Source organism: Anaerostipes sp., from assembly GCF_018381315.1.
Lineage (GTDB): Bacteria > Bacillota > Clostridia > Lachnospirales > Lachnospiraceae > Anaerostipes.
Window position 1 is genome coordinate 173,014 of the sequence record NZ_JAGZSD010000003.1, and the last position, 45,178, is coordinate 218,191.

Consider the following 45,178-nt stretch of genomic DNA (forward strand, 5'->3'; position numbering starts at 1 on the left):
AGCGGAATGAACCGGTCCGGAAAAATCAGTTCTCCGCTGCTGTCCACTCTTCTGATCAGGGCTTCTGCCCCTGAAAGCTCCCCTGTATGAAGATACACTTTTGGCTGCAGAAACACCTGGTATCTGTCCTGGCGGATATCCTTCAGGACCTGCTCTGCGACGGCAGAATCATGATTATAGCCGCCGTATACTGAGAACTCATAATACTTTTGTTTATTGGCATACATGAGTTCATCTGCATGATTAATTAATTCATTGATATTTGTGATCTCTTCTTCCCATGTAGTTCCAATAGACGCACTGATCTCCCTGTGCTCCTTTACTTTCTTTCTCAGCATAAGTTCCTTGTCCTGAAACTCCTTCCGGCTGATATTCCTGCACAGGACAACAAATTCATCTCCTCCAATGCGGTAAATCTGCTTCCCGAAAATGGATTCTAAAATCTCTGCTGTGCGGATAATCAGTTTATCGCCGTACTCATGCCCATACCGGTTGTTTGCAATCTTCAGCCCGTTTAAGTCAACATAGGCTACGCCGATATTGCGGCAGCCGTGGTGCTCAATGTCAAATACCTCTTCCATATACTTATTACGGTTCCAGAGCCCTGTCAGAATATCTACATAACTCAGATACTCAAGCCTGGCAACCATTCTCCGCTTCTCCAGATCATTGGCAATGAAATAAGTCACAGACTTTAAGAGATCCGGATTTTCCCGGTTTCTCTTTGGATCATCTACTCCGATAAATCCGCTGAGTTTTCCTCTCTCATACAGAGGAGCCGCCATCAGACTCTTTATCCCCTGTCTCCTGAGTATTCCATAAGCCTCACTTTCCTGATTCATTTCCTGATCAAGGGAAGAAATAGAAAAGCTTCCGCACTTTTTAAACTGACTGAGCCAGTTTTCCAGAGCTGACAATGGAACTCCCTGAAGCTGGTCAATTTCACTTGTGATGTTCTTGTCACACCACTCATATGTATTGTTTGCAGTCTTTTGGTCATGATCGATCTCAAAAATATAAGTTCTGTCCCCGCCGTAATAATCTGCAATTAATTCCAAAAGCCTGTTGATGGCACAGTCCAAATCCAGCGTGTCATTTAAAGTTTTGATGCACAGCAAAAGAGTCTCATCCTGTTTTATCTTACTGCCAAGACGCTTTTTCTGACGCTCCTTTTCCGTAATATCTGTCGCGATTTCCATCCGGACGTGGTAGCCCGGAGTAAGTTCTATCAGATAATCTGCAATCGCAAAATATCTGTCTAAATATTTGTTATGGCGGATCCACCGGCAGCTTCCCTCCCAGAGGATTTTTTCATTGGTGCAGAATTCACAGGGTTTTTTCTTTCCCTGAAGAAGCTCATAACACTTCTGCCTTTTATAATCATCTCCGTTGATCTGATACCGTTTTTTCCCTGCCCCGTTGATGTACAGCACTTCATAAGTATCAATGTCACTGACATATATAATGTTGTCCGTACTGTCCAAAATCACTTTTCTGAGGATGTTATCATTCATGTATGTTACCTCTTTTGTTTATCTGCATGGTTATATAAAAGCTATTATAGCACATTTTTCCTGAACAAAATATTCCGAATTCAGATTGCTGCATAAAGTTTAATATCTTCTTAAAGCCCTGCCGTTGCTGTCTTTTTCAGATTCATGTATAATAGGGTTCCAAACAATAACAGCCAATATCCAGGAGGAAACATCATGTCAAAATTACAGGAACTGCTCCGACGTGCAGATGCATATAAAGAAATCATACAGAAATCCGGTGTACCGGCAGAAACATATATTAACTCTGAATTTAAAACAGCTGATATAACAGAAGATTTTATCAGAAATCTGCACAGGTCTGTATATAACGGAACAGACTCATCACAGGCAGGCCGGTACCGCACTTCTGCGGCAGCAGATCCGTCTGAATCTCCCATCCTGCCCTCCCCCAAAGATCTGCCGCGGCTCATGAGCCATTTAGAAAACCAGATCTATTCCTCAAAGTCCGCCCTTCATCCTGTCGAACTTGCGGCAATGGCACACAAACGCCTGCTTGATATCCATCCTTTTGCAGACGGAAATGAAAAAACAGCAGAAATTTTAAGGGATGTAATTCTGTCCCGGTCAGGGTACTGTCCTGTCTCAGTACCTTCCGGCAGAAAAAAAGAATTTGCAGATACTCTTGCCTCATCAAGAAAATCCAGCGATATGGAACCACTGTCAATTCTGACTGCCCAGCTTGTTATAAAGGCTCAGGAAGATTACATCCGAAAACATCAAATATCTCTTACAGAATAAATGTTTCATGAAAATTGTTTGAAATGATTAAATATTTTCATTTTTTATGTCACAAAGGATGATTCCTGATGTCTAATCAGACAAGGAGGTAACATACATGATAAAAAATACAAACGAAGAACTGTCAAAATTAATTGAAGATGCAGCAAACGGCGATAAGGAAGCTCTGGAAGCTGTCATTCTAAGTGTCCGGGATCTGATTTTTAACCTATCCTTAAGAATGCTGGGAACCTTTGCGGACGCAGAGGATGCCACACAGGACATCATTTTGAAGATCATGACCCATCTGTCCACGTTCAGAAAGGAAAGTTCTTTTTCCACATGGGTATTCAGCATTTCCAAAAATCATCTGATCAATTATAAAAAACACATGTTTGTCCATGCTCCATTAAGCTTTGAATTTTACGGAAATGATATCGAAAATGCTCCGATTCAGGATATTCCTGACCTGACACAAAATGTTGAGGAAGAACTTTTGGCAGAGGAACTGAAAATGTCCTGCACCAATGTTATGCTTCAATGTCTGGATCCGGAGAGCCGGTGCATCTTCATCCTCGGAACCATGTTTCAGCTGGACAGCCGGACTGCAGGTGAGGTCCTCCATCTGTCTCCGGAGGCCTACCGCCAGCGTCTGTCAAGAATCCGCCGCAAAATGGCTGATTTTCTTGAGGCTTACTGCGGCGAGTACGGCAGCGGCAAATGCCGGTGTAAAAACAGAATCAACTATGCAGTCCAGAGCCGGAGGCTGGACCCTTCACATCTGGAGTACACATGCTCCAATGCCGCTTCTGATCAAATCTGCCGTGACTTTAAAAATGCAATGGAAGATATCGACGGCCTCTCACAGAAATTCTCCTTCTGCAGACTGTATGAATCTCCGGAAAAGGTCAGAGCATTTGTTTCAGATTTTCTGGATTCCGTGTCACTTTCTGTCGTAAAAAATTCATAAAGGAGATATTTCATGAACACAGATATGATATTGACTTATTTATCAGAATTAAGCAAAAATAACAGCCGTGATTGGTACCATGACCACAAAAAAGAATATAAAGAAGCAAATACCCAGTTTGAATCCTTAGTACAGGAATTGATTTTTAAAATAGGAGAATTCGACAGCAGCATACTGGACTGCCAGCCAAAAGATCTGACGTTTAAAATTGTCAGGGATACCAGATTCAGCCGCGACAAGACTCCGTATCTTCCGGCCTTCCGCGCACACATAGGCCCAAAGGGCAAACTCCCTGTGCCTGTGGGCTACTATCTTATGGTTATGCCGGGAAACCGGTCCTTCCTCGGCGGCGGGCTGTTTGCAGGCATGTTTAAGGATGCGACTGCCATGGTCCGGGACTATATTTCAGAACATCCTGAAGAATGGGAAAAGATTCTCCATTCGGAAGAATTCCAGCCATACTTTTCGGTACAGGGGATTTCCTTAAAAAATGTTCCCAGCGGATATGACAAAGAACATCCTCAGGCTGAGTATCTGAAATTTAAGAGCTGGTATGTGGAATACCCGGTCAAAGACACTGATGTTATGGATGCAGATTGTTTTATTTCACACGCTGCAGATATATACAAAAGGATGAAGCCTTTTAATGACTTTCTTAACAAGGCACTGTCCGAATTTGAGATGCCGAAAAGACCTTAAATTTCCCCCTTGCCCGCTCAGCTGCAAAAAGCCGCCTGCCGGAATAACTCCCGGCAGGCGGCTTTTCTTAAGCGGTCCTGTCATCTCAGCTGTTTCACACAGCCGGATTGTATCGCTTTGATATTTCTTTTAATCTTTTCCTTCGGCCAGTCCCACCACTTGACATCAAGCAGAAAAGAGACAGTCTCGTCCGAAAATCTTTTTTTAATGGGCTTTGCTGGAACGCCGCCCACAACCGTATAGGCAGGGACATCTTTTGTCACCACTGCACGGCTTCCGATCACCGCACCGTCGCCGATATGAACGCCGGCCATGATAACAGCTTCATAACCAATCCATACGTCATTTCCAATGATGATGTCTCCTTTGTTATCCCACGAATCAGTCACATCTTCCATCCTGAGATCCCACTCTTCAAAGAAAAGAGGAAAAGGATAGGTGGATAATGATGACATGGCATGATTGGCACTGTTAAACAGAAACTTTGCACCGCATGCGATGGAACAAAACTTCCCGATCACAAGCCTGTCGCGGTTGACAGGATAGTGGTATAAAACATTGTTTCTCTCAAATAAAACCGGATCATTGACAAAGTCGTTATACATTGTGTAATCTCCGACAATGATATTTGGATCCGTGATCACATTCTTTAAATATATTGTTTCTTTATCTCCCGTGCGGGGATATATTTGTTTCTCTGGAACAGCCATTTGAAATCCTCCTGTATTCTCATGTTTTCTGCAGCTATTCCAGGAAATGCAATACAGCGTTTCAACAGCCTCACTCCTTTTGATTTATTCATACCTTCTTATCATAGCATGAATCTTTTACTCTTCAAAGTTTAATTTTAATGCGCGCATAGAATTCAGAATTGCGATAACTGACACACCCACATCTGCAAAGACTGCCTCCCACATATTTGCCATGCCGAGTGCTCCAAGGGCCAGCACAAGTGCCTTGACAACCAAGGCAAACACAATATTCTGCTTTACGATACGCAGTGTCTTTCTGGAAATGTGCACAACGGATGCAATCTTTCTTACATCATCATCCATAAGTACAACGTCTGCAGCTTCAATAGCTGCATCAGATCCCATGCTTCCCATGGCGATGCCGATATCGGCCCTTGTGAGAACCGGTGCATCATTGATGCCATCTCCGGCAAATGCAAGCTTTTCTTTCTCCCTCTGGCTTTCTAATAAGCGTTCCACCTGGGTCACTTTATCACCCGGGAGAAGTTCAGAATATACCTCATCAATCCCAAGCTCTGCAGCCACTGACTCCGCCGCTTCTTTTCTGTCTCCGGTGAGCATGACACATTTCTTCACTCCCACACGCTTCATGCTGCTGATTGCCTCTTTTGCCCCATCCTTTACCGAATCGGATATGACGATGGCTCCTGCAAATTTACCTTGAACTGCCACGTAGACAACCGTACCCGCCTCAGTGCTGGAAACATACTCTATGTTCTGCTGTTTCATCAGTTTGCTGTTTCCCACTAAGACCTCTTTGCCGTCAATCAAAACACGGATTCCGTGGCCGGCAATTTCTTCTGCATCAGACACACGGTTCATATCCAGAGCCTCTGCGTATGCTTCTTTAATAGAACCGGCAATCGGATGGTTGGAATAACCCTCGCCAAGCGCGGCAAGTTCCAGAAGTTCCTCCTCCCTGCATCCCTGCGGCAGGATATGTGTCACCTTAAATTCACCTTTTGTCAGTGTTCCGGTCTTGTCAAACACGATCGTTGTCATCTCAGACACTGCTTCCAGATAATTGCTTCCCTTTACCAGCACACCGATCTTGGATGCGGCTCCGATGCCGCCGAAAAATCCCATAGGCACTGAGATAACAAGAGCGCAGGGGCAGGAAATAACAAGAAAGATACAGGCTCTCTGGATCCATTCACCCCATCCGCCGCCAAACATCAGCGGAGGAAGGACTGCCAGGAGCACTGCTCCCACGGTCACAACCGGAGTATAATATTTTGCGAATTTGGTAATAAAGTTCTCAACATTTGCCTTCTTGCTGCTGGCATTTTCCACAAGCTCCAGAATCTTGGCCACCGTGGAATCTTCAAACTCTTTTGTCACCCTGACTTTTAATGTTCCGCTTCCGTTGACACAGCCGCTGATGATTTCATCACCTTTTGCTGCCTTTCTGGGGACAGACTCCCCTGTCAGGGCTGCTGTATCAATGAGAGACTCACCCTCTGCCACGACTCCGTCCAGAGGAATCCGCTCACCTGGCTTAACCACAATGAAGCTTCCTACTTCCACATCATCCGGATCTACCTGAATAAGCTTTCCGTCTGCCTCTATATTAGCATACTCCGGGCAGATATCCATCATAGCAGAAATAGACTGGCGGGATTTCCCCACAGCATAGCTCTGAAAAAGTTCTCCAACCTGATAAAAAAGCATAACAGCCACAGCTTCAGAATATTCCTTTACCCCAAAAGCTCCGAAAGTGGCAATCATCATAAGGAAATTCTCGTCAAAAATCTGTCCGTTGCTGATATTTCTGGCTGCTTTGTAAATAATGTCATAACCGATTACTAAATACGGAACCAGATAGATCACGAACAAAATCCATGAACTATTAAGACTGTCAAGCCTTCCTGTGTGCTCCGAAATCATAAGTCCCGCCAGCAAAAGAAACGCTGTGACAATGCGGATCAGCATTTTTTTGTGTTTTTTTGTCATACTTACAGTCTCCTCTGTATCCGGGTTTCTCTGCTACATTAAAATCCTGCAGTCCGGCTCTACCTTGGCACAGGCACTCACAACCTTCTGCATAATATCATCAAACTGATCGTCATCTGCATTGATTGTCATTTTCTGTGTCATAAAGCTCACCGTTGCATCATTCACACCCGGAATTTTTTTAATAGCCTCTTCCATCTTTGCAGCACAGTTTGCACAGTCTAAATCCTCTAATTTAAATTTTTTCTTCATACTTATCTTCCTTCCTTTTATGTTTATTCCTCAATATGATCTCTTCCCTGGGCAATGATTGTCCTTACATGACCATCTGCCAGTGAATAAAATACTGATTTCCCTTCTCTCCTGGACTTTACAAGCTTTGCCTGCTTCAGGATCTTTAACTGATGTGAGATCGCAGACTGAGTCATATTAAGAGTCTCAGCCAAATCGCACACACAGACCTCAACTTCAAACAGGACAAACAAAATCCTGATTCTTGTAAAATCACCGAATACTTTAAACAGTTCGGCTAAGTCGTGCAGTTCTTCTTCCTCAGGCATCTTCTCGCTTACGATTTTCAGCAAATCGTCATGTACCTGAAATGTATCACAGCATTCTACGTCATTTACAGCCAATTTCCCACCTGCTTTCTTTTATCTTCATTCATATGAACAATTATTCATATGTTTATAATATAACTCTTTTTCCAAAATGTCAATAAATAAGTACATTGATTTATTGATAAATTTTTTCAGGAAGAATACAGGAATTTTCTACAGAATAAAACAGGAGGATGGACAAGCTGTTATCAACTGCCTGTTCATCCTCCTGTAATAAAAGTATCCTGGTACTTATGCTCCTCCCTGTTTCAGCATTTCTTCCATTGTATGCCAGCCCAGCACTGCACATTTTACTCTCGCAGGCATGTGTCCGATATCTTTAAGCGAAACAGCTTCTTCAAGATCCTCCATCTCTTCCTCTGAAGCTTTTCCCTGTATCATGCGCAGAAACAGATCTGAAAGTTTGAGCGCCTCTTCTTCTGTCTTCCCTATTACCAAATCGAGCATCATATCTGCAGACGCCTGTGACACAGCGCAGCCGCAGCCTTCAAAGGCTCCGTCTATGATACGCCCGTCCTCTGTCCTAAGCTGCAGGATAATATCATCCCCGCAGCTTGGATTGACACCCTCCAGCACCAGATTGGCATCTTCCAGTTTCTTTTTATTTATAGGGTGCAGATTGTGTTCCGTTAAAATCTCATTATAAAAGGTCCTGTTGTCCATAACCCATTTTCCTCCTGATATCTTTTAAACTCGTAATAAAACGCTGAATATCTTCTTCTGTATTGTAAAAAGATATGCTGGCTCTTGCCGCCGAAGGCACACCCAGATACTGAAGCAGCGGCTGTGCACAGTGATGTCCTGCTCTGACGGCTATATGCTCTGCATCCAGAACAGAGGCAATGTCATGGGGATGCACTCCTTCCAGAGTGAAGCTTAAAATACCGCTGTGATCCTCTGCATTCCTGCTGCCCAGAACCCGGATGCCCGGAATTTTCTGCATTTCTTCCAATGCTGCAGCCGTGAGCATTTCTTCCCTTTGGCGTATCTTTTCCATTCCGACCGTATCTATATATTCAATGGCTGCCCGAAGCCCTGCAGCCCCGGCTCCGTTTACCGTGCCGGCTTCAAATTTATGGGGAAGGGGTGCATAGACCGCTCCATTTCTTGTAACTGAGTCGATCATCTCGCCTCCTGTAAGAAACGGCGGCATCTTGTCAAGAATCTCCTTCTTCCCATAGAGAACCCCAATTCCCATAGGCCCCATAAGCTTATGTCCGGAAAACGCCAGAAAATCAGCGTCCATGGAAACCACATCCACAGGCATATGCGGTGCACTCTGAGCCGCATCAATGAACACCATACCTCCATTTTTATGGACCAGATCAATGATCTCCTTTACCGGGCTGACACGCCCGGACACATTGGAGATGTGAGTGACCGCTGCAAATTTTGTTTTGGAGCTCACGGCCCTTCTGACAGCTTCCCGGCTGAATGTGCCGTCTTCCCCACATTCCAGAAAAACAAGAGATGCCCCGGTCTGTTTCGAAACCATCTGCCACGGAAGCAGATTGCTGTGATGTTCTGCGATGGTGACAAGAATCTCGTCTCCCTCTTTCAAATGATGCAGTCCATAGCTGTAAGCCACAAGATTGATACTCTCCGTTGTGTTTCTTGTAAAAATGATTTCTTCAGCCCTGGACGCATGGATAAAATTTCTCACACTTTCCCGGGCCTGTTCATATTGGTCTGTAGCTTTTATGCCCAGGCTGTAAAGTCCTCTCATCGGATTCGCGTTATACCGTTCATAAAACTCCTGCTCTGCCTTTAAAACAGGCCACGGGCGCTGGGAAGTTGCCGCATTGTCCAGATAAACAAGTTCTGTCCGGCAAAGCAGAGGAAAGTCTTTTTTAAAGTTCTCCATCTCTTTTCCCTCCTTCCAGATATAAATCCACTTGTTTTCTAATCTCTCTGACCGGAATCTGTTCACATAAAGCGTCAATTTTAGCCCGTGCCAGCATCCGTTTAGCCTCTTCCCCGGAAAATCCCCTGGAGCATAGGTAAAACATCATCTGCTCGTCCAGCCTTCCGATCGTTGCCCCGTGGTTTCCTTCCACATCATCCTCTCCGCAAAGAATCAGCGGAACGGTCTGGTTGACCATATGACCGCCCAGCAGAAGTACATCTTCTTTTTCTTCTCCTTTTGAGCCGGAAGACCCGGAAATAAAATCAATGGTGCCCCGGAACAGTTTAAATGCACCTTCTGCCAGGACACCAGAAACATCCATCAGGCTTTCTGTTCTTCTGCCTCTGTGCCGGGCTGTATAGTTCATGTCCAGATGCTGCTTTTGGCTTCCGGAATACCCGATTTGAGCTTTAAAACTGCTACCGTCACCCAGAAGTTCCACAAGTCCTCCCGCATAAGCTTTCCTGGCTCCCAGTTCAAGCCTCACCACTTCCACCTGGGCACCCTCTCTGCAGATTCCTCCGATATCGTTGAGGCTGACAGAAGACTCATTGAGGATCTGTACCATAAATAAACGAACCCTGGCACCTTCCCCGGCATAGATTTTGGTCTGGAGAGCGGAAATCCCCTCCCCTTTATCCGAAGAGCGGCAGATGACCGCTGCTGTCATAGAACTGCCTTTCCCGGCATATAAATGCAGTGTATTAAAACATTTCTCACCTGCCCGGAGATTAAAATCAATCACTGCCGGTTCTTCATTCAAGTACCCCGGTTTGGACACCAGCAGATCCGGTTCTGTACTCCTGCCCAAGAAGTCCATATCCGTTCCCATGCCGGTTTGGATCTCTGTCCAGACGCCGTCTGCCATCTCCGGGTCTTTTGGATTCCATTGAAGCCCCGGCCCGGAAAACTTTGGGGCAGCGGGATATTTCTTCTCTGTTTCAATGCCGGAAATCCGGCTTTCATTCATGCCAAGCTGATTCCATGTGCGGGAAGGCAGCCTGTTTACTGTTATATCCATTCTTTCTTCCTCCTTTTTAACCGATACTGCCCTTCATTTCCAGCTGAATCAGATTGTTCATTTCCAGAGCATATTCCAGCGGCAGTTCTTTCGATATGTTATCTGCAAATCCGCTCACGATCATTGCCCTGGCATCTTCTTCGCTGATGCCTCTGGACATAAGATAGAATATGGCGTCATCACTGATTCTTCCGATCTTTGCCTCATGTCCCACGTCAGCGTCGTCTGTACGTATATCCATGGCAGGAATCGTATCTGACCGGGAAATATTATCCAGCATCAGGGACTGGCAGGAAACGGCTGCTTTACTGTTCCTGGCATGTTTTCCGATCACCACAGAACTTCTGAAAGTGCTGGCACCCCCATCCTTGGAAATAGACTTTGTATTGATAAAGGATGATGTTTCTGCCCCGCTGTGCACTACTTTTGCTCCCGTGTCCAGATTCTGGCCGTTCCCTGCAAATGTAATTCCGGTAAAATCCATTCTCGATTTCTTCCCCTTTAATATAGTCATAGGATACAGATACGAAACACGGGAGCCGAATGACCCGGATACCCACTCCATCGTTCCGCCTTCTTCGACCAGAGCTCTTTTTGTGTTCAGGTTATACATATTTTTTGACCAGTTCTCAATGGTGGAATACCTGAGTTTGGCGTTTTTACCGACAAACAGTTCCACGCAGCCTGCGTGAAGATTTGCGGTATTGTATTTGGGCGCAGAACAGCCTTCAATAAAATGCAGTCTTGCTCCCTCGTCCACAATGATCAATGTATGTTCGAACTGCCCGGCTCCCGGCGCATTCAGCCGGAAATAAGACTGCAGCGGTATGTCCACTGACACTCCTGGAGGTACATAGACAAAGGAGCCTCCGGACCATACAGCGCCGTGCAGAGCTGCAAATTTATGATCTCCCGGTTTTACAAGCTTCATAAAATGTCTTCGTATCATATCTGCATATTCACCCCTGAGAGCACTTTCAAGATCCGTATAGACAACTCCCTGCGCAGCCACTTCCTCCCTGACACTGTGGTACACCAGTTCAGAATCATACTGTGCACCTACCCCTGCCAGAGATTTTTTCTCGGCCTTAGGAATACCCAGAAGTTCAAATGTATTTTTAATATCCTCGGGTACTTCCGACCACTTGGCACTCATATGGGTATTAGGGCGAACATAGGTAACAATACGGTCCATATTTAATCCCTCAATGGACGGCCCCCAGTCCGGAACCTTCATAGAATCATAAATTTGAAGAGCCTGGAGCCGGAACGTCTCCATCCACACCGGGTCTTTCTTTTCCCGTGAAATCTGCTCTACAATACCGGCGGTCAGCCCTTCCTTTACTTTGTAGGCATCTTTCCCCTCATTTTTTATGTCATAGATGCTCCTGTCAACATCGTCCACATACGTTCTTTCCTTCATCATGCTTCCTCCCTTCCGGCAGGTGTATCAAACTGTTCATATCCTTCATCATTGATCTTCTCCACCAGAGAGCCGTCCCCTGTTTTAACGATCTTCCCGTCTGCCATGATGTGTGTATAATCTACGTCCAGCGCATCCAGAATCCTTGTACTGTGGGTTATGATCAGAAGCGAGCCTTTTCTGTTCTTCTGATATTCTTCAATCCCCTTGGATACCAGCTTCACGGCATCCACATCCAGACCGGAATCTGTCTCATCCAACACTGCAAGATCAGGTTTGAGCATCATGAGCTGAAGAATTTCAGACTTTTTCTTCTCCCCTCCGGAAAAGCCCACGTTCAGGCTTCTCTCCCCATATGACGGATCCATCTGAAGGATTTCCATCGCCTTATTTAATTCTTTTTTAAAATTCCACAGTTTAATCCGGCGTCCGCTCTGCTGTTCCATGGCATTTTTTAAAAACCGGTTCAAAGGAAGCCCAGGCACCTCCAAGGGTTCCTGAAAGGACATAAACATTCCCATTCTGGCCCGCTTATCTGCCGGCTCTCTTGTAATATCTTCTCCTTTCAGCAGAATCTCTCCTTCTTTTATCCTATATTTGGAATTCCCCATCAGCACAGCCCCCAGGGTTGATTTTCCAGCGCCGTTGGGCCCCATCAGCACATGGGTTTCTCCCTTTTTGATGTTAAGACTGACCTTGTGAAGAATTTCCTTATCTTCTATATCCACTGTAAGGTTTTCTACCTTTAGTATTTGTTCTGACATAATTTCCTCCATTCTGCCGCTTAACGGCAACTTCTATATAAAAGTATGTTAAATCCTACTATTTTTATAGGAATTATTGCAGTTTCATTGTAGTCCTGTTTTCTGTTTTATTCAAGAAATACGGCGGTTAATAAGAACTTTTCTCAAAACGACAAGATTTGTTGTATAAAATCCATAAATACGGAAAGGAGCCGGAATTCTATCCGGCTCCTTTGAATAATATGGAATCAAGGTGTATAATATAAAAGACTTTTTAACAACAACTAAGGAGGTTCCCCATGAAAATCAAAACAGAAGTGCAGTTTCAGGGCCACAACGTATCTGTTGCGGATGTGGAAAAAATGGTAAAGGAAGATATTAAATCCAAAGGAATCAAACTGAATTCCTTAAGTTCACTGGAGATCTACTACCAGCCGGAAAACCGTTCCGTTTTCTATGTGGCAGCGGCCAAAGACGGCAGTGTAATTGACAATGAAGATGCACTGACCGTTGAGTAATTTCTTATGAACTACATATCCCCCTGCTGCTTTTTACTGTCATGGCTATAAAAAGCGGCAGGGGGATTTCTATTCTCTTACAATTCTCCCCTTGACTCCCGTTCTGTCAGTTCTTCCATAATATGAGGATAAATTTTATCCAGCTTGTATAAAAACAGAGTTATGATCACGGCAGTCCACACGATCATCGGCCCGAATTTATAAATGTTAATAATCATATGTATGGCACTGTCCGGCTGCACCATGCTTCCGGCAGTAGAACTCAAATAGCCTGCAGCAGACAAAAGACTTGTGATAATGGCGGATGTCAGCCCTGCCCCAAGTTTCATTCCAACAGAACTTCCTGCAAAGATCAAACTTTCCTGCCGGATGTGGGTCTTCCACTGTCCGAATTCCACCACATCTCCCAAAAATCCAAACACAATCGAATTAAGCGGTGCCAGTCCGATTCCACGGATCACACAGCTGAACACCATAAAACCAAAATTCTGAGGATTGATAAAGAAAATTATATGTCCGGCAAATGCAAGACAGGCACCGGCTAATGACATATTTCTTTTTCCGAAACGTCTAAGCAGGATAGGACTCATAAAGGTGACGCCCACGATAATGAGTGTCTCTGTCAAATACAAGGCACTGTACATCCATGTATCATTGTGAAAAATATATTTACAGTAATAAGGCAGGATCGTTCCTGTTACACAGTAAATTCCGTTCTGCATGGTCCAAAGTATAACCACTGCCCAAAAATACTGATTTGTCACTAAGGCTTTCAGCGCCTTCTTGGCAGGTACTTTAGACTGCCTTTTTTTGGCCTCAATGACCACGGTCTCCCTGCACTTGAAAAAGCAGATCAGCAGCAACAGCAGTGCAATAGAAGCCCAAAGAGCCATGGTTTTAATCCATGCCGCCTGGTCATTTCCAAACAACTTTACTACCGGCATAGTACAGGTAACTGCCAGGATCCTTCCGAACGGAGACAGTCCCATTCTCACTACACTCAGCATATCCCGCTCTGAAGATATCCTGGTCATCATAGCAGATAAGCTGCTGTACGGCAGGTTGATCGCTGTATAACAGACAGTGTTGCAGAAATTATAAGTCACGAACATATAGGCAAACTGCACTGTGGCTGTGCTGTCGGGAACCGCAAATAAAAGAACTGCTGAGAGAGCAAAGGGCACACACATCCAGAGAAGCCACGGTCTTGATTTACCCCATCTGGTTTCTGTCTTCTCTACAATCACACCCATTACAGCATCTGATACTCCGTCAAACATTCTGGATAAAAGCATAACAAGGCCCACGGTCGCCGCACTTACCCCTACATAATCTGTATAAAATAATGTAAGCAGCGTACTGATCATACCGAATACCACATTACATGCAGTATCTCCGCAGCCATAAGCAAATCTGGTGCCCCATCCCAGCCTCCCGGCGGCTAAATTTTCCCTGGACTTTTTATTTTCATTCATTCTTATCTCCCTTCCGCATTCATAAGATAAGCTCTTTCTCAATCCGTTCTCTGGCTTCCGGCGCCTGCTTCTCCATCTTCTCCGGAAATCCAAACATGGATACGCATGCAATATTGTCTCCTCCCGCCTTCGGTGCATCTTCCCTTAACTGGCGGTTTGCGAAATCCATTTCTCTCAGCGTCTCAAAAATTCCGTCAAAATCCACATCCCCTTCACCCATAGCCAAATGCTGATGTATCGTCACATCCGATTTTCCTCTTTGGTTTAACCACGGCGGGTTGGCAATATAACGGCAGTCTAAGGTCTGGTTAAATGTGTCGGCAAACAGCACATGTGTCAATTCCTCACCTGCATACTGCAGCATAGAACGCACATCTCCTTTTCCTTCATCGTAGAAAAACCCATGCGGAGAAGAATATACATATCCTAAATTGGGCGAACGGAAAGATTTTACTAAGTCACAGGTCTCATTATTCAGTTCACAAAAATCATAGGGATGAGACTGAATCTCTACACGAAGTCCCTCTCTCTCAATGATAGGCAGCAGTTCTTCCATAGATTTAAACCACATGCCATTGCATAATTCCTGCTGATTCGGATCCCCGGAAAGCTCCGTGTTGATCACCGGCACACCCATGTCCACAGCGATCTCAATCATCCTCTTCCAGTTGGCTACTGCCATCTGTCTCTGTTCCTCTGTCGGCCCGGACCAACGGTAAACCACGATAAAGGAGGAAATCTCCAGCCCGGTCTCCTTCAGTGCTTTCCGGTACTCTGACTCACATTCTTTGGAAAACAGTGGATGTTTATAAAACGGATTGATTCTCGGATGGGGAGATTGTTCAATGTACTTATAGCCCCAGTCTGCCGCCTGATGTACCATCCGGTTAATATCCATCTGTTTTGCAAGGACATCTACGTCAAATGCTATCTTCATATATAATACCTCCTTCTTAAGAAAGCGGATATTCATTCCGAAATAGGGTTATGAATATCCGCTTATGTCTTGCATACTTTGGTCTGTTTTATTTGCTGATGGTCTGGTTCAGTGCGTCAATAGAAGTAAGAACCCCCGCTTCCACAGACATAGTCAGATCTTCCATTTCAAGGGATACGTCTCCGTCATATCCCATCATGCTGAGTACGGAGAAGAATTCCTTCCACCATTGCAAATCTTTCCCGCATCCTACTGCTACATAGTTCCATACGCGGTCTGCAGACTCTGTAACCGGTCTTGGTTCCAGAATACCGTTGGTATCAGCAAGCCCCCGCTCGATGCGGGCATCCTTTCCATGCACGTGGAAAATACAGCCTTTTAGTGCTCTTGCCGCCGCAATGGGATCAGCTCCCAGAATCATCATATGTGACGGATCGAGATTGATTCCGATCATAGGATCTGTGGCTTCTCTAAGTTTTAACATAGTCTCTGCACTCCACACCATAGTTCCCGGAAATTCCTCGATGGCAATCTGCTCTACTCCGCACGTTTTACAGTGTGCGGCAAACTCCTTCCAGAAATCAATAGTCACTCTCCACTGGTACTCATAAGCGGGTGCCATAAAGTCAGGCCATGATATGGTGGAGGTAATCCAGTTGGGAGTTGTATCCGTCTCGTTTCCTGCAGGAAGCCCTGCCATGGCAACAATCTTCTTAACACCCAGCTTTCCGGCTAACCTGGCACATGCATACATAGAATCCTTATATTCTTCCCCGGTTTTTGTTGGCCAGAGCGGATTGCAGGAGGTATTCAGGGCTGAAATCCGCATTCCTCTCTTAGTAAGTTCCGCCTGAAAGGCTTCCAGTTTAGACGGATCTTCCAGTAATTCTACGGTATTGCAGTGTTTTCGTGCGCCCCAGCCTCCTGCGGTCATCTCCACCGCATCAATTCCAAGAGATTTTACCTTGTCAAGCATATCTGTAAAAGAAAGCTCTGCAAATACATCGGTACATATTGCTAACTGCATATCATTTCCTCCTAATTATTTAAAGTCAACCCAGACTCCGCCTTTATCAGCAGATTCTACACATTTGGTTACCCAGCGGATTCCTTCGATACCTGCATTAATATCAGGATATACCAGATTTTTTAACGTCTCTTCGTCACCGCGGTCTTTCGCATCCATTGCGACAGCAAATTTCAGATAAATATTTGCCCAGCTCTCCGGAAGTCCTTCCGCATGGAGTGCACCGAGACGCTCATCTTCATTACACTCATCATATAGATAAGGCATAGAACGGATCATCTTTCTGATCGGTTCTCCCTGTACCTGATACAGCAGTTCATTAGGCTGATTGTCTGAAAATTCAACGGAGGCTTTGGAACCGACAATGCGGATTCTGTGCCCATCCATGCATCCGGCATTCACCGCGGAGGCCCACATCCGTCCTACGGCTCCGTTTTCATAACGCATCATCACATAGGCATTGTCCTCCAATGGTGCACGGGATTTCACAAAGCTCTGGCGGTCACATAGGATTTCTTTCAGCTTCAATTCCGGGCATACCAGTTCGGACATATAAAATGTATGCGTGGATAAATCGCCAAGTACAAAGGACGGACCTGATTTTTCCGGATCCACACGCCATTTCTGTCCTTCTGACTCTTTATCTCCAATCTCATCGCAGGCAAATCCATGAGTATACTGGAGTTCTACCATATGGATATCTCCCAGATCACCATTCTTTACCATCTGACGCATCTGCAAGAGGAGCTGGCTTCCTGAAAATCCGTAGGTAACCCCCACAATCTTGTTCATTTTTTCTGCCAAAGCTTTGATTTCTTCTCCCTGCTCTGTTTTAAAGAATAACGGCTTCTCACAGATTACATGAAGACCTGCCTCTAAAGCAGCCTTTGCAATCTCAAAGTGCGTAAAATTTGGTGTTGCAATGGATACAACTTCAATTCCATCCGGACGTTTTGCCTCTTCTTCAAACATAGTCTTATAATCAGGGTAAAGCCGTTCTTCACTGACACCTAAATTTTTTCCAAAATCCCTGCAGCGCTCAAAGTCAATATCAAATGCTCCTGCTACAAGTTCAAATGCTGTATTGTCTCTTAGTGCTCCCAGGCGGTGCTTGTAGCCTACATTCCCTGTACGTCCGCCCCCAACCATAGCCCAGCGGTAAGGTCTCTTGATCTTCTTTTCACCGTTTAACATTTTTCATTTCTCCTTCACATAAATTTCATTATTATTGTTTTCCTAAATAAGCAGGGAATCCCTTATGATACAGAGCGCGCATTTCGGATATATTGAACAAATACTATGTATTTATCTCACTTTCTTTGTTCATTTCCTTTACTGTAATTGCATTATAATCTATAATAGACCCATGGTAAATACTGCATCTTGTCTAAAACTTCATCATTCTTGCTTTATTAAAAAAGAACAAAAAGGAGAGATTATTATGAGAAGTGTTGATCCCGGAATTCTGCCTCAGTCTGTGTGTTTTTCTTTTACCCCTTCGGAGACAGCAAAACAGCTTTACTTTTATCCTACATGGTGCGGACATTATTTCTGCAATAAAAATTACTATATGAAGCGCCAGTCTTTCCCTCCCCTTCTGATCGTGTTTGTGAGGGAAGGCGTCTTTCATTTTGAATACAGGAATATGATATTTGATGCCCAGAAAGGCGATGTGGTTTTGCTTGACTGCAGTGAGCCTCACTATTATTATGCGGATGATGGGCTGGAGTTTTTATATATGCATTTCGACGGTTCCAATGCCCATGAGATCTGCCAAAACATTTTAGACCAGACCGGTCCTCTGATTCAGCAGGAAAACAACGTGCTGATCGGACAGCAGTTATATAGTATGGTGGACTTTCACATGCATGACGGGATCGAGACAATGTTTCAAAGCTCCATGAGAGTGTATAAGATATTTGAATGCCTGCTGGCCCCCGACAGACAGCAGCTTAAAGAAGATAATCCGATTGATAATGTAATCCGCTATATCCGCTCAAATATAGGAAAAGATATTACTTTGGAAGAAATGTCTGAAGTGGCAAATTTGAGCACCTTCTATCTTGCACACTGCTTCAAGCAGCAGACTGGCTTCTCACCAAAGGAATATGTAATCAATACAAGACTGGACCAGACTAAAATCCTTCTTGCGCGCACAACCAAATCCATTTCCGAAATCGCCTATGAGGTCGGCTACTCGTCAGGCAGCAGCCTTACCAATATGTTTGTAAAACGAATGGACATGTCTCCCCGTCAGTACCGGATGATCTATCAGAGTACATCGTAAGCTGCATATGATGTACTCCACTTTCCGGTTGCCGGTTTTACATGAATTGGTTATAATCAATAGTAGAAAAGAAACGTTGTATGAAGTAAAAAGATTTACCGGAAAACGCCGTTTAATCCATAGATAAACATCGGTCTGAAAGGCCGCCGTGCTTTGCTGCAGCCAATAATAAATAAAAGAAATGAGAGGGTGTTATTTTGGGAAAATTTACGCTACAGGAAATAGAGACATTTGCCGATAAAATATTGCGGACTTACTTCTGTGACTCTGACCAGGAGTTTATGATTTCATCATTTGCTGATGATATTATATGGCTGGGCGGCGGTGAATATCAGAAAGCGGAAGGAAAGGAAGCTGTCACAGCCTGTTTTCAGATGGGAAAGGATGAGATGATTGCCTGTGACATGACAGATGAAGTCTACCATTCTATGGAACTTGGGGGAGGAAGTTATCTGTGTGAAGGCGTCAGCCGCCTCCGCAGTAAACCGGAGTCTGAAACCTATATGGATGTTCAGCAGCGTGTTACCTTTATTTTTCGGGAAAAAGGAGACACACTGGAAACTGTACATATCCATAATTCAATTCCCTACTCAGCCATCAAGGAAACGGAACTGTTTCCCGTAGAAGCCGGCAGAGAAGAATTTATACGTCTTCAGCTGGCCCTGGATGAAAAGACCCAGGAATATGCACAGCAGGCTCAGTTTCTTGAACATCTGTACAACAGTGTACCCTGCGGCATTGTACAGCTGACCGTGGAGCCTCCTCATTCAGTTGTCACCGCCAATCCCATGGCCTGGAAGCTTTATGGATCCTCCCCTGAAAGTCCTGACACCATACAGAATCCTCTGTTTACGGTCAACAATGAAGATTATGACTGGGTAATATCTCTGTTGGAAAACCTTGATCCCGATGGAGAGACCGTCACCTACCGCCGTAAGTGCATACAGGAGAACGGATCAGAATCATGGATTAATGTAGTCATGGGAAGGATTATTAATGACAACGGACAGGATGTTATTCAGGCAGTTCTCACAGATATTACTGAACAGACACTGCTGGAAATGGCACAGGCACAGGAACAGGCTTTGGAAAACCGTTTTCTGCGCACTGCAATCTATACAGCCTATCCCCTGATCATGAGTATCAATCTGACTCAGGATACTTATAAATGCCTGGCCTACGGACAGGAACATTTTATATTTCCGCTGGAAGGCAGCTACAGTGACATGCTGAACATTACAAAAGAAAATACCTACCCTTCCTATCAAAAAGATTACTATGAGACTTTAAACCGCGATGAAATTCTGCGCCATTTTGAGAATGGAGAACATGAAGTCTATATGGAACTGCAGGAAAAGGACGTGCGCGGGGACTACCACTGGATTTCCAACCATATCATATATGTAGAAAATCCATATAACAGTGACGTATTGGCTATTAACCTGGTCAAGGTCCTGGATGCGCAAAGGCAGGAACAGGCACGGCAGGAACAGCTTTTGAGAGATGCCCTTGCTTCTGCAAAAGCTGCCAACTCTGCCAAGTCTGACTTTTTATCCCGTATGAGCCATGATATCAGGACTCCTATGAATGCTATTGTCGGCATGAGCACCATAGGCAAGCTGAAAGCAGACGACATCAGAATAGTTCAGGACTGCTTTCAGAAGATTGATGCTTCCTCCCAGTATCTGCTCTCTCTGATCAATGACATTCTGGATATGTCAAAAATAGAGACCGACAAGATGGAGATTGCCCGGGAACTCTTTGATTTCAGCTCTTTTCTAAAGGATATCAATCAAATCATATACTCACAGACGGTGGAAAAAGGTGTATCCTATGAGATGCGCCATAAAGAACCTCTGGAAAGTTACTATATCGGAGATCCGCTGCGCATGAAACAGATTCTCATGAATCTTCTGTCCAATGCCTTAAAGTTCACTCCAAAAGGAGGCAGCATCGGCATTGACATACAGGAAGAACGGCGGACAAATGGTTTTGCCTATCTGAAATTTAAGGTCTGGGATACAGGCATCGGAATGTCCGAAGAATTCATGTCCCGGATGTTCCAGCCTTTTGAACAGGAATCCCCCGGGAATGCGCGCAACAATATAGGAAGCGGGCTCGGGCTGTCTATTGTATATAATCTGGTGAATCTGATGGGCGGAGATATTCAGGTAAAGAGCAAAAAACAATCCGGCAGTACCTTCACTGCAGTTGTTCCATTCCAGCTGGTCACAGATAACGAAGAAAAAGAATGGGAAAGAAAACGCCGGAATCTCCTGAAAGATTTTCATGTACTGGTGGTGGATGATGATCCTGCCGTGGGAAAACAGACTGCGGATATCTTAGATGATATCGGAGCCAAAACTGTGTGGACAGACTCAGGGATCAAGGCTGTACAGGAGGTTGAAACATGTATCCGGGAAGAGAGAATGTTTGACATTGCCATGATTGACTGGAAAATGCCCGGAATCGACGGCATAGAAACAGCCCGCCGGATCCGTCAGATTGTAGGCCCTGATACGATGATTATCATGATCACCGCCTACAACTGGAGTGAGATCGAAGACGAAGCACGTGAAGCAGGCATCAATTATTTTATTGCTAAACCTCTGCTGCGTTCAGCTATTTATGAAACCTTCTCCAAACTGGATGAAAACGAAAGCCTGCCGCCTTCTCCTTCTGAAATTTCGCTGGCGGGGAAACGAATCCTTCTTGCAGAGGACAATGAATTAAACCGGGAGATTGCTGTAACTCTTCTGGAAATGCATGGAGCCGCAGTCGATACCGCACAAAACGGAGAGGAAGCAGCAGCCTGCTACCGCACTCATGATGCAGGTACTTATCAGGCCATTCTTATGGATATCCGGATGCCGGTCATGGACGGACTGGACGCCACAAGAAACATACGGGCTTCCGGCAGGGCAGATGCCCTTTCTGTCCCGATTCTCGCTATGACAGCGAATGCATTTGAGGAAGACAAAAAAGAAGCCTTTCAGGCCGGCATGACCAGCTACCTTATCAAACCTCTGGATATCAAAGTTCTTTTGAAGGAACTTCAGAAAGTTATCAATACATAAAATTATAAAAAGCTCTCCAGCGCCGTGATACCATTCCGTATACCGGCAGCCAGAGAGCTTTTTTATTTTAGAAAGGCCCTAAAACCTTATTTCTCATTGTGGAGCAGCTTATGTTCCTTTCCTTTCAAAAGGCCGTCATAGACTGTTGCAACGATAGGATTCTGGCTGGAAAGCTTAATCTGAGCCATTTTATCAATCTTATAGAGACCTTCCACCCTTGCTTTCTTTGTTCTCGGTCCGATCGGCACCGGCTGGCCTCCTCCTGTAATACAGCCCCTTTTGCACGCCATGACTTCTACAAAATCATAGTGTACTTCTCCTGCTTCGATCTGATCCAGCACGTCAGAAGCACAGCGCAGGCCATTGACTACCGCAATGTTTACATCCCGGTCTCCAAGCTTTACCGAAGCTTCTTTGATCCCGTCCACACCGCGCACACCGGTAAAGCTGATCGCTTCCAGGTCTTCTGCCCTGTCGCTGTTCATCAGCCGGCGAAGAACGGCCTCAGTCACACCTCCGGTCACACCGAAGATCGCCCCTGCCCCGGATGCAATGCCAAACGGCATATCCAAAGCTTCCGGTTCCATCTGGGCAAGATCAATTCCTGCTTCCTGAATCATTCGGGCTGCCTCCGTAGTTGTAAGCACATAGTCTACATTTTGTTCTCCGTCATTAAAGTGCTCCGGCCTTGTGATCTCCGCCTTTTTTGCAGTACAGGGCATGATGGACACCACCATGATTTTTCTGGAATCACCGGCATCGTCCATACGTGCTTCCTCTTTTATCAGCGCCCCGAACATTTCCTGAGGAGAGCGGCAGGTAGAAATGTGATCCCTGAACTGAGGATACCTGTTTTCACAGAATTTCACCCATGCCGGACAGCAGGATGTAAACAGAGGGAGCTTATCCCCTGCTTCCAGCCTCTCCACCAGTTCCTTGGACTCTTCCATAACGGTTAAGTCCGCACCAAAGTTGGTGTCATATACTTCATCAAATCCAATCCTCCGGAGGGCAGCCACAAGACGGCCAAGCACATTCTCCCCTTTTGGAATGCCGAACTTATCGCCCACAGCCACACGAACTGCCGGTGCTATCTGCACTACCACCCGGATTTCAGGATCAGAGAGGGCATCCCATACCTGCTCTATATTCTGCTTAATGGTAATAGCACCTGTAGGACAGACCGCCCGGCACTGTCCGCAGCCCACACAGTCCGTCTGTGCCAGATCCTTATTGAAGGCCGTTGTCACCTGCATCTTAGATCCCCGGAATGCAAAATCCAAAATTCCCATCCCCTGGATTTCGTCACAGGTCCTGACACAGTCACCGCACAAAATACATTTATTAGGATCTCTTATGATACATTCGGAAGACAGATCTTTCGGAAGCTGCTTTTTATTATTCGGAAAACGCACTTCCTTGATGCCCAGCTGCCTGGATAACTTCTGAAGAACACAGACACCATTCTTTGTACAGGTGGTACAGTCTCTGCAGTGAGAAGCAAGCAGCAGTTCAATAATCATTTTTCTGTGATGTTTCAGCCTCGGAGTGTTGGTATAAATCACCATCTTATCCCTCGGTGTCTCAGAACAGGATGCAAAAATTCTTCCCCTGTCATCTTCAACAACACACATGCGGCATGCACCGTATGTGGAAAGTTCTGAATGATAGCAGAAGGTAGGAAGATCTATTCCGGACTTGCGGATTACAGACAGAACATTTTTTTCGTCGGTAAATTCCACCCTTCTGTTATTGATCGTCATATAACTCATGTTCGTCTCCTCCTACCCTTCAATATGGATCGCACCAAATGCACAGGCACTCTCACAAGCCCCGCATTTAATACATTTGTCATTATCAATTACATATGGTTCCTTGATCTGCCCGCTGATAGCACCTGCCGGACAGTTCCTTGCGCATTTAGAACATCCTTTACAGCGCTCCGGACTGATGACAAATCTCCGGAGAGCACTGCAGTTGTGTGATGCACACTTTTTGTCAACCACATGTTCCACATACTCATCCCGGAACAGTTTTAAGGTACTCATAACCGGGAGGGCAGCACTTTTCCCCAACCCGCACAGTGCAGTTTCTGTGATCGTTGTGGCAAGCTCCTCCAGAAGCATCAGATCCTCCGGCTCACCCTTGCCTCCTACAATTCTCTCCAGGATCTCCAGCATCCGCTTTGTGCCTTCCCGGCATGGGACACATTTCCCGCAGCTCTCATTCTGGGTAAAGTTCATGAAAAACCTTGCCACTTCTACCATACAGGTGCTGTCATCCATGACAACTAATCCGCCGGAGCCGATCATTGCACCCATTTTTTTCAGGGAATCAAAATCCAGATTCACATCCAGATGAGGTGTAATCAGACAGCCTCCTGACGGCCCGCCGATCTGTACGGCCTTAAATTTGCCGTCTCCTTTGATTCCTCCTCCGATGTCGTAAATAACCTCCCGCAGAGTTGTACCCATAGGGACTTCGATCAGACCCGTATGCTTGACGCTTCCGGTAAGGGCAAACGCTTTTGTTCCCGGACTGTTTTCCGGACCAATTCCTTTAAACCACTGTGCCCCTTCTGCAATGATCATAGGAACATTGGCAAAGGTCTCCACATTATTCAGCACCGTCGGTTTTCCAAACAGCCCCTGCTCCACTGTTCTCGGCGGTTTTACGCGGGGCATTCCCCGGTTTCCTTCAATAGATGCGGTCAGTGCACTTCCCTCTCCGCATACAAATGCCCCCGCTCCCTTATTGATATGTAAATGAAACGAAAACTCTGTCCCTAAAATATGGTCTCCCAGCAGGCCGCACTCTTCTGCCTGTCCAATAGCTCTTTTAAGCCGGCTGATGGCCAAAGGATATTCTGCCCGGACATAGATATATCCCTCTTCTGCACCTACAGCATAGGCGGCAAGCATAATCCCCTCTATCATCTTGTGGGGATCACCTTCCATAATACTCCGGTCCATAAAAGCACCCGGATCACCTTCATCTCCGTTGCAGACCACATAGCGCACCTTTTCCGGCTGTCCTGCCACCTGGGACCACTTATATCCTGTAGGGAATCCTCCGCCTCCCCGTCCTCTCAGATTTGACTCGGTGATCTCCCGGATCACATCCTCCGGCTTCATTTCAAACAAAGCTTTTTCCAAGGCTTCATACCCGCCAACGGACAGGTACTCTTCTATATGCTCTGCATCAATATGCCCGCAGTTTTTCAGTACATTTCTTGTCTGTTTTTTATAAAAAGGGATGTCTTCCTGTTTCTGATACTCAATCCCGTCTCCCTTAAACAGCAGATGACGGATCGGCTCACCTTTTTCTATGGTCCTGTGAAAAATCTCATCACAGTCCTCCGGCTGGACTTTCGTATATAAGATGCCATGAGGTTCGATCCGCATCAGCGGTCCCATCTCACAAAATCCGTGGCAGCCGCTTTTCTTAATACCGATCTCCCCGTCTCCGTGTGCAATTTCAGGGCCGAATTGTACTTCTACGTCAGGATACTCAGCGGCCAGCTCACACATCCTGTCATAAATCTCCCCTGACCCGCCGGAAAGGCAGCCTGTACCCGCACAGATCAGAACTCTGCATTTACTTTTTTTCACCTGTTCTCTGGAAGCTTCGCGGACCCGGCCGAGAGCTTCTCTGTTTTCTATCTTTTTCATGATTTAAGCTCCTCTCAGTTCGCGGATCAGTTCAGCTGCTGCATCCGGTGTCATTGCCGGGTATACCTTATCGTTCACCGTAAGTACCGGTGCAAGGCCGCAGGCACCCAGACAGGATACCGTCTCCAGTGTAAACAGCATATCATCAGTGGTGGCCTTTTCCCCCGAAAGCCCCAGTTCACTGTACAGCCGTTCCAGAATAGCCGCCGACTTGCGTACATGGCAGGCTGTTCCATTACATACTTTAATGATATATTTTCCTTTTGGTTCAAAAGAAAAATTTTCATAAAATGTCGCAACACTGTACGCCTTTGCTTCATCAATAGACAGCCTGTCAGCAACATAGCTCAAAAGCTCCGGCGGCAGATAGCGGTATTCAGCCTGAATATCCTGAATAACCGGAATCAAAGCCGCCTGGTTCAGCCCGTGAGATGCTATGATTTCATCTGTTCTGTCATAATAGGCCTGATCTAACATGTGATACCTCCTCCAATTTGTGCATTTTGGTTAAAATTTTATCAATCAATGATAATTATATGTCAAAATTGTCTGATTATCAATAAAAACGTTCGGATTCTAAGTCAAAACAGCACAAAAAAACCAGATGCTCTTTTTAAGAGAACCTGGTATTGGTGAATTTGTCAGGCTTTGTTATAATCAAACCATCTTGTTCCAATGTGCGCTGAAAAAAGAATCTGATTACACAGCCTGATAGAAAAAGCCGTGCTTTGTACAGTGCCAAACAAGCATTCCATGTCCCACCGCAGGAATCCTTGTCTGGAAATCCCATTCAGGGTACAGTTTCTTTAATATGATACCGTCTCCCGTCACCAGCGCAGCAAATGAAATATAATGATCTCTTGTCATCTCATGGCTCGATGATATGAAATAGTCGTTTTCAATCATTTCCACTGTAAGCTTTTCATCTTCTTCTGCTTTTACTGGCTGAGCCGCTATCAGCTTTCTGCCGCAGCAGGTTATCCCGCTGTCTGTCATTGCTGTAATCAGATTCCCGCAGTCCGGACAGACATAAAACTTCATTTTTTTCATATTTCCTCCTAAAATTTCATTGGCAGACAAATCTCCGGAAAGCAGCTTTTCTAATTCGATCCCGAATAGTTCTGACAATTCCGGAAGGAGAGACACATCCGGGCATCCAAGGCCCCGCTCCCATTTTGAAACTGTTTTATCACTGATATGCATGCGTTCTGCCAGCTGGAGCTGCGTCAGCCCTTTTTCTTTTCTCAAATCGCAGATCAATCTGCCCGTTTTCTTGTTATCCATTTTTCTCACCTCACTTGTCATTATAAAAAATATAGCATCATAATACAATCAACGCTCCGTAGAGTTTTTTCGAGTCTTACTTAATAGGATATATTTCCAACTCACATTTTTACAAAATTCACATAAAATATAGAAAAAACAACTGGCGGTAATATATATATGAGCAATGAAATTCCCGGATCCATGATCCAGCAGGGAAATACAATGAGGATCAATAATGGTTTCATAGAAGAAGTTTCCTGCAATAATAATTTTAGCGGATTTATATTAGTTTCTTACTCTGTACGTGAAAGAAATAATCTGACTTCCATCCAAACGATACGGTTAAACCTTAATAGAAATACGGTTATATTAAATACAAACGGACGAAATATGTGTCTGTGCTGCTTACGGGCGGGGATGTGGATAAATGCTGTATTCTCAGCACGTATGACCAGGAGTATCCCGCCTCAGTCCAACGCTTTTTTGATTGCGGTCCGAAGAAATCCCCAGCCGTCGCCTTCTGTTTCAACTGGACGGATTACAATGATTGATTTTGACAATAACTTTCTTTATACGGAAAATCCAAACAACAGAAATGACCAGACCAGATTTATTATCACGGACGAAACCACTTTTACAAATCGTTTTGGTTTGCCGATCAGGTTTGCTGATCTCTGGCCCGGCCAGATGGTGAGAATAACCCACGCCAACTTTCAAACTGCCAGCATCCCGCCACAAACAACAGCATTCCATGTACAGCAAATGTAGCATAATACCGGTTTCGGATAAAAAGGCAGAGTGTGAAGTTCTGTTGAACTGGCACACTCTGCCTTTTCTTATATTTAATACATACAGGATCCTCCTGTGAGATTAAACGACTGTCCGGTCATATAACCTGATTTTTGATCTGCCAGAAATAATACCAGTTGAGTTACATCTTCAAAAGAGCACAGCCGTCCAAGGGGAATATTCTCACAAAACCTCGGCATAACTTCTTCCTCTTTAATCCCTTTCTTTTTGGCATAATCCTTTGCCTGCCTGTCCCACATAGGCGTTTGGACAACTCCCGGACATACTGCATTACAGCGGATGTTTGATGATGCAAATTCCATAGCGACAGACTGTGTCAGCCCGATGACTCCAAATTTACTTGCACAGTATGCTGCATAACAATTCGTTCCCTTTTTCCCTGACTGAGATGAGAAATTAATAATGCTTCCTCCCTGATTATTTTTCATCATGTAGGTAACGGCTGCCTGACAGCAGAAAAACTGTCCTTTTAAATTAATATCCAATGTACGGTCCCAGATTTCTTCTGTATGTTCCAAAAAAGGGATAATTACAGAAACACCTGCGCAGTTTATCCAGATATCAATTTTACCAAACTGAGCGAAAATTTCTTCGGCATCTCTCATAACTTCTTCCTTATTTGCTACATCGGCTTTCCATGCAGTTACTGCATACCCTTTTGCCTTCAGTTTCTTTTCAAGATCCCTTCCGGCTTCAATATTAAAATCCAGTACTGCTACCTTGGCTCCCTGCTCTGCCAGTGCTTCTGCACAGGCCCTGCCGATTCCGCTGGCTCCCCCTGCTACCACGGCTACTTTGTCTTTTAATGTCATTCCAATTCCTCCTGAAATTTCACAACAATTCTGAATTTTTTGCCTTGTGCTGAAGCTTTCAACGCTTCTTCAAGCTGGCTGAAAGGATATTCATCACTGATAAAAGGCTTTAAATCAATGATCCCCTGGCTTGCCAGCCTGCAGGCTCTCTCATAATCCCTCTCATTGGAATTTGCAGTGCCCAGGATCCGTATTCCTTTTGCATGGATCCAGTTGGGATCAAAAGACACAGGAGCAGCCGGGGCAATAGAACTGTACAGCACAATTTTTCCCGCTGCCGCCACACAGGAAAAGCAATCCTTAAGCACCGCTGCAGACGGTGTTGTGTCAATGACAATGCCTGCTTTATTTCCTCCGGTCACAGAGTCCACATAGTCTTCCAAATTCTGTTCGTATGGATTCACCGTGTAAGATGCCCCCAGCTGCTTCGCCAGGTTAAGCCGTTCTTCATGATGATCTGAGACAATCACCACAGCCCCTTTTTTAACTGCAACAGCTGCATGAAGCAGTCCCATGATTCCTCCGCCGATTACAAGAACCGTATCTCCAAGCTGAATATCTGCCGTCTCTATACTGTGGATTACACAGGACAACGGTTCAATCAGAGCAGCTTCCGATTCACTGATATTCTCATATTTAAAACAGCAGTAATCAGGAACCACCAAATATTCACTGAATCCCCCAAATCCGTTATACGGAAGTCCTTTCCCTTTTTTCTCAAAATCGTAATGCAGACAGTTCTGCTGATTCCCGTTTTTACAATTACGGCAATTTCTGCACGGAATCATAACACCCGCTACAACTCTGTCTCCTTCTTCAAGTTCCTGTACATTGGCTTCCGGCCCGAGCTTAACAATTGTTCCGGCTATCTCATGCCCTCCGATAAATGGATAGGATATCTCTTTCTTTCCTGCGTACACCCGCTGTTCCCAGGTACATACTGCACATGCATCAATTTTAAGCAGCACCTGATTCCCGGTTAATTCAGGGATGATACATTCCGTATATTCAATCTGAGAGATTCCTGTGAAAGCAGCTGTCTGAAATTTTTCCATATACTATCTCCCCTTCTGTTCTTTTTCATATTTAAGCTTTCTGTACATTCCGAAAACGACCGCTCCAATCAGTGAACCGGTGAAAATAGCTACCAGCCATAAAACAGGATTGCTTACAAGCGGCAGGACCAAAAAACCTCCATGCGGTGCCGGATCTGTTATTTTAAATAAATAAGTCAAAGATGCTGATATAGAACAGCTTCCCATAATAATCGGCAGGACTACAAGAGGATTTTTCAAAGCAAACGGAATTGCACCCTCTGTTATATGGGTTGCTCCAAGCAGAAAATTAACCAATCCCTGATTCCGCTCTTCCTCATCAAAATATTTCCGGAAAAGAACGGTTGCCAGACCTGTCATGATCGGAGGTGTAATACATGCTGCACTGACGCCTGCCATCACATAGAATTTTCCTTCCGCCAATAATGCGGTTCCTACCAGCCATGCTGCTTTATTAAATGGCCCTCCCATATCAAATCCGCTCATGCATCCAATAATCAGTCCTAAGATCAATGGATTAGAATCCGTAAACTGGCTGACGAAATTCACTAATCCTGTTGTCAGATTTGCCAGCGGTGTACAGCATAGGGTCATAACGACTCCGGTAATACAGACACCGCACAGCGGCAGCAGAAAAACTGCTTTGAGACCTTCCAGGCTTTTAGGCACAAAATTGAATACTTTCTTTAATCCCAGCATCAAATATCCTGCAAAAAAACCGCCAACCAGACCTCCTAAAAAACCTGCGCCGGTAGTATATGCTATCATACCGCCGACAAAACCCGAAACCATACCGGGCCGGTCTGAGATAGACTGTGCAATAAAAGCCGCCAGGATAGGCGTCATCAGGTTCATAGATATTCCGCCTATATTTTTCAAGTTGGCTGCAATTACATTGTACTGAACGCTTGATGGATCCGCAGAGTAAATCCCCCAGAAGAAAGAGATTGCCGTCAGTACTCCGCCGGCCACTACAAACGGTATCATATTTGAAACACCATTCATCAAATGTTTATAAATCTGATGTGCAAATGATTCTGACTCCACTCCTGTACTGCTCTCAGCTTTTACTGTTTTTACCGCATTTCCCTCTTTTATCGGAAGCTTTCCTTCGAGAGCCATCGTGACTAACTGATCTGCATCCTTAATTGCTTTTGAGACAGATACCTCAATACAAGGCTTGCCTGCAAACCGTCCTGCATTTACATCTTTGTCTGCACCGATGATCACCGCATCTGCTTCTCTGATTTCATCCTCTGTCAGTTCATTTTCTACTCCAATCTGACCGTGGGTTTCCACTTTTATTTGTATTCCATGCTGTCTGCCGGCCTCTTCCAGGGCCTCCTGAGCCATAAATGTATGGGCAATTCCCGTAGGACATCCCGTAATTGCTATAATTTTCATCTAAACCCTCCTTTGTTGCTTTGTCTCTCTTCTCTCAAAAACAGCGCCGTTTCTTCGTGTCATTAATATAGCACAGACCTCTTAGGTTGAGAACAGTTGGCGATTATAATGGAATTTGAGCAGAAACAATCAAATATCCTGGTTATTTCTCTATTATTTGAGCAAAACTTTTCACTTTTGATTGAATTGTTTGCTATAGAAATTTATAATGAATGCAGGAGGTAAGCTATGATTTCATATAAACGCCAGGAAGAAATACTAAAATACTTAAGTGAACACAAAAGTGCATCAATTGAAGAAATAAGTAAAAAGATATACTGTTCCCCTTCCACGGTCCGCAGAGATCTGAATGTCCTGCAGGATGAGGGCAAAGTCCGGAGAACCAGAGGCGGAGTTATTTTAATAGAGCAGGATTTGTCAGAACTTCCTTACCACTCAAGACTGATGAATCATTATCACGAAAAACAGCGAATCGCAGACTACGCAGAACCTTTAGTGGAAGATGATATGACTTTATTTCTTGATTCCAGTTCTACCTGCATGTGCCTCGCTAAAAAGCTTAAAAATTTTAAAAATCTCAAATTGCTGACCAATAACCCCTTTCTTGCCTATGATCTGTCACAGAATACTAATATAGAAGTTTACTGCGCCGGAGGCAGAGTCTTCCCCAAATCTAATACCATACAAGGCGCAGATACATGTAAATTTGTCATGCAGTACCACTCTGATATTTTTTTTGTCAGCTGCAGGGGTCTGGATGCCCAGGCAGGGCCAACCGATTTCATCAGTGAATCTGCCCAAACAAAATATTTCTTTGCCATTAACTCAAAAAAAACTGCCCTGTTAGTGGACAGCAGTAAATTTCAGCGTATCTATAATTATGGAAGTCTGGATTTTTCTATGATTGATTATATTATATGCGACTGTGAACCAACGCGGGATATAATAGAAGCCTGTGAGCAGCATGATATTGAACTGATTTATTGAATCTGCTCTCCCGTCTCAAATAACAACATTTCTTATTTAGTAAATATAGCATGGTGTCCATATTATGTGTGGACACCATGCTATATTGAATAGTCCGTTTGATCATATTCTAATTTTAAATGTTGCGAATAAAATAGAGCTGTGCCACAATTGTTTGATCCGTATAATTTGTATTTACAGCCATATTTCTAATGTAAGCATTCACATAATTTCCGTCAATCCAAGCATTATACACACGCAGATTACTTGTTTCAGATTTAAATTCTCCAATTCCTAATATCCTATACCCACTCGGAGTTGTAAAAGGTATTTTTACATTTGGTGTACCTCCGGCATTAATTGATACTTTTGTGCTGAATGCTCTGTTTATCACTATATCTCTAAGAAGATTTTTTAAATTTGTTTCTTTCAAATTCACCTCTGCTTTAGAATATACATCTGCAGCATTTGCTTTTTGACTGCTAACCGTACCTAAATCCATATTTAAGATATCAATTTTACCTTCCAGAACCTCAACAGATCTGTTAAGGCTATTGATCTCATTGCTATGAATCTGGTGCTGTTCTATACTAACCAGCCCGTTGGAATCTAGATGTACCTCAAATGAAGGTGTACTGGAAGTCTTAAAATAGAAATCCCACGTGATAGAAAACCCTGGACTGTCTGTTGCTGAAGGAATGTATTTTGCCTCTGATGCCTGAGCCAGACAGTAAAGAATCTCCCCTTCCTCAGGATCCTGAGCATAAATGCCAATCTGCCAAAGATCATAACCCTCTCCCAATTTTGTATTTTCCAGCAATACTGGAACAATGATTTTATTTTCTTCTGTCCTTATTGGCTGTAAATCGATTCTATTTCCTCCTTCTGTCACACTTGTCTGCTGTCTCAGGTTCACCAAAGGTACTTTAGCTGCTCCGGTCATTACTTTTGTAATATTTAATGTCTGCCCGTTAACCAATTTCGACTGCAAGGCTGCCCCCTTGTCTGTTAAAACTGTATTTTCCCAAATAGTCATATTTTTCTCCTTTTTAATTTATCATTAACACTGTAAAGAAAAATATAGCATGGTACAACGGGCAGTGTGGGCAAATTTTCTTTGGCACGGTTTTATTTGATTTTCACTGAATGCAATACAACATATTTGGCTTCTTTTTTCATATCTGATGAAAATTGTATATAAATTTATGATATAATTCATATAACACATTTACACTGCATTAAGGGAGGTTTTACATGAAGAAAAATCAAAGTCTTTATCTCAAAAGAGCAATTATACTTTTGTTATGCTTCACATTGGGAGCAGGTTGCTTTTTGAACACAAGCCAAAAAATCCATGCTTCCAGCGGAGGATGGAAAAGCCAATATTATGAGATTTCGTCTGCAGATGGCACCAAGATAAGATTTGAGACTTTAACTAATAAGGGTGATGCAACACTGATAACAATCACCAAGGGTACATCAAAAAAATATGCCCTGATTGATACAGGAATTCAAGCAGCCAATGTAGCAACTACTCTTGCAAAAAAAGGAATTAAACGAATTAATTATTTGATTTTAACACATAACGACGGGGACCATATCAATGGATTAAAAAATTTCAAAAAAGAAGGAATAAAAGTTTCTAATCTATATTATAACTATATCGGTTCAAAAGGGGATGAACAGCGTAAAATTTACGATCTGCTGGACTACGTTAAAACGATAAAAACCAGTGTTATCACAGGTTCAGCAATCAGGATCAGAGATGCAGAAAATCATAGCAGCACAGCATATAATATTAACATGGATAATAATTCATATCTGAAAGTATGCAGAGGAAGACTCTATAAACTCTCTAAAACATCTGATACAAAGGGTTATGATTTTATTATAATTCCACCCATTACAGACAATATCATAAACAATGGTGCCTGGAGCATAAACAATGCTTCAATGATGGTTGTCATTCAAACTGCTTCTGACCGTGTCATCCTGGGCGGTGATATACAAGCAACAGCTATGGACGCAATCAATAAATATAAAGATAATTCCATTATTAAATCATTGCCGAATGACGCATATTCTTATTATTATGGTATAGAAAATTATATTTTTAATTCTAATACGAATAAAAGGTATACAGCTTATAAAGTATCACACCATGGCACCGGAAACAATCGCAATATGGAAGCATCTCCTTCCATTATTGCTGTAGAACAAAAATTTATATCAAGTATTCTCCCTAATGCACTGGTTTTGACCGGATATAATACTGATAAAGCTAATGCCGAATATTTTCAATCTATTTTCAGTTCAGCAAAAAGATATAGTATTTTTGGAAATAAGGGACTTTAAGATAAACGCCTTTCACTATCCCTTTGGTCTTCTTCTGGTTTAAAAAATAACACGTGTAAAACTTTCTATTAAAATAAGTTTTACACGTGTTACTTCGTTATGGCCTTATCTGAAATAAGACATTATTTTTTGTTTCTGCTTATGATAGAACAGCTGAATGCCGCAAATAATCCCATTAAAATCCACGGAAATGCTGCTTCCATAAAGTCGCTGATCATTTTCCCTCCCCCTTTATAAATCCAAGGCATACTGTAAAACAAACTTAATTTTGTTATTGTTTACAAAACAACACATTGTTTACTTGCTCAGTTATATATATTTCATTACCCAAAATTTCAAGCTTATAGCTCTCAATAATGTTCTTGTCATGTTTCTTCAACAATTCATCAAATCTATAAGCAGAATCTTTTTTCTTTGGGAACCGAATGGAACTGTCAAAAGATTTTACGAACTTTAACCCTGCCTCCGTGCATATTTGCTTCCATTCATCCTTTGTATAAAACTTAATATGTCCATCTTTTTTTAGCTGCATATATTCGTCCACAAACCGGCTGGCGTCATCAGCATTAGGCGCAGGATCTGAAATAAACAAAAAACCTCCTGATTTTAAAACACGGCTGACTTCTGAGATACTTTTTTGTATTGCAGGAAAATGATGCAGAGCGTATCTCGAAATAACCATATCAAATTCATTATCCTCAAACGGAAAGCTGACACCGTCATAGGCGGTAAATTCGATATTTCTAATCCCTTCTTTTTCTGCTTTCATTCTATTAGCTTCTAATGTTTTATCTACAATATCTAAACCAGTTATAAATATATCAGAAAAATTCTCCGCAATAGGAAAAGACAAATAGCCACTTCCAGTGCCTAAGTCTAAAATTTTCATTCCAGATTTGATTGGTAAAAAATCAAGAATTGCTTTTAAATGCTGCTTATCCTGTGTCTGTTTATTATAAAAATCTCCAGAAGAGAAACTCTTCTCAAATGCCTGCTTTGTAGCGATGATACTTTTTTCAATCTCCATCGAAATCATCTCACTTTCCGTTGTATAATTGAATTTGCTGTTATGTTATAGTTAAGTACTATTATCTCATAAAGAACAATAAAAGAAAATCACCATGCTTTTCTTTTTATCGTGATAAAATATTAGTGAACAAATAATATTATATATGGAGGAAAAATTATGATTAGAAAGAAAATTACAAGGAAAGCGGTGATCTTGATACTGCTTGTTGTATCATTTGCTTATTTTATTTACCTGAGTTATGGACAACATCAGATTTTGGCACAAGAAAAAATCTTAGATACAAACAATCTTCAAGATATTTTTAATAATGCCGAAGCGAATTCTGTCATTACATTGGATGAAGGCACATATCATTTATCTGGATATATTCAATTACCAAAAAACGATAATGTGACAATTGATGCATCAAAATCAATCTTTTCCGGAAGCGCCACTTTTCTCTCAGCAGAAAATTCTGGACTGAAGTGGAAAGGCGGCACCTTTATAGGCAACGGCGTAAATAGGTTTGGATTTACCTTATTACATCAAAAAAATGCAGAATTCAGCGGAATTCAGTTTAATCGGGCTACAGCTTTTGGACAACATGTATTTGATTTATTAGGTTGTAGCAATATTACATTTACTGATAATATATTTGCTGGCTACGGAAATACTGTATCTGTGTCTGGTCTGACTTCAACTCAAAAATATGCGGAAGCCATTCAAACAGATTACGCATTAGAAGGAGCCTCAGGCAGTTCCAATGCCGATGATAAATTAAAGAGTTTTGGAGGTCGCTTTGATGGCTCTGCAACTGCAAATATCTTAGTAAAATCTAATCAATTTATCCCTTATAAGGAAAATGGAAATATATTATCCTGGGGGCAATCTCCTATTGGTCAGCATCTGTATGGAAAGAATGTTCAAAATCATGACATTACATTTACTAAAAATACCGTTACTGATCCAATACCTTTAAATACTATAGATCAAAATAAATATACCGGAGCCATTCATTTTGTTTCGATTAAAAATTTATTGATAACTGATAATATCTTTAAATCATCCAACGCTAAGCGTGAAAATTGGATTCAAATTTGCAACAATGCAAACACCACAAATCCAGGAACCGGAAATGGACAATTACCAACATCTGGTGTCAATATTACCAGAAATAATTTCTATGGCTCTGAACCCACCAAGTCATATATTAATTTAGTTTCTGATAAAAACAATGCAAAGTTTAAAATTACCAATACTAAAATAAGTAATAATGCTTATTTAAACAGTAAATCTGCTGAACCCAAGAATTTAATTTTACTTACTGATGTAAAGTCTCAAATAGAAAAACCGAATGCTTATGGCAATCACGGTTTAGTAGAACGAACCATTATTAATTATACTGGAAAAATAAACGTTAGCAGCAGAGTTGATGGAGTTTATAAAAGCTCACCATATGGCACTCCAGGTTATAAAAAACTTGGTACAACTGCAGATAAGACATATAAAAATAAAACAATTAAAATTACAGAAGAACAAAAAAATCTAAAATCTACTTACGTAAAAGGAACCATTGATGGAACAAATTATATTTTTATAGATAAAAGAGCAATTGGAAGATAGCCTTGTATTAAGGTTTCATAGAATTCACCTTCTTTAGCACTTTCTTTGATGGAAACTTACTAGCCGCATAAGCAGGATGTTTGTGCTGTTTTTACAACCTATATATTCCCTCTAAAAAATTTTTCACTAACACATCCCGAGCGCACTGATACTTAACGTTATATCAATAATACAATGCTTCACGAACTAGTTCGTCAGGCCCAGAAGGAAAGTTCTATTTCAAAAAAAGTTCCTAATATTCTTTTCCATACTTCCGGTACTGCAATTACTGGTATTTGCCTTGACTAGAGCAGTTCAAAAGGAAGGTATCATCAAAAATACCTTCTCAAAAAAATGTTTGATACTATTTTGGGTTAATAACTGTTCTAAAATTATCGCATCCATGCCAATGCCATTCGGATAAAAGTCTGAACCAGCTCAACTCAGTGATTCACTAAGACAGAATGGTCATTCGCATAAAAAGCTTGAAGATTACGATTAATATACATATAATTACAAACAACAGACAACCTGATCTCTTATTCAAACAAAACAAAGGAGGATACGATATGCCATTTCGAACTTATACCCAAGATTTCACTCCAGCAATCTCTTATGACGGTTATTATTCGACAGAAGATTTTGCACAAAGCATCCTTACGCTCTTTGCTACGCAGGCATCGGTAAATTATACAGATGATCACAGCCGCCACTGCTTACTAAGAACACTAAGAGCGATTGAAAGAAATCTCGAATCCCTAAAAACAACCGGTCAAGCCCTGCCCAGCAGAACAACATCGCTGCTTATCAATGGTCTGCCTGTTTATCATGAAACCGACACCAATCATGGCCGCAACAATTGTTCCTTATTTTATACATTTGATCGATTCCATAATGACCTTATCGAAATTCATGCGATAGGCGCTCATGAAACCTATTATAATTTAGACTGTGCTTCTGATGCATTCGATACTGCTGTACAGGCATTGCCTCCCCAATCTCTATGGAGTTATCATGTAAGAGGACAGCTTTATGCTCCACAAAGCTAAAAACTACTCTTGATCAAACAACAGCCAAAAAGAACGTATATTTCAGAGCGTTCTTTTTGGCTGTACCTCAACATTTCTATTGAAAGACTTTCACTTGGATCGGACCGCCGACTGGATTATAAACTCCAAACTGCTTGTTTCGTAAATTGACGGCATCAACTTTTGTTCCTTTTCATAATAAAATGCAATTCTAACGCATCGGCACACAGCATGGCATGTTACTGAGCGATTGGAGATGAGTGCTGGCTATACAAAATAACCGTATTGGCCTTTGGCTCCAATAAGAAAGTGATAGTTTTTGCAATTATTCTGACTGTTTAGGGATAGAACTTCCTGTAAACGAAAGATCAAATGACGAAAGTCTATTGTTTTTTTCATTTCTGTTATTAGCCAATCCTCTAAATTTATCTTTCTTTGATATTCATCAATAAACTGGTTATCTCCAAATGTAGTAAAAATATAATCAGACTCCATTAATACTTTTTTTACATCACCTCTTTCTTTATCATACCTTAAGGTTCCAAGCTTCCCATCTTTAGACGATTTTGAATCACCAAACGCTACAATACCATCCTCACATAAAATCATCCCCACAAAACTCATTCCATCCATATCCTCCATAATCCTTTTTGATTTATTATAACATGATGAATGGATATGTTCATTTAATGAGTCAGAAATAGGAGTTGTAAAGCGGGATAAATTAGGTCCAAAATCTTCATACGAATTTACTTGTCTGTATTGAAAAAAAATAATTCTTCATGTAACTACTCCTTTTTTATCGCTGCTTTTCTATAGAAAGTATAAAGAATTTTTATTCATTCGAAACCCAGCTGATTTAGCAAGAGATTTATTATTCAGTTAAATTCTGATTTATCTGTTATAAATCTCAAGTAAATTTAAATAGGATTCATAATGTTAAAATAAAACTTCTTATATAGCTTATCCGGCAGAATAAAAACCCCAGCAGTTTATAGGTTGAGTTACTTACTCCGTTCTATGCCACATAGCCACTTTAATATGCAGTGGCGTTACAGCAACATCTTTTGTATCTCCATGAGTATGAGAAGCGTCACCCCCCCCTACGTTATCATGAGTATGTGTTGCTCTTACAGCAAGAGTTCCAAACCCCCAATTTGTACCACTTGTTGACCCTAAATTTAATGTAGCTGAATATGCATCTAATATACCCGTATCACCGTCTTCATAAGTTTTCCACATTCCTACACGCGCTGAGCCCTCCAAAAACCTACTTCCATGCGTATGTTTTGGAATTTCTGATTGGGTTAAGATGTGTCCGCTTGTTTCATGTCTATGAGTATTAGTACCACCAGTTTCTCCATAATTAGAATTAGAACTCATTAAACAATATCCATCAGATATTTTTGCCCAAGTCCCTCCGAACTTACTATTGGGGTTAATATTATTGACAGCAAGATATACCGAACCAACCGGATATATTTTATCAAATAAAGCCAAATTTATCTCATCGATTCTCCCATTTGCCTCATGAATTGCTTTTGTATGCGCTTGATAAACTTCAATATTCACCAAGCCGTTAGAATTTAGGACAACTTCAAACGGCACTGTATTGGACGTGCTGAAACAAAAATCCCATGTAACAGAATACCCTGGACTTTCAGCTTCCGAAGGAATATGTTTTGCCTGTGATGCCTGTGAAATACAAAACAAAATTTCTCCTTCGTCCGAATCTTCCGCAAAAAATCCACTCTGCCATAAGTCATAGCTTTCTTTTAAACCTATATTCTCAAGCAGAACCGGAAGAACCGTTTTCTCACCGTCTGTTCTAGACGGCTGTAGTGTAATATCATATTTGCCTTCCGTGACATCTGTCTGCTGCCGAAGATCTACAATCGGAACCTTTTTCGCCCCTGTCGTAACCCGTGTAATTTTTAAGGTCTGCCCCTGAATCAGCTTTGCCTGCAAAGCTTTTCCCTTATCTGTTAATACTGTGTTTTCCCAAATATCCATACCTTTACCTTCTGGTTATCTATACCAAATAAAAGCCAATGATAATATGTGACAAATAACAGTTACTTTAAAAATTATCAGATCATGATCTCTATAAAGAATATAACATGATGAGTATGGGCAATGTGGACAGGTTCTGTTTGGGGCGTTTGGTTAAATTCCGATTTACCTATAAAATACAACCATTTCACACGAATTTGTGAGAGTTTGTCCATCAATAAAGAACGAGTTAGGCCAAAATCTTTTATTTGGTGGATTAAATTTTATTGCACAAACTCCGTCCATTATAACCTGCAGCTACGCAAATTTTAATCTCTCTATAAATTTCCGGAAGATTAACAGTTTCCAGATTTTTAACAGTTGATAGTTCTTTCCATTCTAAAGCCCAATTTAGACTATCAATTCTAGTATCAGCCTGCTGTATTGCTTCTATGTGAGCCTGATAAGCTTCAATATTCACCAAGCCGTTAGAATTTAGGACAACTTCAAACGGCACGGTATTGGACGTGTTGAAATAAAAATCCCATGTAATAGAATACCCCGGGCTTTCCTCTTCCGAAGGAATATGTTTTGCCTGTGATGCCTGCACAATACAAAACAAAATCTTTCCTTCGTCCGGATCTTCCGCAAAAAATCCAATCTGCCACAAATCATAGCTTTCTTTTAAACCTATATTCTCAAGCAGCACCGGAATGATTATTTTTTCTTCATCTGTTCTGATTGGCTGAAGCGTAATATCATATCCACCTTCCGTCACATCGATCTGCTGTCGAAGATCCACAACCGGTACTTTCCCTGCACCTGTCGTTACTCTTTTAATCTTCAGTTTCTGCCAGCGTTTCCTTAACAGCAGTTTTAGACTTTCCATCATGATAAGCATAGGCGGTATCAAAATAATTAAATCCGGCTCCCATATAGACGTCTTCCTAAACATCGTTGTCTAATGTCTTTATAAACTTAGCCGGAACACCTCCAACAACGCAGTTATCAGGAATATTTTTTGTAACAACGGCACCTGCAGCAATTACAACATTATTGCCAATTATAACTCCAGGCAAAATGGTAACATTCCCTCCAATCCACACATCGTTGCCAATACTGACTGGCTTTGCAATGCCAAGATGCTTTCGGCGGCCAAGCGGTGAGAGCGGATGATTCACCGTAGTAATCAATGTGCTGGGACCAATCATTACATAATCTCCGATCCAAACCGGAGCAATATCCAAAATAGTCACGTTGTAGTTTGCTATAAAATTCTTTCCCACATGAATATTGCTTCCATTGTCACAGTTAAAAACTGGCAGAACGGTAGTATTTTCTCCGACCGTGCCAAGCAGTGTTCGAAGCACCTCTGCTCTTTCTTCTTTATTTTGCATGGGAATGGCGTTTAGCTTCTGGCACCATTTTAAAGCATGGAGCTTTCTATTATCTACCTCCTGATTCCAAAAATCATATTCCAATCCCGCATCCAATTTTTCAAGTTCTGTCATTTAAACTCTCTCCTTATCATCATCAAATAGTTTCTGTATCAAAAATCCTACAACAAAAAAACTGCACTTGAAATGACAAGAATGACCTTGCGCCCCATCGCCTGTAAACTTGTCCTAAGTAAAAGCAATATGCCCAATGCGGGATAACATACAAAATGAATCCGCAGGCTAAGCACCGCATTGTCAATCATGTTCCTGTCAAAAGTGTACCGCAGTTCCCCCAAACAAAAAGACCGCAAGGCACGAGAATAAGCTCCATCCCACTGCCGCAGGTTTAAATGCCAGAGAACCGTTATCTCCATAAAACACTCTATCTAAAAGCGCACACAATGCAGTTAGGTCCTGCATAATAAACAAGAGACTCGATAACAATTCCCTCCGCATTCTTCATGTCTGTGTATGAAGATCATTTTTCTCAAGAATATCTGCCACCTCGGCAAGTGCAGTATAGGTACAGCCATTTTCATGGGGACTGCCGTTAATTAAAAGAACTTTCATAGACAGCTTCTTCCTATTGGTTGTTCAGCCACTCGTTATACCTTACACTTTCATCCCACATTGAAATGCTTTTGGGCATTCCCCCTGCAGAACTTCCCGACAATCAACACCACTATAAACTTAACACATATTGTGGTGAATTCTCATTCTTGATTTATCAGCTGTATTTCCTTTTCTCTTGTAATATTTTTCAGCCAGCCATACTTTTTATAGTGCAGAATCGCTGCCGGGACTTTTACCACCTCATCCAGATTGATAATAAGGAACACAATGACTACAGGCAATTGAAAATAAAAAGCAGCAAGAAAACCTGCCGGAACCGCAAACACCCACATGGTTACCGTGTCACAGAACAAACTGAATTTTGAATCGCCTCCGGCAGGGAATACCCCGGCAATCGTCATCATATTGATGGATTTTGCAATCATGTAGCAGGCACAAAGTGTCAGCATCCATTTTAAGTATTCCGCAGCCTGCAGACTTAAAGCTGTCACATTTATGATAAGAGGAGAAAGCGCGACTAACAGCAGCCCTGATAAAACACCGCTGATCACTGCCATCTTCCAAAGAATCCCCCCGTATTTTTTCGCCTGTTTTAAATTTCCCATACCAAGTTCATTGCCTACAATAATACCTCCGCCATTTGCAAGCCCTGTACAAAAGCTCACAATCAGGTTTTTCACAATATTTGCAATCGAATTTGCTGCCACCGCGTCATTTCCCAAATGCCCCATGATAACGGAATACATCGTAAAGCCCACTCCCCATACAAGATAGTCACCCAGCATGGGCAGGCTGTATCTCCAGTAATCTTTTACCAGCTGCCTATCCAAAGAAAAACAAAATTTTATATGAAGCCGCGCATGTTTTTCCCGCAGGGACTCGATGAACGCCCATACCATCTCAATCAGCTTTGAGACGGATGTGGCAAGCGCTGCACCTGCGATTCCCATTTTGGGGAAAAAGAATAACCCGAAGATAAGCGCAGCATTCAGAAAAATGTTGATCACAACAGCAGTTGACCCGATTACCATACTTTTCATAGCGTATCCCGTATTTTTCAATATGCAGAGATAAATCTGAGATATGCCGGTGAACAAATAAGATAGTGCCACAATCCGGAGATAGACAATGCCTCCCTCAATAAGCTGGGACTCCTGTGTAAAAATACGCATCAACAGTTCCGGAACAAAAAAGGATGCCAGGAAAAATACTGCAGAGATTAAAAAGGATACCTTTGTGACATAGGCAAATATCTTTTCAATAGAGTTCATGTCGCCCTTGCCGTAATACTGTGCTGCCAGAATACTGGTTCCCATTGTCAGTCCGCCCATAAAGAGATTAAAGACAAACGTAATCTGACCAGCCAGGGAGACAGCTGAAAGAGAATCCTGATTGACAAAACCAAGCATCAGTGCATCCGACGCACTGACCGCCGCTAACATAAACTGTTGAAATGCAATTGGCAAAACAAGCGAGAGCAGCTTTCGATAAAAAGAAGGGTTTCCGCTGCCGAAAATTTGAAAGTTCATAAAAAGCCTCCTAAACTTATTAATACTATGATTATAAAAAAGACTGCAAAACCAAACAGCGCTAAAACTTAATCATACTACTGGCATTTTGTAATATCACTTGGTATAATGAAAGCCAGGATTGACAAAACAGGCTGACAATATGTTTATAATAGAATCGCTTTCATTACCGGCGGTGTTCTGTCGTTCGGCCGGAGTTATGACACATCAAATGATCTGCCACGGTGATTTTAATTGTTCTTCAAGTATGAGGGGATTGATATGGGAAAAGAAATACTATGCGCTTCCATCGAACAGCTTCGTAAACAGTTTTTAACATTGGATTGGACCTATCATGATTTTCCTGTGGGAAGTCAATCAGAAAAAATGTTTTGTTGGCCAGGTGAGCCGGAAGAAGAAATTCTGATCTGTGTCCATCAAAGCGGCGGACGTCAGGAGCTTTTCCATCGGCATGATTTTTTTTATTTCAACTTCACCTACGAAGGCGAATATGATTCTATCAGCTTTAAATATGATAACCGTATCACTATCCGTGAAGGGGAACTCTATGCCGGACAGCCTTTTGCCGGACACGCACTTTGCGTCCATGATGATAAAGAAACAACAATCATTGGTGTTCTGATACAGCGTGAAACTTTTTTTAGAACTTTTTTGCCAATGCTATCCTCCAACACCAGGTTGTTTCATTTTCTCCTTGACCCTGCAACAAATGAATTTTCCGATGAATTCATGCATTTCAAAATTGAACATGACTGTAATATACGTACATTGCTTGAAATGATGGTCATTGAGTATGCAAATAAGCAGGAAGATACCCAGGCTGTTTTAAAGTCACTCGCCCTTTCCTTTTTGCTGCAGATAGCGCGGCAATTTGTTCAGGCAAACCAGACCTCCCCCGGTGAGAATTTATCAGAAAAGATTGTGCAGTACATAAGTGAACACTTTGACAGTGTAACGCTGAAAGATATTGCGAAACAGTTTTCCTATCATCCAAACTATGTATCCACCCTCTTGCACCGGGAACTTGGCAAATCATTTTCTGAAATCCTTTTAGAACAACGAATGGAACGTGCTGTTATTCTGTTAAAAGGGACAAATTTGCCCATTGAAGAAATTGCCGCATTACTCGGTTACAGCAATAGCAGCAATTTTTACAAGGCGTTTCGGGAATATTTTAAATATTCGCCCCGGGAGTATATCTCTTCACAGAAATAATGTGCCTATGCCTGCACCTTAGAGGCGGTTTGCCACAGGCAGGTAACGGCAAAGACCATTCATGATTTGAACTCAGTTAAAGTCACAGCTCATTTAACAAAACAAGCGATTCATCCCAGAGGTCAAAAGATCAAGGGACTGGATGCCGCAACAGGTGAAACCTAAGTTGGACGAGTTTTGTATCTTACTGAAAATGGGAATCGTATTATTACAACGTCCTATTGCTTGACAGGACACAAAAACAGCACCTATAAAAAGACCGAGCACGGTGGCCATAAACGGCTACCGTGCTCGGTCTTTTGGGTTAGTTTAGCTCTACAAACCGTAATCTTCATTAGTCAATGATTACTTTAACAGATGAACATTTGCCACTATTGCATTGGCTTTCAGAAACACTGCAAGCGGCAATTCCCAATGTGATATTCAACAATGCTTTAAAAATGATTTTATCTCCAGCTTCAGAAATAGGCTTTTCCACTGAGATATTACCGTTAGTATTGATTTTCGTATGCATAAACAGATTGACAGGTGTAATAATTGGCCGTTGTTCTTCGAGGGCATTATTGATATTATCGAAACAGTTTCGATGTCCTTTACCATTATGGTAGAAATAATCATACATTTCTGGTCTGCAGCATGGGTGTAATAAATCATGTTCGCCAACATCATCAGAAAGAACTTCCATCATAGGTGTATATAAGTTTGTATAAATAGTGTCCCCAATTTTTAATTTTAAAGATTCATTACAGTCAATCGTCACTCCGGTTGAAA

General features: G+C 42.5%; 41 protein-coding genes and 2 pseudogenes (1 of these 43 cut by a window edge). 12 read left to right on the forward strand and 31 right to left on the reverse strand.

Going from position 1 to position 45,178, the window contains the following annotated elements; translation table 11 throughout:
* Positions 1-1,514, reverse strand: partial view of a sensor domain-containing phosphodiesterase gene (locus KH180_RS03295; protein ID WP_290756334.1) — the 5' portion only. 595 nt of this gene lie to the left of the window's left edge; 1,514 of the gene's 2,109 nt are visible here — the first part of the coding sequence; its start codon is at positions 1,512-1,514; the stop codon falls past the left edge of the window.
* Positions 1,515-1,709: 195 nt separating this feature from the next.
* Here KH180_RS03295 and KH180_RS03300 point away from each other — a divergent pair, with 195 nt between their 5' ends.
* From KH180_RS03300 to KH180_RS03310, 3 genes are all read left to right on the forward strand, one after another.
* Positions 1,710-2,294: a Fic family protein gene (locus KH180_RS03300; protein ID WP_290756336.1), complete on the forward strand. Its 585-nt coding sequence runs from the start codon at positions 1,710-1,712 to the stop codon at positions 2,292-2,294.
* A gap of 97 nt (positions 2,295-2,391) precedes the next feature.
* On the forward strand, positions 2,392-3,243 hold the full coding sequence (locus KH180_RS03305; protein ID WP_290756338.1) for an RNA polymerase sigma factor: 852 nt from the start codon (positions 2,392-2,394) through the stop codon (positions 3,241-3,243).
* A gap of 12 nt (positions 3,244-3,255) precedes the next feature.
* A complete protein-coding gene (locus KH180_RS03310) occupies positions 3,256-3,942 on the forward strand; it encodes a DUF2461 domain-containing protein (protein WP_290756340.1) in 687 nt (228 codons plus the stop codon).
* A gap of 80 nt (positions 3,943-4,022) precedes the next feature.
* On the opposite strand, the gene KH180_RS03315 is transcribed toward KH180_RS03310, so the two are convergent.
* The 9 genes from KH180_RS03315 to sufC all read right to left on the reverse strand — a co-directional run bounded on the left by KH180_RS03315 (position 4,023) and on the right by sufC (position 12,381).
* Positions 4,023-4,652 carry a CatB-related O-acetyltransferase gene (locus KH180_RS03315; RefSeq protein WP_290756342.1) on the reverse strand — a complete coding sequence of 210 codons (630 nt, stop codon included), beginning with the start codon at positions 4,650-4,652 and terminating at the stop codon, positions 4,023-4,025.
* 117 nt (positions 4,653-4,769) lie between these two features.
* Positions 4,770-6,647: a heavy metal translocating P-type ATPase gene (locus tag KH180_RS03320; protein WP_290756344.1), complete on the reverse strand. Its 1,878-nt coding sequence runs from the start codon at positions 6,645-6,647 to the stop codon at positions 4,770-4,772.
* Positions 6,648-6,680: 33 nt separating this feature from the next.
* Positions 6,681-6,899, reverse strand: a complete 219-nt coding sequence (locus KH180_RS03325) for a cation transporter (protein WP_290756346.1) — start codon at positions 6,897-6,899, stop codon at positions 6,681-6,683.
* Positions 6,900-6,922: 23 nt separating this feature from the next.
* Positions 6,923-7,282 carry an ArsR/SmtB family transcription factor gene (locus KH180_RS03330; protein WP_290756348.1) on the reverse strand — a complete coding sequence of 120 codons (360 nt, stop codon included), beginning with the start codon at positions 7,280-7,282 and terminating at the stop codon, positions 6,923-6,925.
* Positions 7,283-7,498: 216 nt separating this feature from the next.
* Complete coding sequence (sufU, locus tag KH180_RS03335) at positions 7,499-7,930, reverse strand: Fe-S cluster assembly sulfur transfer protein SufU (RefSeq protein WP_290756350.1); 432 nt, start codon at positions 7,928-7,930, stop codon at positions 7,499-7,501.
* Positions 7,908-9,131 carry an aminotransferase class V-fold PLP-dependent enzyme gene (locus tag KH180_RS03340; protein ID WP_290756352.1) on the reverse strand — a complete coding sequence of 408 codons (1,224 nt, stop codon included), beginning with the start codon at positions 9,129-9,131 and terminating at the stop codon, positions 7,908-7,910. The genes sufU and KH180_RS03340 overlap by 23 nt, the downstream gene beginning before the upstream one ends.
* Positions 9,118-10,194 (reverse strand): SufB/SufD family protein, encoded by a 1,077-nt coding sequence (locus KH180_RS03345; RefSeq protein WP_290756354.1) that lies wholly within the window; start codon positions 10,192-10,194, stop codon positions 9,118-9,120. The genes KH180_RS03340 and KH180_RS03345 overlap by 14 nt, the downstream gene beginning before the upstream one ends.
* A gap of 16 nt (positions 10,195-10,210) precedes the next feature.
* On the reverse strand, positions 10,211-11,617 hold the full coding sequence (gene sufB, locus KH180_RS03350) for a Fe-S cluster assembly protein SufB (protein WP_290756443.1): 1,407 nt from the start codon (positions 11,615-11,617) through the stop codon (positions 10,211-10,213).
* Positions 11,617-12,381, reverse strand: coding sequence for a Fe-S cluster assembly ATPase SufC (gene sufC / locus KH180_RS03355; protein ID WP_290756355.1), 765 nt, complete (start codon positions 12,379-12,381; stop codon positions 11,617-11,619). Before sufC ends, sufB begins: the two co-directional genes overlap by 1 nt.
* A gap of 278 nt (positions 12,382-12,659) precedes the next feature.
* Here sufC and KH180_RS03360 point away from each other — a divergent pair, with 278 nt between their 5' ends.
* The gene (locus KH180_RS03360; RefSeq protein ID WP_290756356.1) at positions 12,660-12,878 is read left to right on the forward strand and encodes a DUF6465 family protein; all 219 of its coding nucleotides are present in this window, start codon (positions 12,660-12,662) and stop codon (positions 12,876-12,878) included.
* A gap of 77 nt (positions 12,879-12,955) precedes the next feature.
* Here KH180_RS03360 and KH180_RS03365 read toward each other — a convergent pair whose 3' ends face one another.
* The 4 genes from KH180_RS03365 to KH180_RS03380 form a co-directional block, all read right to left on the reverse strand.
* Positions 12,956-14,353 carry an MFS transporter gene (locus KH180_RS03365; protein WP_290756357.1) on the reverse strand — a complete coding sequence of 466 codons (1,398 nt, stop codon included), beginning with the start codon at positions 14,351-14,353 and terminating at the stop codon, positions 12,956-12,958.
* Between the two features lie 19 nt (positions 14,354-14,372).
* Positions 14,373-15,290, reverse strand: coding sequence for a sugar phosphate isomerase/epimerase family protein (locus KH180_RS03370; protein ID WP_290756358.1), 918 nt, complete (start codon positions 15,288-15,290; stop codon positions 14,373-14,375).
* Positions 15,291-15,378: 88 nt separating this feature from the next.
* The gene (locus KH180_RS03375) at positions 15,379-16,317 is read right to left on the reverse strand and encodes a sugar phosphate isomerase/epimerase family protein (RefSeq protein WP_290756361.1); all 939 of its coding nucleotides are present in this window, start codon (positions 16,315-16,317) and stop codon (positions 15,379-15,381) included.
* A gap of 15 nt (positions 16,318-16,332) precedes the next feature.
* Positions 16,333-17,511 (reverse strand): Gfo/Idh/MocA family protein, encoded by a 1,179-nt coding sequence (locus KH180_RS03380; protein ID WP_290756363.1) that lies wholly within the window; start codon positions 17,509-17,511, stop codon positions 16,333-16,335.
* Between the two features lie 247 nt (positions 17,512-17,758).
* Here KH180_RS03380 and KH180_RS03385 point away from each other — a divergent pair, with 247 nt between their 5' ends.
* Entirely contained in the window at positions 17,759-18,604 is an 846-nt protein-coding gene (locus KH180_RS03385) for a helix-turn-helix domain-containing protein (protein WP_290756366.1), read from the forward strand.
* A gap of 197 nt (positions 18,605-18,801) precedes the next feature.
* Entirely contained in the window at positions 18,802-21,681 is a 2,880-nt protein-coding gene (locus tag KH180_RS03390; protein ID WP_290756369.1) for a response regulator, read from the forward strand.
* Positions 21,682-21,767: 86 nt separating this feature from the next.
* Here the strand turns inward: KH180_RS03390 and KH180_RS03395 are convergent, their stop codons facing one another.
* The 4 genes from KH180_RS03395 to KH180_RS03410 form a co-directional block, all read right to left on the reverse strand.
* Positions 21,768-23,453: a [FeFe] hydrogenase, group A gene (locus KH180_RS03395; protein WP_290756372.1), complete on the reverse strand. Its 1,686-nt coding sequence runs from the start codon at positions 23,451-23,453 to the stop codon at positions 21,768-21,770.
* A gap of 12 nt (positions 23,454-23,465) precedes the next feature.
* Entirely contained in the window at positions 23,466-25,352 is a 1,887-nt protein-coding gene (locus KH180_RS03400; RefSeq protein ID WP_290756374.1) for an NADH-quinone oxidoreductase subunit NuoF, read from the reverse strand.
* Positions 25,353-25,355: 3 nt separating this feature from the next.
* On the reverse strand, positions 25,356-25,829 hold the full coding sequence (locus tag KH180_RS03405; RefSeq protein ID WP_290756377.1) for a complex I 24 kDa subunit family protein: 474 nt from the start codon (positions 25,827-25,829) through the stop codon (positions 25,356-25,358).
* Positions 25,830-26,051: 222 nt separating this feature from the next.
* Positions 26,052-26,636, reverse strand: a complete 585-nt coding sequence (locus KH180_RS03410) for a helix-turn-helix domain-containing protein (protein ID WP_290756380.1) — start codon at positions 26,634-26,636, stop codon at positions 26,052-26,054.
* 159 nt (positions 26,637-26,795) lie between these two features.
* Here KH180_RS03410 and KH180_RS03415 point away from each other — a divergent pair, with 159 nt between their 5' ends.
* Complete coding sequence (locus tag KH180_RS03415; RefSeq protein WP_290756382.1) at positions 26,796-27,386, forward strand: hypothetical protein; 591 nt, start codon at positions 26,796-26,798, stop codon at positions 27,384-27,386.
* 74 nt (positions 27,387-27,460) lie between these two features.
* Here the strand turns inward: KH180_RS03415 and KH180_RS03420 are convergent, their stop codons facing one another.
* Genes KH180_RS03420 through KH180_RS03430 form a run of 3 tightly spaced genes read right to left on the reverse strand, consistent with a single transcriptional unit; the run spans position 27,461 to position 30,699 of the window.
* On the reverse strand, positions 27,461-28,240 hold the full coding sequence (locus KH180_RS03420) for an SDR family NAD(P)-dependent oxidoreductase (RefSeq protein ID WP_290756384.1): 780 nt from the start codon (positions 28,238-28,240) through the stop codon (positions 27,461-27,463).
* Positions 28,237-29,295: a zinc-dependent alcohol dehydrogenase gene (locus KH180_RS03425; protein WP_290756387.1), complete on the reverse strand. Its 1,059-nt coding sequence runs from the start codon at positions 29,293-29,295 to the stop codon at positions 28,237-28,239. Before KH180_RS03425 ends, KH180_RS03420 begins: the two co-directional genes overlap by 4 nt.
* 3 nt (positions 29,296-29,298) lie before the next feature.
* A complete protein-coding gene (locus KH180_RS03430) occupies positions 29,299-30,699 on the reverse strand; it encodes a PTS fructose transporter subunit IIC (RefSeq protein WP_290756388.1) in 1,401 nt (466 codons plus the stop codon).
* Positions 30,700-30,927: 228 nt separating this feature from the next.
* Between KH180_RS03430 and KH180_RS03435 the strand changes: the two genes are divergently transcribed.
* The gene (locus KH180_RS03435) at positions 30,928-31,686 is read left to right on the forward strand and encodes a DeoR/GlpR family DNA-binding transcription regulator (RefSeq protein ID WP_290756389.1); all 759 of its coding nucleotides are present in this window, start codon (positions 30,928-30,930) and stop codon (positions 31,684-31,686) included.
* Positions 31,687-31,801: 115 nt separating this feature from the next.
* Here the strand turns inward: KH180_RS03435 and KH180_RS03440 are convergent, their stop codons facing one another.
* Positions 31,802-32,701, reverse strand: a complete 900-nt coding sequence (locus tag KH180_RS03440; RefSeq protein ID WP_290756393.1) for a hypothetical protein — start codon at positions 32,699-32,701, stop codon at positions 31,802-31,804.
* 218 nt (positions 32,702-32,919) lie between these two features.
* Between KH180_RS03440 and KH180_RS03445 the strand changes: the two genes are divergently transcribed.
* On the forward strand, positions 32,920-34,020 hold the full coding sequence (locus KH180_RS03445) for an MBL fold metallo-hydrolase (RefSeq protein WP_290756396.1): 1,101 nt from the start codon (positions 32,920-32,922) through the stop codon (positions 34,018-34,020).
* Positions 34,021-34,291: 271 nt separating this feature from the next.
* On the opposite strand, the gene KH180_RS03450 is transcribed toward KH180_RS03445, so the two are convergent.
* Complete coding sequence (locus KH180_RS03450) at positions 34,292-35,047, reverse strand: class I SAM-dependent methyltransferase (RefSeq protein ID WP_290756399.1); 756 nt, start codon at positions 35,045-35,047, stop codon at positions 34,292-34,294.
* A 159-nt stretch (positions 35,048-35,206) separates the two neighbouring features.
* Between KH180_RS03450 and KH180_RS03455 the strand changes: the two genes are divergently transcribed.
* Together KH180_RS03455 and KH180_RS03460 are read left to right on the forward strand one after the other, a co-directional pair.
* Entirely contained in the window at positions 35,207-36,652 is a 1,446-nt protein-coding gene (locus tag KH180_RS03455; protein WP_290756402.1) for an SH3-like domain-containing protein, read from the forward strand.
* A 548-nt stretch (positions 36,653-37,200) separates the two neighbouring features.
* Positions 37,201-37,680, forward strand: coding sequence for a hypothetical protein (locus KH180_RS03460; protein ID WP_290756404.1), 480 nt, complete (start codon positions 37,201-37,203; stop codon positions 37,678-37,680).
* 246 nt (positions 37,681-37,926) lie between these two features.
* On the opposite strand, the gene KH180_RS03465 is transcribed toward KH180_RS03460, so the two are convergent.
* The 7 genes and pseudogenes from KH180_RS03465 to KH180_RS03490 form a co-directional block, all read right to left on the reverse strand.
* Entirely contained in the window at positions 37,927-38,292 is a 366-nt protein-coding gene (locus tag KH180_RS03465) for a hypothetical protein (RefSeq protein WP_290756407.1), read from the reverse strand.
* A 375-nt stretch (positions 38,293-38,667) separates the two neighbouring features.
* Positions 38,668-39,672 carry a phage baseplate protein gene (locus tag KH180_RS03470; protein WP_290756409.1) on the reverse strand — a complete coding sequence of 335 codons (1,005 nt, stop codon included), beginning with the start codon at positions 39,670-39,672 and terminating at the stop codon, positions 38,668-38,670.
* A gap of 256 nt (positions 39,673-39,928) precedes the next feature.
* Entirely contained in the window at positions 39,929-40,429 is a 501-nt protein-coding gene (locus KH180_RS03475; protein ID WP_290756411.1) for a hypothetical protein, read from the reverse strand.
* 190 nt (positions 40,430-40,619) lie between these two features.
* Positions 40,620-40,772: pseudogene (locus tag KH180_RS16930) on the reverse strand (DapH/DapD/GlmU-related protein); the annotation flags it as partial.
* A 231-nt stretch (positions 40,773-41,003) separates the two neighbouring features.
* Positions 41,004-41,162 (reverse strand): annotated as a pseudogene (locus KH180_RS16935) (maltose acetyltransferase domain-containing protein); the annotation flags it as partial.
* Positions 41,163-41,549: 387 nt separating this feature from the next.
* Positions 41,550-41,660 (reverse strand): NAD(P)H-dependent oxidoreductase, encoded by a 111-nt coding sequence (locus KH180_RS03485; RefSeq protein ID WP_330624382.1) that lies wholly within the window; start codon positions 41,658-41,660, stop codon positions 41,550-41,552.
* A gap of 143 nt (positions 41,661-41,803) precedes the next feature.
* Complete coding sequence (locus KH180_RS03490; RefSeq protein ID WP_290756415.1) at positions 41,804-43,192, reverse strand: MATE family efflux transporter; 1,389 nt, start codon at positions 43,190-43,192, stop codon at positions 41,804-41,806.
* Positions 43,193-43,453: 261 nt separating this feature from the next.
* Between KH180_RS03490 and KH180_RS03495 the strand changes: the two genes are divergently transcribed.
* Entirely contained in the window at positions 43,454-44,407 is a 954-nt protein-coding gene (locus tag KH180_RS03495; protein ID WP_290756418.1) for a helix-turn-helix transcriptional regulator, read from the forward strand.
* Between the two features lie 334 nt (positions 44,408-44,741).
* Here the strand turns inward: KH180_RS03495 and KH180_RS03500 are convergent.
* The coding region (locus KH180_RS03500) for an urea carboxylase-associated family protein (protein WP_290756420.1) at positions 44,742-45,178 on the reverse strand (437 nt) is incomplete at its 5' end.

Bases quoted from the DNA above. Each gene is read 5' to 3' on its own strand.
- KH180_RS03300 (WP_290756336.1), top strand. From the start codon at position 1,710: ATGTCAAAATTACAGGAACTGCTCCGACGTGCAGATGCATATAAAGAA.
- KH180_RS03305 (WP_290756338.1), top strand. From the start codon at position 2,392: ATGATAAAAAATACAAACGAAGAACTGTCAAAATTAATTGAAGATGCA.
- KH180_RS03310 (WP_290756340.1), top strand. From the start codon at position 3,256: ATGAACACAGATATGATATTGACTTATTTATCAGAATTAAGCAAAAAT.
- KH180_RS03315 (WP_290756342.1), bottom strand. From the start codon at position 4,652: ATGGCTGTTCCAGAGAAACAAATATATCCCCGCACGGGAGATAAAGAA.
- KH180_RS03320 (WP_290756344.1), bottom strand. From the start codon at position 6,647: ATGACAAAAAAACACAAAAAAATGCTGATCCGCATTGTCACAGCGTTT.
- KH180_RS03325 (WP_290756346.1), bottom strand. From the start codon at position 6,899: ATGAAGAAAAAATTTAAATTAGAGGATTTAGACTGTGCAAACTGTGCT.
- sufU (WP_290756350.1), bottom strand. From the start codon at position 7,930: ATGGACAACAGGACCTTTTATAATGAGATTTTAACGGAACACAATCTG.
- KH180_RS03340 (WP_290756352.1), bottom strand. From the start codon at position 9,131: ATGGAGAACTTTAAAAAAGACTTTCCTCTGCTTTGCCGGACAGAACTT.
- KH180_RS03345 (WP_290756354.1), bottom strand. From the start codon at position 10,194: ATGGATATAACAGTAAACAGGCTGCCTTCCCGCACATGGAATCAGCTT.
- sufB (WP_290756443.1), bottom strand. From the start codon at position 11,617: ATGAAGGAAAGAACGTATGTGGACGATGTTGACAGGAGCATCTATGAC.
- sufC (WP_290756355.1), bottom strand. From the start codon at position 12,381: ATGTCAGAACAAATACTAAAGGTAGAAAACCTTACAGTGGATATAGAA.
- KH180_RS03360 (WP_290756356.1), top strand. From the start codon at position 12,660: ATGAAAATCAAAACAGAAGTGCAGTTTCAGGGCCACAACGTATCTGTT.
- KH180_RS03365 (WP_290756357.1), bottom strand. From the start codon at position 14,353: ATGAATGAAAATAAAAAGTCCAGGGAAAATTTAGCCGCCGGGAGGCTG.
- KH180_RS03370 (WP_290756358.1), bottom strand. From the start codon at position 15,290: ATGAAGATAGCATTTGACGTAGATGTCCTTGCAAAACAGATGGATATT.
- KH180_RS03375 (WP_290756361.1), bottom strand. From the start codon at position 16,317: ATGCAGTTAGCAATATGTACCGATGTATTTGCAGAGCTTTCTTTTACA.
- KH180_RS03380 (WP_290756363.1), bottom strand. From the start codon at position 17,511: ATGTTAAACGGTGAAAAGAAGATCAAGAGACCTTACCGCTGGGCTATG.
- KH180_RS03385 (WP_290756366.1), top strand. From the start codon at position 17,759: ATGAGAAGTGTTGATCCCGGAATTCTGCCTCAGTCTGTGTGTTTTTCT.
- KH180_RS03395 (WP_290756372.1), bottom strand. From the start codon at position 23,453: ATGAGTTATATGACGATCAATAACAGAAGGGTGGAATTTACCGACGAA.
- KH180_RS03400 (WP_290756374.1), bottom strand. From the start codon at position 25,352: ATGAAAAAGATAGAAAACAGAGAAGCTCTCGGCCGGGTCCGCGAAGCT.
- KH180_RS03405 (WP_290756377.1), bottom strand. From the start codon at position 25,829: ATGTTAGATCAGGCCTATTATGACAGAACAGATGAAATCATAGCATCT.
- KH180_RS03410 (WP_290756380.1), bottom strand. From the start codon at position 26,636: ATGGATAACAAGAAAACGGGCAGATTGATCTGCGATTTGAGAAAAGAA.
- KH180_RS03415 (WP_290756382.1), top strand. From the start codon at position 26,796: ATGAGCAATGAAATTCCCGGATCCATGATCCAGCAGGGAAATACAATG.
- KH180_RS03420 (WP_290756384.1), bottom strand. From the start codon at position 28,240: ATGACATTAAAAGACAAAGTAGCCGTGGTAGCAGGGGGAGCCAGCGGA.
- KH180_RS03425 (WP_290756387.1), bottom strand. From the start codon at position 29,295: ATGGAAAAATTTCAGACAGCTGCTTTCACAGGAATCTCTCAGATTGAA.
- KH180_RS03430 (WP_290756388.1), bottom strand. From the start codon at position 30,699: ATGAAAATTATAGCAATTACGGGATGTCCTACGGGAATTGCCCATACA.
- KH180_RS03435 (WP_290756389.1), top strand. From the start codon at position 30,928: ATGATTTCATATAAACGCCAGGAAGAAATACTAAAATACTTAAGTGAA.
- KH180_RS03440 (WP_290756393.1), bottom strand. From the start codon at position 32,701: ATGACTATTTGGGAAAATACAGTTTTAACAGACAAGGGGGCAGCCTTG.
- KH180_RS03445 (WP_290756396.1), top strand. From the start codon at position 32,920: ATGAAGAAAAATCAAAGTCTTTATCTCAAAAGAGCAATTATACTTTTG.
- KH180_RS03450 (WP_290756399.1), bottom strand. From the start codon at position 35,047: ATGGAGATTGAAAAAAGTATCATCGCTACAAAGCAGGCATTTGAGAAG.
- KH180_RS03455 (WP_290756402.1), top strand. From the start codon at position 35,207: ATGATTAGAAAGAAAATTACAAGGAAAGCGGTGATCTTGATACTGCTT.
- KH180_RS03460 (WP_290756404.1), top strand. From the start codon at position 37,201: ATGCCATTTCGAACTTATACCCAAGATTTCACTCCAGCAATCTCTTAT.
- KH180_RS03465 (WP_290756407.1), bottom strand. From the start codon at position 38,292: ATGGATGGAATGAGTTTTGTGGGGATGATTTTATGTGAGGATGGTATT.
- KH180_RS03470 (WP_290756409.1), bottom strand. From the start codon at position 39,672: ATGGATATTTGGGAAAACACAGTATTAACAGATAAGGGAAAAGCTTTG.
- KH180_RS03485 (WP_330624382.1), bottom strand. From the start codon at position 41,660: ATGAAAGTTCTTTTAATTAACGGCAGTCCCCATGAAAATGGCTGTACC.
- KH180_RS03490 (WP_290756415.1), bottom strand. From the start codon at position 43,192: ATGAACTTTCAAATTTTCGGCAGCGGAAACCCTTCTTTTTATCGAAAG.
- KH180_RS03495 (WP_290756418.1), top strand. From the start codon at position 43,454: ATGGGAAAAGAAATACTATGCGCTTCCATCGAACAGCTTCGTAAACAG.